This window comes from Mycobacterium parascrofulaceum ATCC BAA-614 (assembly GCF_000164135.1).
Classification (GTDB): domain Bacteria; phylum Actinomycetota; class Actinomycetes; order Mycobacteriales; family Mycobacteriaceae; genus Mycobacterium; species Mycobacterium parascrofulaceum.
Genome location: NZ_GG770554.1, coordinates 432,698 through 487,604, shown reverse-complemented (window position 1 = coordinate 487,604; position 54,907 = coordinate 432,698). Strand labels below are relative to the sequence as shown.

56 protein-coding genes, 1 tRNA gene and 1 pseudogene (1 of these 58 only partly in view) are annotated in these 54,907 nt (G+C 68.8%); 18 read left to right on the top strand and 40 right to left on the bottom strand.

Going from position 1 to position 54,907, the window contains the following annotated elements; translation table 11 throughout:
* The 8 genes from HMPREF0591_RS12380 to HMPREF0591_RS12345 form a co-directional block, all read right to left on the bottom strand.
* A protein-coding gene (locus HMPREF0591_RS12380; RefSeq protein WP_007168899.1) for an FAD-dependent oxidoreductase crosses the window boundary here: on the bottom strand, nt 1-478 show its 5' end (the start). 1,226 nt of this gene lie to the left of the window's left edge; only the first 478 of its 1,704 coding nucleotides appear in the window; it begins with the start codon at nt 476-478; its stop codon lies off the left edge, out of view.
* Nucleotides 475-1,401, bottom strand: coding sequence for an aldo/keto reductase (locus HMPREF0591_RS12375; protein ID WP_040622765.1), 927 nt, complete (start codon nt 1,399-1,401; stop codon nt 475-477). The genes HMPREF0591_RS12380 and HMPREF0591_RS12375 overlap by 4 nt, the downstream gene beginning before the upstream one ends.
* A 16-nt stretch (nt 1,402-1,417) precedes the next feature.
* Nucleotides 1,418-2,431: a glycosyltransferase family 4 protein gene (locus HMPREF0591_RS12370; protein ID WP_007168897.1), complete on the bottom strand. Its 1,014-nt coding sequence runs from the start codon at nt 2,429-2,431 to the stop codon at nt 1,418-1,420.
* The gene (locus HMPREF0591_RS12365; RefSeq protein WP_007168896.1) at nt 2,428-3,906 is read right to left on the bottom strand and encodes an O-antigen ligase family protein; all 1,479 of its coding nucleotides are present in this window, start codon (nt 3,904-3,906) and stop codon (nt 2,428-2,430) included. Before HMPREF0591_RS12365 ends, HMPREF0591_RS12370 begins: the two co-directional genes overlap by 4 nt.
* A complete protein-coding gene (locus HMPREF0591_RS12360; protein WP_007168895.1) occupies nt 3,903-5,360 on the bottom strand; it encodes a tyrosine-protein kinase domain-containing protein in 1,458 nt (485 codons plus the stop codon). Before HMPREF0591_RS12360 ends, HMPREF0591_RS12365 begins: the two co-directional genes overlap by 4 nt.
* Before the next feature lie 167 nt (nt 5,361-5,527).
* Entirely contained in the window at nt 5,528-7,204 is a 1,677-nt protein-coding gene (locus HMPREF0591_RS12355; protein WP_007168894.1) for a hypothetical protein, read from the bottom strand.
* A 10-nt stretch (nt 7,205-7,214) separates the two neighbouring features.
* Nucleotides 7,215-9,077, bottom strand: a complete 1,863-nt coding sequence (locus HMPREF0591_RS12350; RefSeq protein ID WP_040622759.1) for a putative bifunctional diguanylate cyclase/phosphodiesterase — start codon at nt 9,075-9,077, stop codon at nt 7,215-7,217.
* Between the two features lie 211 nt (nt 9,078-9,288).
* A complete protein-coding gene (locus HMPREF0591_RS12345; protein ID WP_007168892.1) occupies nt 9,289-10,956 on the bottom strand; it encodes a hypothetical protein in 1,668 nt (555 codons plus the stop codon).
* Nucleotides 10,957-11,220: 264 nt separating this feature from the next.
* Between HMPREF0591_RS12345 and HMPREF0591_RS12340 the strand changes: the two genes are divergently transcribed.
* The 3 genes from HMPREF0591_RS12340 to HMPREF0591_RS12330 are packed head-to-tail and all read left to right on the top strand — an operon-like array spanning nt 11,221 to nt 14,589.
* The gene (locus tag HMPREF0591_RS12340; protein ID WP_007168891.1) at nt 11,221-12,402 is read left to right on the top strand and encodes an NAD(P)/FAD-dependent oxidoreductase; all 1,182 of its coding nucleotides are present in this window, start codon (nt 11,221-11,223) and stop codon (nt 12,400-12,402) included.
* Nucleotides 12,399-13,310 (top strand): RNA polymerase sigma-70 factor, encoded by a 912-nt coding sequence (locus HMPREF0591_RS12335; protein WP_007168890.1) that lies wholly within the window; start codon nt 12,399-12,401, stop codon nt 13,308-13,310. Before HMPREF0591_RS12340 ends, HMPREF0591_RS12335 begins: the two co-directional genes overlap by 4 nt.
* Nucleotides 13,311-13,338: 28 nt before the next feature.
* Nucleotides 13,339-14,589 carry an aminodeoxychorismate synthase component I gene (locus tag HMPREF0591_RS12330; protein ID WP_007168889.1) on the top strand — a complete coding sequence of 417 codons (1,251 nt, stop codon included), beginning with the start codon at nt 13,339-13,341 and terminating at the stop codon, nt 14,587-14,589.
* Nucleotides 14,590-14,592: 3 nt separating this feature from the next.
* Here HMPREF0591_RS12330 and rsmI read toward each other — a convergent pair whose 3' ends face one another.
* Nucleotides 14,593-15,426, bottom strand: a complete 834-nt coding sequence (rsmI, locus tag HMPREF0591_RS12325; protein ID WP_007168888.1) for a 16S rRNA (cytidine(1402)-2'-O)-methyltransferase — start codon at nt 15,424-15,426, stop codon at nt 14,593-14,595.
* A 25-nt stretch (nt 15,427-15,451) separates the two neighbouring features.
* Between rsmI and HMPREF0591_RS12320 the strand changes: the two genes are divergently transcribed.
* Nucleotides 15,452-17,026: a dolichyl-phosphate-mannose--protein mannosyltransferase gene (locus tag HMPREF0591_RS12320; RefSeq protein WP_007168887.1), complete on the top strand. Its 1,575-nt coding sequence runs from the start codon at nt 15,452-15,454 to the stop codon at nt 17,024-17,026.
* A 103-nt stretch (nt 17,027-17,129) separates the two neighbouring features.
* Nucleotides 17,130-17,978, top strand: coding sequence for a hypothetical protein (locus HMPREF0591_RS12315; RefSeq protein WP_040622410.1), 849 nt, complete (start codon nt 17,130-17,132; stop codon nt 17,976-17,978).
* A gap of 53 nt (nt 17,979-18,031) precedes the next feature.
* Here HMPREF0591_RS12315 and arcA read toward each other — a convergent pair whose 3' ends face one another.
* Complete coding sequence (gene arcA / locus HMPREF0591_RS12310; protein ID WP_007168885.1) at nt 18,032-19,243, bottom strand: arginine deiminase; 1,212 nt, start codon at nt 19,241-19,243, stop codon at nt 18,032-18,034.
* 70 nt (nt 19,244-19,313) lie between these two features.
* Between arcA and HMPREF0591_RS12305 the strand changes: the two genes are divergently transcribed.
* Nucleotides 19,314-19,919, top strand: a complete 606-nt coding sequence (locus HMPREF0591_RS12305) for an alpha-ketoglutarate-dependent dioxygenase AlkB (protein WP_208857753.1) — start codon at nt 19,314-19,316, stop codon at nt 19,917-19,919.
* On the opposite strand, the gene HMPREF0591_RS12300 is transcribed toward HMPREF0591_RS12305, so the two are convergent.
* From HMPREF0591_RS12300 to HMPREF0591_RS12290, 3 genes are read right to left on the bottom strand one after another with little or no spacing between them, the layout of a single operon-like run.
* Nucleotides 19,916-20,569, bottom strand: a complete 654-nt coding sequence (locus tag HMPREF0591_RS12300; RefSeq protein ID WP_040622756.1) for a DUF5642 family protein — start codon at nt 20,567-20,569, stop codon at nt 19,916-19,918. The genes HMPREF0591_RS12305 and HMPREF0591_RS12300 overlap by 4 nt on opposite strands.
* Nucleotides 20,570-20,597: 28 nt before the next feature.
* Entirely contained in the window at nt 20,598-21,290 is a 693-nt protein-coding gene (locus HMPREF0591_RS12295; RefSeq protein WP_007168882.1) for a DUF5642 family protein, read from the bottom strand.
* Nucleotides 21,291-21,310: 20 nt separating this feature from the next.
* A complete protein-coding gene (locus tag HMPREF0591_RS12290) occupies nt 21,311-22,261 on the bottom strand; it encodes a GNAT family N-acetyltransferase (RefSeq protein ID WP_050790051.1) in 951 nt (316 codons plus the stop codon).
* 258 nt (nt 22,262-22,519) lie between these two features.
* Here HMPREF0591_RS12290 and HMPREF0591_RS12285 point away from each other — a divergent pair, with 258 nt between their 5' ends.
* Complete coding sequence (locus HMPREF0591_RS12285; protein WP_007168880.1) at nt 22,520-23,314, top strand: WecB/TagA/CpsF family glycosyltransferase; 795 nt, start codon at nt 22,520-22,522, stop codon at nt 23,312-23,314.
* Here the strand turns inward: HMPREF0591_RS12285 and HMPREF0591_RS12280 are convergent.
* Genes HMPREF0591_RS12280 through HMPREF0591_RS12270 form a run of 3 tightly spaced genes read right to left on the bottom strand, consistent with a single transcriptional unit; the run spans nt 23,280 to nt 25,470 of the window.
* On the bottom strand, nt 23,280-23,852 hold the full coding sequence (locus HMPREF0591_RS12280) for a D-glycero-alpha-D-manno-heptose-1,7-bisphosphate 7-phosphatase (RefSeq protein WP_007168879.1): 573 nt from the start codon (nt 23,850-23,852) through the stop codon (nt 23,280-23,282). The genes HMPREF0591_RS12285 and HMPREF0591_RS12280 overlap by 35 nt on opposite strands.
* The gene (locus tag HMPREF0591_RS12275) at nt 23,852-24,466 is read right to left on the bottom strand and encodes a D-sedoheptulose-7-phosphate isomerase (RefSeq protein ID WP_007168878.1); all 615 of its coding nucleotides are present in this window, start codon (nt 24,464-24,466) and stop codon (nt 23,852-23,854) included. The genes HMPREF0591_RS12280 and HMPREF0591_RS12275 overlap by 1 nt, the downstream gene beginning before the upstream one ends.
* Nucleotides 24,454-25,470 (bottom strand): GHMP family kinase ATP-binding protein, encoded by a 1,017-nt coding sequence (locus tag HMPREF0591_RS12270; protein ID WP_040622753.1) that lies wholly within the window; start codon nt 25,468-25,470, stop codon nt 24,454-24,456. Before HMPREF0591_RS12270 ends, HMPREF0591_RS12275 begins: the two co-directional genes overlap by 13 nt.
* Nucleotides 25,471-25,685: 215 nt before the next feature.
* Here HMPREF0591_RS12270 and HMPREF0591_RS12265 point away from each other — a divergent pair, with 215 nt between their 5' ends.
* Complete coding sequence (locus tag HMPREF0591_RS12265; RefSeq protein WP_007168876.1) at nt 25,686-26,435, top strand: class I SAM-dependent methyltransferase; 750 nt, start codon at nt 25,686-25,688, stop codon at nt 26,433-26,435.
* Here HMPREF0591_RS12265 and HMPREF0591_RS12260 read toward each other — a convergent pair.
* From HMPREF0591_RS12260 to HMPREF0591_RS12250, 3 genes are all read right to left on the bottom strand, one after another.
* On the bottom strand, nt 26,432-26,695 hold the full coding sequence (locus HMPREF0591_RS12260; protein ID WP_007168875.1) for a hypothetical protein: 264 nt from the start codon (nt 26,693-26,695) through the stop codon (nt 26,432-26,434). The two genes, HMPREF0591_RS12265 and HMPREF0591_RS12260, sit on opposite strands and share 4 nt — an antisense overlap.
* Nucleotides 26,696-26,780: 85 nt before the next feature.
* Entirely contained in the window at nt 26,781-27,950 is a 1,170-nt protein-coding gene (locus tag HMPREF0591_RS12255; RefSeq protein WP_007168874.1) for a zinc-binding metallopeptidase family protein, read from the bottom strand.
* Between the two features lie 42 nt (nt 27,951-27,992).
* A complete protein-coding gene (locus tag HMPREF0591_RS12250) occupies nt 27,993-29,213 on the bottom strand; it encodes a cytochrome P450 (RefSeq protein WP_007168873.1) in 1,221 nt (406 codons plus the stop codon).
* 187 nt (nt 29,214-29,400) lie between these two features.
* Between HMPREF0591_RS12250 and HMPREF0591_RS12245 the strand changes: the two genes are divergently transcribed.
* The 5 genes from HMPREF0591_RS12245 to HMPREF0591_RS12225 all read left to right on the top strand — a co-directional run bounded on the left by HMPREF0591_RS12245 (nt 29,401) and on the right by HMPREF0591_RS12225 (nt 34,048).
* Nucleotides 29,401-29,949 carry a TetR/AcrR family transcriptional regulator gene (locus tag HMPREF0591_RS12245; protein ID WP_007168872.1) on the top strand — a complete coding sequence of 183 codons (549 nt, stop codon included), beginning with the start codon at nt 29,401-29,403 and terminating at the stop codon, nt 29,947-29,949.
* A 67-nt stretch (nt 29,950-30,016) separates the two neighbouring features.
* Nucleotides 30,017-30,622, top strand: coding sequence for a TetR/AcrR family transcriptional regulator (locus tag HMPREF0591_RS12240; RefSeq protein WP_007168871.1), 606 nt, complete (start codon nt 30,017-30,019; stop codon nt 30,620-30,622).
* On the top strand, nt 30,619-31,443 hold the full coding sequence (locus tag HMPREF0591_RS12235; RefSeq protein WP_007168870.1) for a hypothetical protein: 825 nt from the start codon (nt 30,619-30,621) through the stop codon (nt 31,441-31,443). The genes HMPREF0591_RS12240 and HMPREF0591_RS12235 overlap by 4 nt, the downstream gene beginning before the upstream one ends.
* A 98-nt stretch (nt 31,444-31,541) precedes the next feature.
* Complete coding sequence (locus tag HMPREF0591_RS12230; RefSeq protein WP_007168869.1) at nt 31,542-33,482, top strand: putative alpha/beta hydrolase; 1,941 nt, start codon at nt 31,542-31,544, stop codon at nt 33,480-33,482.
* 92 nt (nt 33,483-33,574) lie between these two features.
* Nucleotides 33,575-34,048 (top strand): LppA family lipoprotein, encoded by a 474-nt coding sequence (locus HMPREF0591_RS12225; protein WP_007168868.1) that lies wholly within the window; start codon nt 33,575-33,577, stop codon nt 34,046-34,048.
* A 28-nt stretch (nt 34,049-34,076) separates the two neighbouring features.
* Here HMPREF0591_RS12225 and HMPREF0591_RS12220 read toward each other — a convergent pair whose 3' ends face one another.
* From HMPREF0591_RS12220 to HMPREF0591_RS12205, 4 genes are all read right to left on the bottom strand, one after another.
* Nucleotides 34,077-34,718, bottom strand: a complete 642-nt coding sequence (locus HMPREF0591_RS12220; RefSeq protein ID WP_040622403.1) for a TetR/AcrR family transcriptional regulator — start codon at nt 34,716-34,718, stop codon at nt 34,077-34,079.
* Complete coding sequence (locus HMPREF0591_RS12215) at nt 34,711-35,961, bottom strand: cytochrome P450 (RefSeq protein WP_007168866.1); 1,251 nt, start codon at nt 35,959-35,961, stop codon at nt 34,711-34,713. The genes HMPREF0591_RS12220 and HMPREF0591_RS12215 overlap by 8 nt, the downstream gene beginning before the upstream one ends.
* Nucleotides 35,962-36,273: 312 nt before the next feature.
* Entirely contained in the window at nt 36,274-37,677 is a 1,404-nt protein-coding gene (locus tag HMPREF0591_RS12210) for an acetamidase/formamidase family protein (protein WP_007168865.1), read from the bottom strand.
* A 509-nt stretch (nt 37,678-38,186) separates the two neighbouring features.
* Nucleotides 38,187-38,561, bottom strand: a complete 375-nt coding sequence (locus HMPREF0591_RS12205; protein ID WP_007168864.1) for a hypothetical protein — start codon at nt 38,559-38,561, stop codon at nt 38,187-38,189.
* A gap of 639 nt (nt 38,562-39,200) precedes the next feature.
* On the opposite strand from HMPREF0591_RS12205, the gene HMPREF0591_RS12200 reads away from it, so the two are divergent.
* Nucleotides 39,201-40,343, top strand: coding sequence for a S1 family peptidase (locus tag HMPREF0591_RS12200; protein ID WP_244268884.1), 1,143 nt, complete (start codon nt 39,201-39,203; stop codon nt 40,341-40,343).
* Between the two features lie 966 nt (nt 40,344-41,309).
* Here the strand turns inward: HMPREF0591_RS12200 and HMPREF0591_RS32330 are convergent.
* From HMPREF0591_RS32330 to HMPREF0591_RS32325, 11 genes and pseudogenes are all read right to left on the bottom strand, one after another.
* Nucleotides 41,310-42,065, bottom strand: coding sequence for a DUF4760 domain-containing protein (locus tag HMPREF0591_RS32330; RefSeq protein WP_208857752.1), 756 nt, complete (start codon nt 42,063-42,065; stop codon nt 41,310-41,312).
* A 29-nt stretch (nt 42,066-42,094) separates the two neighbouring features.
* Nucleotides 42,095-42,212 (bottom strand): annotated as a pseudogene (locus HMPREF0591_RS34665) (IS1 family transposase); the annotation flags it as partial.
* A 146-nt stretch (nt 42,213-42,358) separates the two neighbouring features.
* Nucleotides 42,359-42,838 carry a hypothetical protein gene (locus HMPREF0591_RS12190; protein ID WP_007168860.1) on the bottom strand — a complete coding sequence of 160 codons (480 nt, stop codon included), beginning with the start codon at nt 42,836-42,838 and terminating at the stop codon, nt 42,359-42,361.
* Nucleotides 42,839-42,857: 19 nt separating this feature from the next.
* Nucleotides 42,858-43,754 (bottom strand): major capsid protein, encoded by an 897-nt coding sequence (locus HMPREF0591_RS12185; protein ID WP_007168859.1) that lies wholly within the window; start codon nt 43,752-43,754, stop codon nt 42,858-42,860.
* A 23-nt stretch (nt 43,755-43,777) separates the two neighbouring features.
* Complete coding sequence (locus tag HMPREF0591_RS12180) at nt 43,778-44,104, bottom strand: capsid cement protein (protein WP_007168858.1); 327 nt, start codon at nt 44,102-44,104, stop codon at nt 43,778-43,780.
* Between the two features lie 60 nt (nt 44,105-44,164).
* Entirely contained in the window at nt 44,165-44,737 is a 573-nt protein-coding gene (locus HMPREF0591_RS12175; RefSeq protein ID WP_244268883.1) for a hypothetical protein, read from the bottom strand.
* Between the two features lie 17 nt (nt 44,738-44,754).
* Nucleotides 44,755-44,919: a helix-turn-helix domain-containing protein gene (locus HMPREF0591_RS34660; protein ID WP_425270188.1), complete on the bottom strand. Its 165-nt coding sequence runs from the start codon at nt 44,917-44,919 to the stop codon at nt 44,755-44,757.
* 438 nt (nt 44,920-45,357) lie between these two features.
* Nucleotides 45,358-46,167 carry a hypothetical protein gene (locus tag HMPREF0591_RS12165; protein ID WP_007168854.1) on the bottom strand — a complete coding sequence of 270 codons (810 nt, stop codon included), beginning with the start codon at nt 46,165-46,167 and terminating at the stop codon, nt 45,358-45,360.
* A complete protein-coding gene (locus HMPREF0591_RS12160) occupies nt 46,164-46,436 on the bottom strand; it encodes a hypothetical protein (RefSeq protein WP_007168853.1) in 273 nt (90 codons plus the stop codon). Before HMPREF0591_RS12160 ends, HMPREF0591_RS12165 begins: the two co-directional genes overlap by 4 nt.
* Nucleotides 46,433-46,621 carry a hypothetical protein gene (locus HMPREF0591_RS12155; RefSeq protein ID WP_208857751.1) on the bottom strand — a complete coding sequence of 63 codons (189 nt, stop codon included), beginning with the start codon at nt 46,619-46,621 and terminating at the stop codon, nt 46,433-46,435. Before HMPREF0591_RS12155 ends, HMPREF0591_RS12160 begins: the two co-directional genes overlap by 4 nt.
* 20 nt (nt 46,622-46,641) lie before the next feature.
* Nucleotides 46,642-46,809 carry a hypothetical protein gene (locus HMPREF0591_RS32325; protein ID WP_007168851.1) on the bottom strand — a complete coding sequence of 56 codons (168 nt, stop codon included), beginning with the start codon at nt 46,807-46,809 and terminating at the stop codon, nt 46,642-46,644.
* A 482-nt stretch (nt 46,810-47,291) separates the two neighbouring features.
* On the opposite strand from HMPREF0591_RS32325, the gene HMPREF0591_RS32320 reads away from it, so the two are divergent.
* The gene (locus tag HMPREF0591_RS32320) at nt 47,292-47,558 is read left to right on the top strand and encodes a hypothetical protein (RefSeq protein ID WP_139093788.1); all 267 of its coding nucleotides are present in this window, start codon (nt 47,292-47,294) and stop codon (nt 47,556-47,558) included.
* Between the two features lie 19 nt (nt 47,559-47,577).
* Here HMPREF0591_RS32320 and HMPREF0591_RS30935 read toward each other — a convergent pair whose 3' ends face one another.
* Nucleotides 47,578-47,775, bottom strand: a complete 198-nt coding sequence (locus HMPREF0591_RS30935; protein ID WP_007168849.1) for a helix-turn-helix transcriptional regulator — start codon at nt 47,773-47,775, stop codon at nt 47,578-47,580.
* A gap of 462 nt (nt 47,776-48,237) precedes the next feature.
* Between HMPREF0591_RS30935 and HMPREF0591_RS33890 the strand changes: the two genes are divergently transcribed.
* Nucleotides 48,238-49,476, top strand: coding sequence for a tyrosine-type recombinase/integrase (locus HMPREF0591_RS33890; protein WP_040622394.1), 1,239 nt, complete (start codon nt 48,238-48,240; stop codon nt 49,474-49,476).
* A gap of 33 nt (nt 49,477-49,509) precedes the next feature.
* Here HMPREF0591_RS33890 and HMPREF0591_RS12145 read toward each other — a convergent pair.
* The 5 genes from HMPREF0591_RS12145 to HMPREF0591_RS12125 form a co-directional block, all read right to left on the bottom strand.
* Nucleotides 49,510-49,582: transfer RNA gene (locus HMPREF0591_RS12145), tRNA-Ala, on the bottom strand.
* Between the two features lie 50 nt (nt 49,583-49,632).
* The gene (sepX, locus tag HMPREF0591_RS12140; protein ID WP_007168847.1) at nt 49,633-50,646 is read right to left on the bottom strand and encodes a divisome protein SepX/GlpR; all 1,014 of its coding nucleotides are present in this window, start codon (nt 50,644-50,646) and stop codon (nt 49,633-49,635) included.
* 191 nt (nt 50,647-50,837) lie between these two features.
* On the bottom strand, nt 50,838-51,491 hold the full coding sequence (locus HMPREF0591_RS12135) for a GNAT family N-acetyltransferase (RefSeq protein ID WP_040622739.1): 654 nt from the start codon (nt 51,489-51,491) through the stop codon (nt 50,838-50,840).
* A 21-nt stretch (nt 51,492-51,512) separates the two neighbouring features.
* On the bottom strand, nt 51,513-52,805 hold the full coding sequence (glp, locus tag HMPREF0591_RS12130; protein WP_040622391.1) for a molybdotransferase-like divisome protein Glp: 1,293 nt from the start codon (nt 52,803-52,805) through the stop codon (nt 51,513-51,515).
* Between the two features lie 101 nt (nt 52,806-52,906).
* Nucleotides 52,907-53,815 carry a UTP--glucose-1-phosphate uridylyltransferase gene (locus tag HMPREF0591_RS12125; protein WP_007168844.1) on the bottom strand — a complete coding sequence of 303 codons (909 nt, stop codon included), beginning with the start codon at nt 53,813-53,815 and terminating at the stop codon, nt 52,907-52,909.
* A 76-nt stretch (nt 53,816-53,891) separates the two neighbouring features.
* Between HMPREF0591_RS12125 and HMPREF0591_RS12120 the strand changes: the two genes are divergently transcribed.
* Together HMPREF0591_RS12120 and HMPREF0591_RS12115 are read left to right on the top strand one after the other, a co-directional pair.
* Nucleotides 53,892-54,509: a 5-formyltetrahydrofolate cyclo-ligase gene (locus HMPREF0591_RS12120; RefSeq protein ID WP_007168843.1), complete on the top strand. Its 618-nt coding sequence runs from the start codon at nt 53,892-53,894 to the stop codon at nt 54,507-54,509.
* Nucleotides 54,510-54,579: 70 nt separating this feature from the next.
* Nucleotides 54,580-54,907, top strand: a 328-nt coding sequence (locus tag HMPREF0591_RS12115) for an FmdB family zinc ribbon protein (protein ID WP_040622389.1), incomplete at its 3' end; no start/stop codon positions are given.

Here is a 54,907-nt window from a genome sequence, read left to right as displayed (position 1 = left end):
TGCGCACGCCACCGTCGGGGAGTCCGGCGACCAGCTGTCGGTGCGCGAGCTCCGGGATGTCGCCGGCGTTGAACGCCGACCGCCCGCACGCCGCCCATGCGCAGGCCCGTTGCAGGTACGGCTCGACGTCCGCGTACCCGATCGGCCAGGGTGCCTGCGCGGTGAGCGGCCGGTCCTCGAAGTCGATCGGATCGAAGGGGACGCAGCGGCCGCCCCAGAGCGCGGTGGTCCCGCCCACCTGCCGGCGGACCATCAGGTCGCCGCTCGCATGGAGATCGTCGTCCTGCTGGCAGCCGAGCGTCGACAGCTGTTGGGCCGCGGGGTCTTTGCGCTGCGATCCGCTTTCGATCAGCGCCACCCGGACACCGGACCGGGCGAGTTCGAGCGCCGTCGCGATGCCGATCGCGCCGGCCCCGACGACCACGACGTCGGTCCGGATCGTCGTGCTGGGGGCGAAGTCCCGCGGCCCGCGGATCACGTGGCGGCACCCCCGCGCAGCTCCGCCGCCAGGGCCAGGAACCGGGCCAGGGTCTCCGGGTCGGGTGGTGCCGAAACGGCGGCGGCGGCTTCGGCGACCCGTCGCGGGTCGGTGCTGCTGTAAAGGATTGCGCGGCAACCGGTTGCGGCGGTGGACGCCGAGAGGATCAGCCTGGGTAGGAACCCGGGCGCGAGCGGATCACTCTGCAGTGCCTCGCGCCAGCGATCCGCCAAGCCCGCGTCCGCCCGCAACGCCGCGGTGAGCGTGGCGCAGGGCCGTTGCAGCACGCCGAACGCGAGGTCCGCGGGGCGCGGGGCCGGGTTGAGCAGGTCGGCGCGCACCTGGCTCACGCCCTCGGGTGCGAACGCCGCGGCGAAATCCACGTCGAGCCCCTCGTCCTGCGATACGCCCCAGGCGCGAATCTTGCCCTGCCGGCGGGCGCTTTCGAAGAATTGGCGCAGTTCACCGCTCGCCACGGTGTCCCCCGGGCGCGGGCCGTGCACCAACAGGATGTCGACGTAGTCGACGCCCAGCGCCGCGAGGCTCTCGTCGAGGCTGCGGGCCGCACCTGCCGCGTCGTACACGCGCGCGGCCTCGGGTGCCGCCTGCCGGCGCTTGACGGTGCGCCGCAACGCCGGCGCCCTGCGCAGCAGGGCCCGCGCCGGAGCCTGAAACCGGCCGAGGCGCCGGGCCACGCCGCCGACGTCGATGCCGAATTTGGTTGCGACGGTGACGGTGTCGCGCGGGACGGTCCGCAGGAACGCGCCCAGCTCCGCCTCCGCCATGCCGAGGCCGTACATGCGTGCGGTGTCGAAGTGCGTGATGCCGTTGTCCACGGCCGCACCCAGCACGGCCATCCGTTCCCGGCGGGACGGCGACTGCATCAGGCCGCCGCATCCGAAGCCGACCGCGCTCACCCGCAGCCGCGGTCCCGCGAGCTCAATGCGCTCCAACACTGCAGCCCTCGTAGATCCGGCGCAGCTCGGCGTCGATGACACGTGGGCTCCGCGTCGCCGCGATGTGTTCCTGACCCCGCCGCCCGTCGCGCTCGGCAAGGTCGGCGTCGCGCAGGTAGCGCCCGATCGCCGCGGCCAGCGCGGGCGCGTCGCCGACGGGGACGAGCATGCCGGGGTCCGAAGCGATCTCGGCCGTGCCCCCGACGGGGGTCGCCACGAACGGTCGCCCGCCGGCGAGGGCCTCGGTCAGGATCATCGGCATTCCCTCGGCGAACGAAGGCAGCGTCACCACCCGGACCGAGCGCAGCAGGTCACGGACCGCGTCCGGATGGACCGGCGGCTCGACGGTCATGCGCTCCGTCGGCGGCGGGGTGTAGTCGTCAACGACACCGACTATGCGGCAACGGCCTTCGATGCCCTCGGCGAGGAGCAGCCGCCACGCCGCGACGAGCGTGTCGACACCCTTGCGGCGACCGATGGTGCCCGCGAACAGCACGACCGGCGGTGTCGAGCCGGCTCCCGGCGCGTCCCGATCGATGGCGACCGGGTTGGCCACCACCGACACCGGCACCGCCGGCGCAACCCACTTCACGGCGGCGCGGGCCTCCTCCGACAGGACGATGATGTGGTCCGCCCGCGTCAGGATGGCCCCCACGAATCGGGGGTGCGATCGGGAGAATTTGGGAAAGTCGGAGCCGTGGATCGTGACGACGACCCGGAAGCCGCGCGCCCTCGCGAATCGGATCAGCGGCCCTTCCCGCAACCAGGCGCCGCCGTTCGACATGTGGAAGTGCACGATGTTCGTGCGCGGGGCGCGGGCCAGCGCCGCCGCCGCGCGCGCCGTGAGCCATAGGTTCTTGGCGTGGTGCCGCCCGTTCCAGGTCGACAGGACGCGGACCTCGTCGGCGCCGATGCGGTTGTCGCGGATGACCCGGATGACCGTCTGCGTCCCGCCGAAGCTGTACATGTCGGGCCCGACGTGAATGACCGAGATCATCCGCCGGCCACGGCGGCCGGCGCCGGCGCACCGTCGGCGCCCGCGTGGCCCGCTTCGGAGTTCCTGCGCCGCAGGCCGGCGAAGCCCATGGCCGTTCCCAGCGCCAACCCCAACGCCAGTGCGTCCATGGGCATTTCGGGCAGCGGCCACACGGCGGAGATCGCCAGCAGACCGGCGCAGACCGCGGCGCTGATCTTCGCGGGCGCCGTGGCGCAGCGCAGCGCCCCGACGATCGGTGTCAGCGCGATCCACGCGAACGCCGCCATGCCCACCGCCCCCGCCTTGGCCAGCCACCATTGGTAGAACAGGTGAGAGTAGGTGGGGCCCAGCGTCCAGGCGAAGGCCTTCGGATCGTTGCCGGAGGGCAGCTGGTAGGCGTAGCCCAGGCCGTGGCCGAACACCGGTGCCTGCGCGATCGCGGCGTTGAGTCGGGCGACTTCCCGCAGCCTGTCCAGGGTCGATTCGTCGGTCTCGAGCGCGCTCACCGAGACCCCGCCGAACACCCGCTGGTTGAAGGCGGTGAACTGATCGCTGAGCCACGATCCCGCTTCCGAATGCTGCAGCAGGAACAGCGATGTCGGCAGGATCAGCGCGGCCACGCCCGCGCTGACCGCAGCGACCATGGCCGAACGGCGCAGCGCGCGCCAGCCGAAGTTGGCGAAGAAGGCGACCGTCGCGCCCACGGCCACGGCGATCAGGGTGTTGCGGGAGAAGGCCAGCAGCGAAATGACCAACGCGGGCGGCCCGAACGCGAGATACGTCGCGGGCCGGACCCGTCCGATGATCGACGCGGCGACCAGTGCGGTCAGCGCGGCGGTGGCCGGCGTCTGGGTGGACAGCACGATCCGCAGGGCCTGACCGGCGCCCGTCGCCCCTTCCAGGCTCTCGGCCCGGCCGGCCAGCCGGATGGCATGCAACGAGCTGAAAATCGCCATGCCCGCCGAAAACCAGAGCGTCACGACCATCACGCGCATGCAGAACTTCAGGTAGCCGCCGTACACGATCAGCAACGCGAGCACGAACCCGACGACCATCTCGATCAAGGTCGTCGCCTCGTGCAGGATCATCGTCGCGTCGTGCCCCATCTGGAACCCGACGACGGTGAAGTACAGGACGGTGAGCGCGAACATCGCCGGCAGCCAGAAGTCCTTCGACCGCGGTCTCACGACCGGGATCAGGTAACAGATCGCCAGCACCGCGACCACCTGGTACGCGTAGATCGCCACCGGCCCAATCACTTTGCCGACGTGCAGACCTGCGGGGAGCGCGGCGAACGCCAGGAACAGCGTCACTCCCGCCAGCCCCTCGCGCTTCACCCAGTAGACAACCAGGCAGAAGGTCGCGGCGATCAGCAACGCCCCCTCGGTGGTCCGCCGCACCGCCAGCACGCCAAAGACGAAGCAGCCGAACAGGAATACCGCGAGCAGGACACCGTCGACCGCCAGGCGGGGGCGACCGGGCAGGTAGGGAATCACGCCGGCCCGCTGACCTTTGCCCGGTAGGTCTTGGCGGCGGCCCTGATGTGCAGCGACGGCCGGGCGTCGGTCAGCACGGTGCCGACGACGTCAGCGCCGGCCGAGCGCAGCGCGGTCAGCGCGTCGTTGAGCTCGTCGACGGTGGTCCGGCGGGCCCGCACCACCAGCACGGTGGCCGACACCGCGCCGGCCAGCAGGCCGCTGTCGGCCGTTGCCAGCACCGGCGGCCCGTCCACCACGATCCGGTCGAAACGCGACGACAGGTCCAGCATCACCCTGTCGATCACCTCGGGCAGAAACGCGCTGCAGGGCGGGGTTTCGCGCCGCGCGGACCGCGACGCGAGGACGAACAGCTTGGCGATGGGGGTGGGCTTCACGGCCTCCGCGGCGATGTCGGGGTTGGCCAGCGCGTTGGCCAGTCCCTCTCCCGACTCGACCCGCAGCAGGCCGGCGATCACGTGCCGGCGCGTATCGCCTTCGACCAGGAGGACGTCCTCACCGATTTCGGCCAGCGCCAGCGACAGGTTCAGCGCCGTGGTCGTGGTGCCCTCCCCGCCGAAGGGCGCCGTCACCAGCACCCGGCGCGCCTCGGGGCCCACCGCCCTGAGCAGCCGGGCGCGCAAGCCCCGCACGGCGTCGTCGAGCGCGGAGTCGACGCCGAACCTCGGGGTGTTGCCGCGCCTGCCGGGTAGCTCGGCCAGCGTGGGCAGGCCCGAAAGCTGTTCCAGCTTCTCCCGGGAGCGCACCGTGCGGTCGTTGGCCTCGCGGGCCACCGCCACCGCGATGGCCAGCAGGATCCCGGCGATGAAGCCCATCGCCATGTTCCGCACGGGCACCGGAGTCACGGCGTGATCGGGCACCCGGGGCGCCTCCACCACCCTCGCCCTGGCCACCGGCATGGGCTTGGCCGTCGGCTGGCCGGGCGTCTCCGAGGGTTGGGGCCCGGGCGGATTCGGCTCGCCGGTGTCGGGCCGTACCCCGGGCGTCACCGGCACGGGCCGGCCGTTCGGGGCCGTCGTCGCGCCGAGGGTCGGCACCAGCGCGGCGAACTGATCGGCCATCGCGCCCGCCAGCGCCGCGGCGCGGTTCGGGTCGGTGTCCTTGACCGAGATCGTGAAAAGCTGGGATTTGGCGGTGTATTTCACCTGCGTCTGGGTCACCAGCGCGTCGGCGCTCATCGGGACCTGCAGCTGATTGACCGCGCGCTCCGCCACCGTCCGGCCGCCGGCGATCTGCGCGTAGGACGACAACCGTTCCTGCGCGGTCAGCGTGCCGTTGTACAACTCGGTGAGGTCGGTGGCACCGGGGAAGGAGATGAGGATGGTCGCCGACGACTGGTAATGCTTGGTCTGCAATGCCGTGACCGCCGCGGCACCGATCGTGCACGCCAGCAACGCCCCCAGGGCCAGTTTCCAATGCGTGAGCAGAGTCCGGACAAAGGTGCGGAAATCCATCCACTAACCTCTCTGGGCCGGCGCCATGCGAATGGCGCCGAATTGATTTGCTTTGCACCCGCCGCGCAAAGCTCGGTGCAGCACATTATGCAGCATCTCCATGCAGCACAGGCGCGATCGCAATGAGTTGTCAGACGCCCGATCGAAGCGTTTGCTGGCGCGCGCGATCATTGGCCGGGTGCGGTGGTCAGCGCGTCGCGCGGGATGTCGAGCGTGGCCAGCGGGTACCCCCCGGAATCGTCGCGGCCGGAGCGGGCCAGCCGCATGGGGGGATAGTCCACCACGTGCGAGGCGGCCGGCTTGTGCTGCTGCCACTCGACGCGAGCGCGCAGCGTGTAGTGCCCCGGCGCCAGTCCCGTCAGGTCGACGGTCACCGATTCGGTGAACGACGCCGGGGCCGGCTGGTTACCGGAGCTGTCGGGGGACGGCACCAGTTTGTCGAGGGCCACGGCCGTCGGCAAGGTCCGGACCACCGCGCCCGAGAAATCCACCAGTTGGTAGCTGGGCACCCACTTCTCGATCGCGCCCGCGGCGCCGTAGTTGCTCCAGACCACCGATAGCGTCGCCACGCGATCCCGTAACGATTGCGACCCCGGCCGCGCTTCCACCGAGTAGCGGTAGCCGGCCGCGACGTTGGCCTGCGCCCACAGCAGGTACAGGGCCGGCTCCATCGGGGTGGTCGAATCCACGGCCGGGAAATTGAAACTCGACGTCATCGACACGTGATACTTCACGACGTCGCGCAGGCCCTTCTCGTAGTAGGACCGCGGGCTGGTCCCCTCGGGCAGCTGGCACCATTCGGTGATCACCAACGCCGAGGCCAGCCGCTCTTTCAGCTGGCCGACCAGCGGGTCTTTGGTGTGCACGTAGTACGAGCCGTCCGATTCCGCCCAGACGGGCAGCGGCGCGTAGACGCCGAGACAGTCCGAACGGATGCCCACCGGCGCGGACAGCTTCTTGGTGACGTCGTCGGCGAGCATCTCGCGCACGATTTCCGGGTTCAGCGCGGTGGTGACCAGCCGGGTGTGCGGAAAGGCGCTCACGTTCGCCGCGACAAGCTGCCCGATGGCCGCCTTGGTGATGCTCTGATCGCGAAACTGACTGTAGTAACCCAGCTTTGCGATGCTCTGCTCGGGTGCGGGGCCCGGCGCGCCCAGCGTGTCCCGGAGATAGGCGATGTGGTTCTCGCTGAAGTCCCCGTAGCCGGAGAACTCGAAAACGCTGAGCCGTTCGTCGCCGTCGTAGCGGCGGCCCAGCGCGGCGAGGAGCTGTCCGAACGCGTTCAGGTAGGCGGGGTCGTTCCAGTTCGGCACCACGTGCGCCACCCCGGGCGTCCACCAGTATCGTTGCGGCCCCGTGTAGCTGGTGGACGCGAAGCGCATCCAGTCGGGAATCGCGATGTTCGTGTTGTTCGCATAGGTGGTATCGCAGCAGGAGTTGTAGGCGAACACGCGAAGCGTGAGCCGCATGTTGCGGCCGGCCAGCCCGGCCAGCGCGTCATCGATGACGCTGAAGTCGAATTTGCGGTCGTCGGGGGCGTCGGGGGGCAGGGTCTTCGGGTCGGTGGGCTGCAGTTGCCGCCACGACACGCGCAAGCTGGCGTCGTAGGAGCCCGGCCACGCCGGGTACCGCCGCTGGGCCGGATTGCCTTGCGGGAAGAGTGGCATCATCAGGTCTTCGTATTGGCCGCGCAGCGGATTCGCCATCTCCTGCACGTTCGGCGGTATGGCGGGGCCGGCCATGAGGGACAACGGATCGGGGTCGTCGTGGCCCCCGCATCCGCTCACCACCAACGCCGCGCACGCGACGATCACCGCCACGCCTTTGCCGAATGTCCGGGCCATCGGTGCGATGCTAGACGGAGCCCGTCGGCAGCGCCTTGCGGTCGGCCAAAAACGGCATCGGCAGCCAGCGCGTGGACAGCAGGGCTTCCATGGCATCCGCGGGGACGGGGCGCGACAACAGGAAGCCCTGCGCCCTGCGACACCCGTGTTGGATCAAAATCATTGCGGCGTCGGGCGTTTCGACGCCTTCGGCAACGACTTCCAGACCGAAGGCCTCGGCCAGCCCGATGATCGCGCGCACGATCGCCAAATCACCGGCGTCGTTGCCCAGGTCGCGGACGAACCCGGTGTCGATCTTGAGCATGTCGACCGGCAGGGATTTCAGATGCGACAACACCGCATACCCGGTGCCGAAGTCGTCGATGGCCAGCTGAACGCCGACTTCCTTGAGCTCCGCCAAGGTCTTTCGGGTGGTGTCGATGTCGTGCACCACCGCGCGCTCGGTGATCTCCAGGCACACCGAGCCGGCGTCGATGCCGAACTCCTCGATGGTGCCGGCGACGTCCCGCACGAACCCTCGGGTGATGAGCTGGATGGGCGACACGTTGATCCGCATGACGGCTCCGCGCCCGACGCCGTGGGCCTGCCAGCGGCTGAAATCGGCGCACGCGCTGCGCATCACCCACCGGCCCAACTCCATCGCCAGGTTGGTCGATTCGGCGATGCCGATGAACGAGTCCGGCAGCAGCAGGCCCCAGACCGGGTGTCGCCAGCGCACCAACGCCTCGGCGCCCACGATGGCGCCGGTCGACAGGTCGACCTCGGGCAGGTAGTGCAACATCAGGGCGTCGCTGTCGATGTCGCCTTGCAGGTGCAGTTCGATGTCGTTGCGGAAGGCGCGTTTGAGGGACATGTCGTCGGTGGACACCGCGATCTGGTTGCCGCCCGCCCGTTTAGCCGTCAGCGCCGCCTCGTCGGCGTGACGGAGCAGGTCGGTGCAGTTGTCCCGGCCCGGGACACCCACCGCCAGCCCGATGCTGACGGTGCGGCTGATCACGTGGCCGCCGATGGCCAGCCGCTCGCACAGCATCGCGGAGAGGCGGCGGGCGAGCGACTCCGCCGCGTCCGGCGCCATCGACTGGTCGGGAACGACGACGAACTCGTCACCGCCCAGTCGGGCGATCGTGCTGTTGGGGGCGCAGATCCGGATGCGTTGTGCGAAGACCCGGATGAACCAGTCGCCGGCGGTGTGGCCGAGGTAGTCGTTGATGGGCTTGAGCCGGTCGAGGTCGAGGTACATCACGGCGACGGGACCGGGGCGGCCCGCCGCGAGCCGTTCGGTCAGGTGCGCGACCAGGGCGCGGCGGTTGTAAAGGCCGGTCAGATCGTCGTGCTCGGCCAGGTAGCGCAGCTTCTCCTCGGCCGCGATGCGGGCCTGCACCTGCGCGAACAGCGCGGCGACCGCCTCGAGCGTGTTGATCTCGTCTTGCTCCCACTTGCGGGCGCCGAACTTGACGAAGCCGAGCAGCCCGGTGGTGGTCTCGCCCGACACCAGCGGTGCGGCGGCCACCGAAGGGGAGGCGGCCACCTTGGTCGCGCCCGCCCGGCGCCGGAAAAAGCGTTTGGACTGCGCGGGCCGGATCACCACGGGTTTCCGGCCGTGCCCGCACTGCGCGAGGACCGACTCGGCGATGTCCAGTTGGGCGAACGCGTTCGGATCCGGGTCGGCGGCGTCCGTCCGCGCCGGCCACTCGGCGACCAACGCGGAAGCGCGGGTGTGCGGGTCGAGGTACCGCAAGAAGCTGGCGTCCACGTCGAACTGCTCGACGAGTTGCGCCAGCACCTTCTCGCTGACCAGGCCGGCCGAGGCCGCCGTCGCCTCCATCAGCTGCGTCGCAACGGAGGTGACGACCAGGTCCAGGCTGCGCGGCACGGTCTCCTCCGACATGGGCGTCCGTCCCACCCCGACGGTCAGCGCGGGGACGGTTGGCCGCTCGGGCGACGGTCTGGATGGCGAATCGCGGGTTCATTCGGACCCGGGCAGGTCACGGTGGCTATGGCCAGCAAAACGTATCACGCACGACCCGTCCGATCAGGGCGAACGAACAACATCCGGCGCCCGCCGGGACCGCCCCATCGGGGCGTCACTGACCGGTGGCCGACGCCGCGTCGCTCGCGATGTCGAGGGTGGCTATCGGATAGAGTCCGGAGCCGTCGCGCCCGTCGCGGGCCAGCGCCATCGGCGCGTAGTTCACCACGTGGGAGGCGCCCGGCTTGTGCTGCTGCCAGTCCACCGACGCGCGCAGCGTGTAGTGCCCGGGCGCCAGGCCCGTCACGTCCACGTGCACCGACTCGGTGGACGACTCCGGCACCGCCTCCTCGCGCGACGGGCTGGAGTCGTCGTGCACCAGCGTCTTGAGATTGACCGTCGCCGGGATGGTCCGGACCACCGCGCCCGAGAAGTCGACGAGCTTGTAGCCCGGCGCCCAGTGCTCGGTGGCCGCCGCGGAACCGTAGTTGGTCCAGACGACGGAGATGGAAGCCACCTTGCCCTGGATGGACTGGGATCCCGGCTTGGCCTCCACCGAATACCGGTAGCCGGCGGAGGTGTTCGCCTTGGCCCAGACGAGGTACAGCTTGGGGTCCATCGCCGACGTCGAGTCCCGGTCGGGGAAGTTGGCGCTCGACGTCATCGAGACGTGATACCTCACGACGTCGTGCAGGGCCTTCTCGTAGTACGACCGCGGGTCCGTCCCGTGCGGCATCCGGCACCACTGACTGATCACCAGCGCCGAGGTGAACCGCTGCTTGATCGTATTGACGACGGCGTCGTTGAACCGCACGTAGTGCGAGTCGCCGGACTCGGCCCATTCCGGCATGGGCGACTGCACGCCAAGGCAATCCGCCCGGATGCCGACCGGCGCGGGCAGCTTCTTCGTCACGTCGTCGGCGAACAATTCGCGGACGATTTCCGGGTTGTCGGCGGTGACCACCAATTGCGTGTGGCCGAACGCGGCGACGTTGGCGGCGACCAGCTGCCCGATCGACCCTTTGGTGATGCTCTGATCGCGGAACTGGCTGTAGTACCCCAATTTCGAGACGCTGTCGTCCGGCGTGGGCCCCGGCGCGCCGAGCGCGTCGCGCACGTAGGCGAGGCTGGTCTTGCCGGAATCGCCGTAGCCGGAGAACTCGAACACACTGAGGCGCTCGTCGCCGTCGTAGCGGCGGCCCAGCGCGGCGAGCAGCTGCCCGAAGGCGTTCAGGTACGCGGGGTCGTTCCAGTTCGGCACCACCTGCGCGACGCCGGGAGCCGAAGCGTTCGGCGCCGCGGGATAGCTGGTGGCCGCGGGCCGGGCCCAGTCCGGAATCGCGATGTTGGTGTTGTCCGGGTAGGAATCGCCGCAACAGGACTTGTACGCGTACACGCCGAGCACCAGCCGCATGTTCCGGCTCCCGACCTTCGTCAACGCGTCGTCGATCGCGCTGAAGTCGAACTTGCGGTCGTCGGGGGCGTCGGGGGGCAGCGTGCGCGGGTCGACGGGCTGCAACTGCCGCCACGAGACCCGCAGGCTGGCGTCATAGGACGCGGGCCAGGCGGCGTACCGCTGTTGTGCGGGATTGCCTTGCGGGAAAAGGGGGTTCAAGCCCTCCTCGTATTGGCCGCGCAGCGGGTTCCCGATCTCCTGAGCGGTGGGCGGGATGGCCGGACTGACCATCGCGGACAGCGGCCCGGGGTCGCTCTTGCCGCCGCACCCACTCAGCACGAGCGCCGCGCACAAGACAGCGGCCAGCGCGCTCTTCCTCGTCTTCACGGTTGCTTCTCCCAACACACACCGATGAACACTGAAGTGGCCCCATACTGCCTGGGTTGTCCGGTGCGTGGATGCGACGCGGGGCAGATCACGAATTTGCGTAGCGCAGCCTAGCACGCACGGCGCGGCGGTCCCCCGGCTCGACGACGTGCGCGCACCGGCCGGCGCCCGCCGTGAGACGCGTCACAATGTGGGCGGGCCTGTCACGCCCGACGAGCCTGCGGTGTCTCGAGGGCATCAGGCCCGTGAGAACAGGAGACAGCAATGACCGAGGTGGCCGCCCAGAAAACTCATGTCGTCGTGGTCGGAGGCGGATACGCCGGAACCCTGGCCGCCAACCACCTACGGCAGCGTCCGGACATCGACATCACCCTGGTGAACCCGCGCCCCGTGTTCGTCGAGCGAATCCGGCTGCACCAGCTGATCGCCGACACCGGCGCCGCGACCGCCGACTACGCGACGTTGCTCGGCGACGGGATCCGGTTGGTCGTCGACGCCGTCGACCGCATCGAGGCCACCGCCCGGCGCGTCCTGCTGTCCTCGGGCGCCGAGCTCGACTACGACTACCTGATCTACGCGGTCGGGAGCACCGGCGCCACACCGCCGGCCGTGCCCGGATTCGCCGACTTCGCGTACGCGGTGGCCGACCTGGAAAGCGCGCAGCGGTTGCGCTATGCGCTCGCCGACCTGCCGCTGGCCGCGCCCGTCACGGTCGTCGGCGGCGGGTTGACCGGCATCGAAACCGCCGCGGAGCTGGCCGAACGGGGCCGTGAGGTGACGCTGGTGTGCGGCGCGGGGCTGGGCCCGTCGCTGAGCAGGCGGGGCCGGCGCTCGGTCGCCCGGCGACTGCGCGGCTCCGGCGTCAACGTGCTGGAGTCCGCGACGGTGACCGAGGTGCGCTGGGACGCGGTGGTGCTGGGCGACGGCGCCGTGCTGCCGAGTGCGGCGACCATCTGGACGGCCGGATTCGCCGTGCCGGATCTCGCCGCGCGGAGCGGCCTGAGCACGGACGCGCTGGGCCGGCTGCTCACCGACGAGACGCTGACCAGCGTCGACAATCCCTACATCGTCGCGGCGGGTGACGCGGCCGCGCCGTCGGGTCAGCCGCTGCGGATGAGCTGCCAGGCCGCCGGACCGTTGGGGGCGCAGGCCGCCAACACCGTGCTCAGCCGCATCGCCGGGGCCGCCCCGGCCGTGCTGAACCAGGCCTTCGTCGGCCAATGCATCAGCCTGGGCCGCACCTACGGCACGGTGCAGTTGGCGCGCACCGACGACACCCCGGTGAACCTGGCGCTGGGCGGCCGGACCGCCGCGTCCATCAAGGAGGCCATCTGCAAGGGCACGCTGTGGGCGATCCGGCGCGAGGCCGCCAAGCCCGGCTCCTACCGCTGGCTCAAGGGCGGCAGGAGGCCCGCGCAGGCGCCGGCCGCGGTCGCGCTGCGATGACGCGCGCGCCCGCCGGCAGCGAGCACGCCGAACGGTTCACGGTGCTGCGGCCACTGCTGTTCACCATCGCCTACGAGATGCTCGGCTCGGCCACCGAGGCCGACGACGTGCTGCAGGACAGCTACCTGCGGTGGGCGGCGGTGGACCTGTCGACGGTGCGCGACACCAAGTCATACCTGGCCCAGCTGGTGACCCGGCAGGCGCTCAACGCGCTGCGCGCCGGCGCGCGCCGGCGCGAGGAGTACGTGGGGCCGTGGCTGCCCGAGCCGCTGCTCCTCGACGAGCACGACGCCTCGACGGACGTGGTTCTGGCCGAATCGATCTCGATGGCGATGCTGGTCCTGCTGGAGACGCTGAGCCCCGACGAGCGGGCGGTGTTCGTGTTGCGCGAAGTCTTCGGCTTCGACTACGGCGAAATCGCCGAGGCGGTCGGAAAACCGGCGCCGACCGTGCGGCAGGTGGCCCACCGGGCGCGCGAACACGTGCGGGCGCGGCGCAAGAGGTTCGGCGCGATAGATCCGGAGCGCAACGCGCGGCTCACCGCCCAGTTCCTCGAGACGGCCGCCGGCGGAGACGTGGCGACGCTGATGACGATGCTCGCGCCCGACGCGACCTGGACGGCCGACAGCGGCGGCAAGGTGTCCGCGGCCCGCCGGCCGGTGGTGGGCGCCGAGCGGGTGGCCCGGGCCATCGTCGGCCTGATCCGCAAGGCGTCGGAGCTCGCCGAGTTCCGCGTCGACGTGGTGACCTGCAACGGCGCCCCGGCCGTGCTGCTCTATCTCGCCGATCAGCTCGAGGGGGTGATCACGCTCGAGATCGCCGACGACAAGATCGCCAACTTCTACGTGACGCGCAACCCGGACAAGCTGGTGGCCTTGGCGACCTCGCGCGACGTCAGCCGGGGCTAGCCGACCGCCCTTCTGTCAAGCTAGGGCGGTGCGTATCGACCGGCTCGGCGACCTCGGCGCCGCACCCGCGGTGCTGCGTGCCGTGGGCGACGCCACGGCACGCCTCGGGCTGCCGCCGCCGGCCGCGCTGACCGGCGACTGGTTCGGCGCGCTGGCGGTGATCGCCCCGAGCGTGGCGGCGCAGCCGGTCGATCCCGGCGCCGCCTTCGCGGTGCCGCTGGGCGCGCAACCGGCCGACTCGCCGGCGGTGGGCGGCGGCTGGATCGGTTACCTGTCCTATCCCGATCCCGGCGCCGACGGCCGGCCCAACCGGATCCCGGAAGCCGCGGGCGGGTGGACGGACTGCGTCCTGCGGCGCGACCGGGACGGCCGGTGGTGGTACGAAAGCCTGTCCGGCGCGCCGATGCCGGACTGGCTGGCCGCCGCGCTGGCCACGGCGCCGCCGGCGCGCGACTGCCGCATCGACTGGGGCACCGCCGACCGGGCGGCTCACCGGGCGGGGGTGCTGAACTGCCTCGAGGCCATCCGCGCGGGGGAGGTCTACCAGGCGTGCGTCTGCACGCACTTCACCGGGGCGGTCACCGGTGCCCCGCTGGATTTCTTCGCCGACGGCATCGCCCGCACCTCCCCGGCGCGCGCGGCCTACCTCGCCGGGCCGTGGGGCGCGGTGGCGTCGCTGTCCCCCGAACTGTTCCTGCGGCGGCGCGGCGCGCTGGTGACGTCCAGCCCGATCAAGGGCACCCTGCCCCTGGACGCGTGGCCGTCGGCGTTGCGGGCATCGGCGAAAGAGGTGGCCGAGAACATCATGATCGTCGACCTGGTGCGCAACGACCTCGGCCGGGTGGCGATCGTCGGCACCGTCACCGTGCCCGAGCTACTGGTGGTGCGGCGCGCCCCGGGCGTGTGGCACCTGGTGTCCACCGTGTCGGCGCGGGTTCGCACCGAACTGCCGACGTCGGCGTTGCTGGACGCCGCCTTCCCGCCCGCGTCCGTCACCGGGACACCCAAACACCGCGCCCGCCAACTGCTTTCGCAGTGGGAGCCGCATCGTCGCGGAATATATTGCGGGACAATCGGTCTGGCTTCCCCGGTGGCGGGATGCGAACTGAACGTCGCGATCCGCACGGTCGAGTTCGACGCCGCGGGCGGCGCCGTGCTGGGTGTCGGCGGAGGGATCACGGCCGATTCCGATCCCGACGCCGAATGGGCCGAATGCCTGCACAAGGCGTCTCCCATCGTCGGACAGCCACGCATCGCGGCCGCGTTCTCGGCGCGCTGAGGGTCAGCGGCGCGACCGCAGCACCGCGTCGTAGAGCTGACGCGACCGCACCCCCGGATTCGCGCCGGCCACCTCGCCGCAGGCGTCCTTGACGCGCGCACCCTCGGCGACCAGCTCCTCGACCCGCGCCACCAGCGACGGCAGGTCCGCGCGCGGCGTCGCGCCGGCCAGCACGACGGTGATCTCGCCGAGCACCCCGTCGTCCGCCCACGCCGCCAGCTCGTCCAGCGACCCGCGCACCACCTCCTCGTGGACCTTGGTCAGTTCCCGGCAGACGGCCGCGCGGCGGGCGCCGCCGAGCTGGTCGACGGCGTCGTGCAGGCAGGCGGCCAACCGGCGCGGCGACTCGAAGAACACGCAGGTGCGCCGCTCGTCGGCCAGCGAATCCAGCCAGGCCCGCCGCGCCGCCTTCTTGCGCGGGGCGAAACCCTCGAAGCAGAACTTTTCCGCCGGCAGGCCGGACACCGCCAGCGCGGTCATCACCGCCGACGGGCCGGGAAGGCAGGTCAGCGGGAGGCCGGCCGCCACGCAGGCCGCGACCAGCCGGTAGCCGGGGTCGCTGATCAGGGGCATCCCGGCGTCGCTGACCACCAGCACCGTCGCGCCGGCCTCCAGCGCGGTGATCAGCGGGTCGACCCGGGCCGCCTCCACCCGGTCGAACAGGCTGATCACCCGGCCGGTGATCGCCACGTCCAGCGCTTTCGACAGAGTCCGCACCCGCCGGGTGTCCTCGGCCGCCACCACGTCGGCGTGGGCGAGGGCGTCGATCAGGCGGGGCGAGGCGTCTGACGGCTGGCCCAGGGGGGTCGCGCCCAGCAACAGGCGGCCAGTGGTCATGACGCACAGCCTACGATCGACACCGATGTCCGCCCCGCCCCGCGAAGCCCCGGTCGCCGGCCAGGAGCGCGTCGTGCCCGTCGTCAGCCCGGGACCGATGGTTCCGGTGGCCGACTTCGGGCCGACCGACCAGATTCGCGGCTGGGTCGTGACGGGCGTGATCGCCGTGCTGGCGACCATCACCCGGTTCCTGAACCTGGGCTCGCCGACCGACGCCGGCACGCCGGTGTTCGACGAGAAGCATTACGCGCCCCAGGCCTGGCAGGCGCTGCACAACCATGGGGTGGAAGACAACCCCGGGTTCGGCCTGGTGGTCCATCCGCCGGTCGGCAAACAGCTGATCGCGGTCGGTGAGGCGATCTTCGGCTACAACGGGGTCGGCTGGCGGTTCACCGGCGCGCTGCTGGGCGTCGTGCTCGTGGTGCTGGTGATGCGGACCGTCCGGCGGATCAGCCGCTCCACGCTGGTCGGCGCCATCGCCGGCGTGCTGGTGATCTGCGACGGCGTCAGCTTCGTCACCGCGCGGACCGCGCTGCTCGACGGCATCCTCACCTTCTTCGTGGTCGCGGCGTTCGGCGCGCTCATCGTCGACCGGGATCAGGTGCGCCGGCGCATGCACGTCGCGCTGCTCGAGGGGCGCGCCGCCGAGACGGTGTGGGGCCCGCGGCTGGGGGTGCGCTGGTGGCGCTTCCTGGCCGGCATCCTGCTCGGATTGGCTTGCGGGACAAAGTGGTCCGGGCTGTATTTCGTCGTCTTCTTCGGCGCGATGTCGCTGGCCTTCGACGTCGCGGCCCGGCGCCAGTATCAGGTGCCACGGCCCTGGGCCGGGGTGTTGCGGCGTGACATGATCCCCACCGCCTACGCGCTGGTACTCATGCCGTGCGCGGTGTACCTGGCCAGTTACGCGCCGTGGTTCGCGTCCGAGACGGCGATCGATCGACACGAGGTCGGCCAGTCGATCGGCCCGCGTTCGGTGGTCCCGCTGCCCGACGCCGTTCGCTCGCTGTGGCACTACACCGTGAAGGCTTTCGACTTCCACAAGAGCCTGACGAACGCCGCCGGCAACCACCACCCGTGGGAGTCCAAGCCGTGGAGCTGGCCGATGTCGTTGCGGCCGGTGCTCTACGCGATCGACCAGCAGAACGTCCCCGGGTGCGGCGCGCAGTCGTGCGTCAAGGCCGAGATGCTGGTGGGCACGCCGGCCATGTGGTGGCTGGCGGTGCCGGTGCTGCTCTACGCCTGCTGGCGCGCGTTCGTCCGCCGCGACTGGCGTTACGCGGTGGTGCTGACCGGTTACTGCGCGGGGTGGCTGCCCTGGTTCGCCGACATCGACCGGCAGATGTATTTCTTCTACGCGGCCACGATGGCGCCGTTCTTGGTGATGGGGCTGGCGCTCATCTGTGGGGACATCCTGTACCCGCCGAACCGCGCCCCCGCCTCCGGCGCCGGCCCCGAACGCCGCACGCTGGGGCTGATCGCGGTGTGCTGCTACGTGGCGTTGGTGCTGACCAACTTCGCCTGGCTGTTCCCGGTGCTGACCGGTCTGCCGATCTCGCAGCAGACCTGGGACATGGAGATCTGGTTGCCCAGCTGGCGCTAGCCTCTTGGCGCCGAGATTGCCGTGAGGGTTGCGGTTCGCGCGCTGTCCACAACCCTGGCGGCAAAGTGGACGCGCCATCGGTGGTCGCGTTCATGATGAGCGCGTGGCGGGGGCCTTCGTCGGGAGCGAAGCGGTAGCGGACGGTTCACTGACGCGCGGTCAATTGCGATGGCGCTACCGGCGAATCCATCGCGACGTGTATCTACCGAAGAACGCGCCCCGGTCGCTTCATGACAACATCCGGGCGGCCTGGCTGTGGTCGGGCAGGCGGGCGATCATCGCCGGCCGGGCGGCCGCCGCGCTGCACGGGGCGAAATGGGTCGACGACAAAACGCCCATCGAGATCATCGGACCCTTCAACCATCCACCACCCGGGATCATCGTCCGCCGCGAGCGCGTCGGCGCGGAGGATGTCGTCGAACTCGCCGGGCTACCGGTCACCAATCCGGTGCGCACGGCGTTCGATCTGGGGCGCCATTTGCCGCGCCGCCTCGCGGTCACCTACCTCGATGCGCTGTCGGCCGCGACCGGCCTGCGCCCGGCTGACGTGGCAACGATCTTCGCCCGCAACAAGGGTGTCCGGAACGTCCGGCGATGCCGAACCGCCCTGTCCCTGATGGACGGAGGTGCGCAGTCGCCGAAGGAAAGCTGGCTGCGCCTCGTGTTGATCGACGCCGGTTTGCCGCGGCCCACCACACAGATCAGAGTGACCGACGGGCGCCTCGTCGCCTACCTGGACATGGGATGGGAAGAGCCGATGGTGGCGCTGGAGTACGACGGCGAACAGCATCGCACCGATCGCAGGCAGTACGTGAAAGACATTCGCCGGGCCGAGACCGTGGGAAGCCTCGGCTGGATCGTGATCAGGGTCATCAACGAGGACCGCCCCCGCGTCATCGTGCAACGGGCCCGCGAGGCGCTGGCCCTCCGCTCGTCGCCGAGATTGCCGTGAGGGTTGTGGTTCGGCCCGCAGCGACGACCATGGCGGCAATCTCGGCGCACCGGCTACAGCGGGTCGCGGGCGACGGGACACGACATGCAGCGGGGGCCGCCGCGGCCGGTGCCCAGTTCGGATCCCGCGATGGTCAGCACCTCGATGCCCGCGTCCTGCAGGCGGGCGTTGGTCTGCGCGTTGCGCTCGTAGGCGACGACGACGCCGGGCGCCAGCGCCAGCGTGTTGTTGCCGTCGTCCCACTGCTCGCGTTCGGCGATGACGGGGTCCAGCCCGGTGTCGATGACACGCAGCCGGTCGATCTCCATCGCCTTGGCGGCGGCCTCCAAAAACGGCGCCTCGTCGCTGATGGCCACGCCGTCGGGTGTGCGCTCGATCGTGAACGCCGAGAGCGTGTCGACGACATTGGCGTACATCACCACCGTGTCGGTGTCGACCATCGTGCACACCGTGTCCAGGTGCATCTGCGCGCGCCGCTGGGCGATCGGCACCGCCAGCACCTTGTGCGCGAGGTCGTCGTCAAAGAGGCTGCGGGCCAAGGCTTCCGCGCCCGCCGGGGTGGTGCGCTCCCCCACCCCGACCGCGACCACCCCGGGGGCGAGCAGCAGCACGTCGCCGCCCTCGACGGGGGCGGTGCGCGACTCGTAGGCGCGCCGCACCCCGGTGAACCGCGGATGGTGGGCGTAGACGAGATCGGTCAGCGACGCCTCGCGCGCCCGGGCGCGCAACGCGAGCGTGGGGATGACCACCCGCGGGCCGATCCATATCGACGAGTCGCGGGTGAACACCAGGTTGGGCAGCGGCTCGATGACGAAGTCGCCGCCGTGGTGCATGCGCAGCACCAGCGACACGTCGGTCCGGATGTCGGCGGGCAGCTCGTTGAACGTCATGCCGGCCATCAGCACCTGGGCCAGCCTGCCCGCGTCGAGCCCGCGCAGGTAGGCCGAAAGCGCTTGCGCCAGCGGCACTCCGAGCCGGCGCGCGTCGACGGCGGCGGCGACGCCCTGCATCCGCGCGGCCCCGCTGTGGGTCAGCGCCTCGGCCAGCAGGTCCGCCAGCAGCAGCACCTCTACGCCGCGGGACCGCAGCAGCTCGGCGAACCGGTCGTGTTCGTCCTGCGCGCGGGCCACCCAGGGCAACCCGTCGAACAGCAGTTGGTCCATGTTGCGTGGGTTGAGCCGCCGCAACTCGCCGCCGGGCCGGTGCAGGATCACCACCCGCAACGTCCCCACCTCGGAATTGGTCGCCAGCTCAACCGCACCCACAGGGGAAACGGTAGCCGTTCGCCCGGCCGGTCAGCTCTTCATCGAACGGATGTGCGATAGACTGGCCGCCGTGGAGATGGCGGTACAAGGCTCCCTGTTCCAGCACACCGAGCGCAGGCAACTCGGCGACGGCGCCTTTATCGAAATCCGGGCGGGCTGGCTGACGGCCGCCGACGACCTGCTCGAGGCCCTCCTGTCCGACGTGCCCTGGCGTGAGGAACGCCGCCAGATGTATGACCGGGTGGTCGACGTGCCCCGGCTGGTGAGCTTTCACGATCTCACCATCGACGAGCCGCCCCATCCGCTGCTGGGGCGGCTGCGGCGGCGGCTCAACGACATCTACGCGGGCGAACTCGGCGAGCCGTTCACCACGGTCGGATTGTGTTGCTACCGCGACGGCTCCGACAGCGTCGCCTGGCACGGCGACACCATCGGCCGCGGCAGCTCCGAGGACACCATGGTGGCGATCGTCAGCCTGGGCGCCACCCGCACGTTCGCGATGCGGCGCCGCGCACGCCTTTCTAGGGGGCCGTCTTTGCGGCTGCCGCAGGCCCACGGCGACCTGCTGGTGATGGGCGGATCGTGCCAGCGCACCTGGGAGCACGCCGTCCCCAAGACGTCGGCGCCGGTGGGCCCGCGCATCAGCATCCAGTTCCGTCCCCGCGGCGTGCGCTAGCTGCGGACCGCCTTGACCGCGCTGACGAGCAAGTCGCGGGCCCGTTGCGTGTCGACCGGCGCGACCGGCTGCCCGGGAATCACCAGCGGATTGGCGGTGACGATCACCTGGTAATCGCCGAATTGGGCGGAATAGTCGTAGAGTTCGCCGGTGCGCGGGCCCCCCGCGACCAGCGCCTGCAGGACGCGGTGCACCCCCAGCGTGTGGGTTCCGTCGATCTGCGGCGCGTCGACCACCTCGATGCCGCCGCGCAACTGCGGTCCGGAGAACGCCACCTTGGCGCAGTCCTTGCCGGGGTCGTTGAGCGGCAGGGCTTTTGAGGTCTCCACGGCGATGACGACGAATCGGTTGCCCTTGCCCTCGGCGGAGACGGCGGCCATGTTGCCCTGCAGGTCCGGCGGCATCTCGGGACCCATCGCCGATTTCGCGCAGTGGGCGGGGTCGAACGTCAGCCCCTCGGGGAGCTTGCGGCCGGATAGCACCTTCGGGTCGATCCCCCGTTCACCGATGTCGGTGACCTTGAAGTCGGGGCCGAAGCTCGACTTCACGTCGGAGACCTTCTTGATGTCGACCTTCGCGGAGTCGCCCGCCCCCGACGAGCAGCCGGCGAGCACGCCCACCGCCGCGACCGTGACCGCCACCTTGAACACCGTGGCCAATCTACCCAAGACCGATGCGTCAGCCGCGCAACGTGGACACCGTTTTGACGAGCAGATCGGCGGCGAACTGCGGCGGCAGCGCGGGCACCACCGAACCCGGATCGTTGGTCAGCGTCGTGAACGCGTAGTAATCGCCCAGGTAGGCGATGAACGTGTATGTGCGGGAATCGATCTCGGTGCCCGACTCGACGGACGACGTGATGTCGGCCACCATCCCGACGGTTTGGGCGCCATCGATGTGCGGGGAATTAGTGAGGTGCACGCGCGCGGTGGCGCGCCCGGCGGTCATCGTCCACTTGCCGCACGCGGCGACGACGTCGCCGGGCAGGTCCACCGGCCCGGGCAACGCCACCACCACCGCGTCGACGATGCCGCCGCTGCCCGACCCGGTCACGCCCTGCGCCGACCGGCCGCGGCCGTTGCCGGGGTCGGCGAGCATCGCGCATTGCGGCGGCCTGGCCTTGCTGCCCGACGCGCCGGGCGCGAGGCCCCAGATCACCCTCGGCGACGCCGCATCGGGAATGCCGGTGCTCGCCTCGTAACCCGGCGGCAGCTCGCGGACCACCCGCTTGACGTTGGCGGGGTTGATCGCCGTGGGCGCCGGCACCCTCGTTGTCGCCGGTGCGGGCGCGGGTGCGGGCGCATGCGCGCAGCCCGCCACCAGCATGGCCAGCGCGGTTGCTGTCACGGGGCCAATCCGCAACGGCGGCATGCCCGTTCGCGGCACAGGGCTCAGCCGACCACCTCGATCATCTGGCGGGCGACGTGCTCGATCTGGGCGGCGACGTCGCGCCGGAAGCCGTGCTCGCGCCGATGCGGGACGTCGATGACGGTGGTGATGACGCCGACGTCTTCGCGCTGCCAGATCGCCCCGTGGTGGTCCATGATCGTGCGCATCGGCAGGTTGTCGGAAAGCATTCGCGCCGAGAACCTTTCGACTCCGGCGACCCGGGCGGCGATGGACAGCGCGTTGATCAGGAAGGTGCCGATGCCGCGACCCTGGTAGGCGTCGGCGACGGTGAACGCGATCTCGGCGACGCTGCGGTCGGCCTCGTCGCGGACGAAGCGCGCGTCCGCCACCGGGTCCCTGCCGTCGATCACCACCCAGACGAAGTGGTCGACGTAGTCGACCTCGGAGAGGTAGTGCATCAACGCCGGGGTGGGAAGGCGCGGTGTCATGAAACGCCGGTACAGCGTCTCGCTGGAGAATTGGATGTGTCCGTGCACGGTGCGCTCGGTGTCCCCGGGCAGCACCGGCCGCAGCAGCAGGTGCGTTCCGTCGCGAACCCGGATCGGGATGGGGGTGATGAACGCGGCGAGACGCTGGCGCACCGTGCGCAGCAGCCGCTCCATCACCCCGGGGATGTGCACCATGTGGGCGAAGGCGTCGTTGTCGCCGATCCAGCCGGTCAGCGGTCCGGCGGTGGTGACGGTCGCGGTCCGCGGGATGTGACGCAGCAGGGCGATCTCCCCGATGATCATGCCCGGGAACGCGTGCTCGACGATGACCACGCCGTCGTCGCCGACGTGGGTGATCTCGACGATGCCCGACGAGATCAGCAGAAACGACACCGCCTGCTCACCCTGCCGCATCAGCACCTGGCCGGCCGCGGCGCGCAGCGGTTGCAGCGACGCGGCCAGCGGCGCGAGGTCGGAGGTGGGACATCCCTCGAAGATGTCCATCGTCGCCAGCTCGTCGGCCCGCGCGCCGGTCAAGGCCACCGCGATAGCCCGCCGATCACGCCATCGCGGTGCCGGTCCGTGCGCCGCGGTGACCGCTGTGCCATGACCTGCCCGCCTGCGTTGCCGTCGTCTACCGCGCGGGGCCCGACGTTCCCGGTCGCGGTCGGATGTTGCCCAGGTTATGGGCTGGGTTCGCGCGGCGGCAAGGAGGGCGCGTCGTCCCCATCGCCCGGCCGCGCCGCGGGGCATGATGATCCGATGAGCGCAGGCCCGCGGAAGGTCCAGGTGGGCGGACTGTGGTTCGACGCCGTGACCGAACGTCAGGTCGTCGAGGCCGTGCGCGCGGCGTGGTCGGCCGGCCGGGGCGGCTCGATCGTGCCGGTGAACGTCGACGTGGCCCGGGCGGCCGCCCGCGAACCCGAACTGGCCGACCTGATCGCCCGGGCATCCCTCGTCGTCGCCGACGGGATGCCGCTGGTCTGGGCGGCGCGGGCCGGGGGCGACCGGCTGCCGGAGCGCGTCGCCGGCTCGTCGTTGATCTTTCCGCTGTGCGCCGCGGCGGCCGCCGACTCCAAGTCGGTGTTCCTCCTCGGCGGCGCCGAGGGCGTCCCGGAGCGGGCGGCCGACGCGCTGGTGGCGCGCTCGGGCGCCCTGCGGATCGCCGGCACCTTGTCGCCGCCGTTCGGCTTCGACCGGACCGAGGAGGGGGCACGGCGGGCGGTGGCCGCCGTCGCGGCCGCCGCGCCCGACCTGGTGTTCGTGGGGTTGGGCTTCCCCAGGCAGGAACGCCTGATCGAATTGGTGCGCCGGGAACTGCCCGCCGCGTGGTGCCTCGCCTGCGGCGGGGGCATCGCGATGACGGCCGGCGTCGTCCGGCGGGCGTCGCCCGTGCTGCAACGGCTGGGACTGGAGTGGTTGCACCGGCTGGCGCTCGAGCCGCGGCGCCTTGCCCGCCGGTACCTGCGCGACGACCTGCCGTTCGCGCTGGCCTTGGTGATCCGCTCGGTGTTGCAGCGGTTCAGGCGGACCCGGAGTCCTTCGCGTCCAGGATGAGCCGCACGGCGGCGGCGAGGTCGTCGGCCACCGCGTCGGCCCCGGCGGCCTCCCCGTCACCGGCGCGCAGCAGGATGGTCGCCGCGCCGGCCGCCCGGCCCGCCCGTACGTCGGCATCGCTGTCGCCGATCATCACCGACTCGGACAGAGCGAAACCGTGTTCGCGCGCCGCCCGCACCAGCATGCCCGCCCCGGGTTTGCGACAGTCGCAACTCGCCGCCGCGTGCGGACAGTGGTACGCGGCGTCGAGGCGGGCGCCTTGGTCCGCCAGGAGTTCGGCGAGGCGGTCCTGGATGGCGACGAACCGCGCCGCGTCCGCGGCCCGCTCGGACAGCCAACGCTGGTTGGTCACCAGCACGGTGCGCAGCCCGGCCGCGTTCAGGGCGGCGATCGCCCGCCCCGCGCCCGGCAGCAGGACCACTTCGTCGGGCGACCTGACGTACTCGCCCTCGGCGGCCTTGACGTTGATGGTCCCGTCGCGGTCCAGGAAGACGGTGCGGACGTTCCGCAACTCGGGCATCGGCGGGGACGGCCTCATCAGGGCCGGGGGAACAGGGCCGCTTCGACCATCTCGCAGACCGAGTGCCCCAGATGCAGGCACGCCTCCTGGACCCGGCCGGTGTTGTCGCTGGGCACCCGGATGCAGAACTCGGCGACGTCGGCCACCTTCCCGCCGCGCTCGCCGGTGAGCGCCACGGTCTTCATCCCGGCATCGGCGGCCGCCTCGAGCGCGCGGACGACGTTCGGTGAGTTGCCCGACGTGGTGAGGCCGACCACGACATCGCCCGCACGACCGGCGGCGAGCACCTGGCGGGCGAACACCTCGTCGTAGGAGTAGTCGTTGCCAATCGCCGTCATCGCCGCCGTGGCGTCCGGCAGGCTGATGGCGGCCAGGCCCGGGCGGTCGAAGGCGAAGCGGCCCATCAGCTCCGCGGCCAGATGCCCCGCGTCTTGCGCCGATCCGCCGTTGCCGAAGAAGATCACCTTGCCGCCGGAGCGCAGCGACTCGATCATCAGTCGCGCGACCTCGACCGTCTGCTCGGCGATCTCGCCCGACAGCATCTGTTGCTTGACCGCGATCGTGTCCGCCAATCGCTCCCGGACCAGCTCGACGCTCGGCGCGACGACGTCCGAGCGGCTCATGCCTGCCATGTGGTCAATCCCTTGCTCTCGAAGGCGAATTCGGTGATGGTCGCCCCGGCCGACTCCAGGCTTTCGATGAGTCGGTGCTTCTTCGCGAAGTCGCAGAACAGCAGGATGTAGCCGCCGCCGCCCGCGCCCGTGATCTTGCCGCCGAGCGCACCGTTTTTCAGGGCGAGGTCGTAGAGCTCGTCGATGCGCTCGTTGGTGATGTACGGCGACATGCGCTTCTTCTGCGTCCAGGCCTCGCCCAGCAGGGCACCGAAATCGTTGAGCTTGTTGGTCAGCAGGGCGGCCTTCATCGCAACCGCCAGCTCCTTTTGCGCGCGGAGTCCCGCCAGGGTGTCGTCGGCGCCCGTGGCGGCGCGCCGGGTCTGGTCCTCGATGACCCGGGCGGAGTCCCGGGTGATGCCCGTAAAGCACAGCAGCAGGCTCAATTCCAATTCGAAGGCGGTCTCGTCGCGGATGCGCAGCGGGTTGACGATCACGCGGTCGGTGAACTCGATGAAGTTGAATCCCCCGAACGTCGCGGCGTACAGGTCCTGCATGCCGCCGGTGATGCCCAGGTCCTCGCGCTCGATGGCGCACGCCAGCTGCGCGGTCTCGTACTCCCCCATGGGCACGCCGTAGTGCTCGGCGAGCAGGCCGGTGAGCGCCACCATCATCGTCGACGACGAGCCCAGCCCCGAGCCCGGCGGCGCGCTCGAACGCAGCACCAGGTCGTAGCCGTCCGTGCCCTCCCTGCCGAACCGGCGCACGGCGGCCTTGATCAGGTCCAGGCTGCCGTCGTAGAGGATTTCGCTGTCCAGCGTCATCTCGTGGGTGGTCTTGAAGTCCACCGACTCGATCGTGACCCTGCGATCGGTGCGCGGGGTGAGCGATCCCTGCGCGTAGCGGTCGATGGTCGCCGACAGGACGCAGCCGCCTTCGGTGGCCGGGAACGGAGGCACGTCGGTGCCGCCCCCCGCGAACGAGATCCGCAGCGGCGCGCGTGCGCGGATTCGGGGCCGGGGCAGGGAATTCACTGTCGAGGTAATCCGCTCAACCGGCCGACGCGCGTCCCGCGATCGTCAGCGAAAGATGCGCCATGTGTCGACCCCATCCGTTGCCTGCGGGAGGCCCGTTGCATCGCCTCGCGCGAAGAGCCCTAGCGTAGCAGCCGGATCGGCAGAAAAAACCCGATTCACCTGCGGATTGTGCAAAGCGACCGAGCCTCGAGGAATGCGGTGAAATGAGCCAGGATGCAGTCGAATTGACCCGGGGTCTGCTCACCGAGGCCGCCGCGCCGCGGCACGGCTTCCTGGACGTGCTGGGCGAATCGACGGCGTCTCCGGCCCCCACGGTCGCCCAGCGCGCCATGAACAGCCCGCTGGTCGCGACGGTCTACGAGCGGCTGTGGCGCCCCGCGGCGTTCTACGTCGCCAGCGGTGTCACGACCGGGGCCGAGCAGCGCCGGGCGGCTTCGGCGCTGCGGCTGTCCACCGCGGGCCGGTTGCTCGACGTCGCTTGTGGCCCGGGCAATTTCACCGCATCGCTGGCGGGGCAATTGCCGGACGGCGGCCTCGCCGTCGGTTTCGACATCTCCGAGCCGATGCTGACCCGCGCCGTGCTCGACAACGTCACCCCGCGCACCGGTTACGTCCGCGGCGACGCCCGCGCGCTGCCGTTCGCCGACGCGACATTCGACGCGGTGTGCTGCTTCGGCGCGCTGTACCTGATGCCCGAGCCGTTCCGCGTGGCACGCGAAATGCTGCGGGTGCTCAAGCCCGGCGGCCGCATCGCGATCCTGACCAGCTACGTCCCGGACCTGCCCCCGCTCCGCCACGCGATGACCGCCGGTGCCCGCGTCATCGGGCTCACCATGTTCGACCGGCGCGCCTTCGTCGACCTGTTCTCGTCGGCCGGCCTGGTCGACCTCGAGCAGCAGACGCAACGCGCGCTGCAGTTCGTCGCCGGGGCAAAGCCGGGCCGAGGAGCCTAGGAGGCGGCCTTGCAGACGCCGAGGACCCGGACGACCGGCGTGCCCGCCTCACACTCCAAAACCCATCGATCGCCGTCTTCGGACGGCCCCGAGCCGGGCCCGGCCGTGAGCGTGAACATCACCGGCTGACCGCTGCGCTGCGTCATCTGCGTGCACTCGACCCGAAACAGGCGGAAGTCACCGCCGTCGTCAATGGCGAGCGAAAACCCCGGCCGCACCGACTCGACCGGCACCCTCTGCAGGTAGTAGTCAACGTTCATCCGTCGACCGTATGGCCCGATCCGCGGCACGCCGGACGCCGCCACGCGCCTCTTAGCCAATGTTCAGGGGAATTTTGGCGGGTTATTAATCTTCGCCGCGCGCGTGTGCGCCCGGCTGCAGGACGAACTCGACGACGACGGACGCCATGTCGTCGATGGCGCTGCGGGGGATGACCTCGTAGCCGTGGGTGCTCAGCGTGGGCACGCACAGCAGGCCCGCGCGCGGCGTCAGCCCCGCAGCCTTCGAGTGGGACGCGTCGGATTCGAAGGCGCCCAGCACGGCCGCCTGGGGCGACAGGCCGAGCTTGGTGGCGATGCCCATCAACCGGTCGGCGACGTCCTTGTCGTAGACGCAGAGGGCGTCGCTGTAGCCGACGATCGGGCCGCCGGCGACGCTGGTGCTGTACTCGCGTTCGGTGGGGCCGACCTCGAGCGCGAGGGTGAGCGTCCCCGGCAGCGACCCGCTGGCGTAGGTGCCCCCCACCCCGCCGATCTCCTCGTTGGTGGTGAACACGAAATACACGTCGTCGACGGGTCGTTGGCCACGCTCGCGCAGCATGCGAGCCGCGCGCAGCAGGGCGGTCGCCGCGGCGCGGTCGTCGAGAAAGTTGGAGCCCAGGTAGCCGCCGAACTCGACCAGCGTCCGCTTGCCGCGTTCCACGCACACGCGCGTGCCGGGCCGTACGCCCGCGACTTCCAACTCGTCGGTGCTCAAACCGGTGAAGACGTAGACGTGGTGCCAGTCCAGCGCGCGGTCACCCTTGTCCGGCTTGGTCTCCCAGATTCGGTGGCTCTCCAGGGTGGTGTGCTCGGAGCCGAGCGTGAGGACCGCGGTCAGCGTCTCGTGCTCGCCGAGCACCGCGACCGGGCCCAGCCCGAAGTTGCCGGGATACATCGTGCCCAACTGCGTCACGTGCAGCGCGCCGTCCGGCTCCACCCGTTTGACCAGCATGGACAGCTCGTCCATGTGCGCCATGACCCGCGTCGCGACGCCGGGTTCGGCCGCCGAGGACACCCGGTGCCGGTGGCTGCGGTTGTTGTCACCGGCCGGGGGGTTCGCGCCGACGTACCCGATCAGGTTGCCCGCGTCGTCGGTCCACATGTCGTCGACGACGGGCTGCAGCTCGCGGGCGCATACCGCCCGGACCTGGTCTTCCTGGCCGCACGGACCGTACGCCCACAGGAGTTCTTGCAGCAGGTCGGTGGCGTTGTCCTCGCGCGTCGCCATCAGGTCCTTTCGGGGTGGGTGGATCATCCGAAGGGATCAGTACCCGCGCGGGGTGGTAGGCAATCGCGCCTACGCGTACGCGAGCTGCAGGCGCTCGAGGCGGCGGAACAGGAGACTGGGGAGCCAGTTCCCGACGTCGGCGGCCGTGATGTCCGATGTCCGCGCGAGCAGTTGGCGCAGCACGATGTTCGCCTCCAACCGGGCGAGTGCGGCCCCGACGCAGAAGTGGATCCCCTTGCCAAAGCTGATGTGGCCCTTCCCCGCGGGCCGGTCGAGTCGGAATTCATCGGGGTGGTCGAAGTGCGTCGGATCCCTATTGGCCGCTCCCCACAACAGCAGTAGCCGGGAACCCGCCGGCAATTCGGCGCCGCAGAGTTCGGTGTCGTCGACGACGTGCCGGTAGTGACCCCGGAACGGCGGTTCGTAGCGCAGCACCTCCTCCAGGAACGCGCCGAGCAGCTCCGGCCGCTCGCGGACCTGCCGCTGGACATCCGGTCGCGTCGCCAAAACCCAAGCGGCAGAACCGATCAGGGAGGCCGTCGACTCACCGCCCGCGCTGAACAGGGTGATCATCATCGCGAGCGCCGCCAGGTCGTCGAGTTCGCCGGAGGCGCAGGCCGCAGCGAGATCACCGAGCAGATTGTCGTGCGGGTCGCTCGCCGCGTTCTGGAACTGTTCGGTGATGTATCCGCTGAGCTCCATCACGGCTATGCCGGCGGCGTCCATTTGATCTTGGGTGACCAGGCCTTCGACGACCTGGGTGGCGGCGTAGCCCCAGCGGATGATCTTGTCGATGTCGGCGTCGGGGACACCGATGATCCGCCCGACGATCATCATGGGTAGCCGGTTGGCCATTGCGCTCATCCATTCGATGCGTCCGTCTTGCGCATGGGCATCCCAGAGGCGGGCGGCGGTGTCGGCGATGAAGGGCTCGAAGGCGCGGATGCGTTTGGCCGCGAGCTGTGGGAGCAGGGTCTTTCGATGCGCCGAGTGGACCGGTTCGTCCGCGGTCGCCAGCGCTTGAGTGGGCCCACCGAGTTCTCCGACGGGGAAGGCGGTGACGGCGCCGCCGGGCTGATACATCATCGTCGCGGTCAGGTTGGACGAGAAGTCCGCGCAGCGTGCGACCGCCTCGTTGACGGCTGTCCAGCTGCTCACCGCGTAGAAGCGCGAATCGCCGATGCGATGCACAGGTCCGGTCCGATGCATCCGCGCGTAGAGCAACTGCGGATTCTGGATGAACTGCTCGTCGAACAGCGCGAGCCCGAGACCGCCGGCATTCGAATCCATGACTCAACGCTGGGTGCGCGGACATCCGCCGTCAATGGACGGGCCGAAAGATGCGATCCGCGGCGCCAAGGTGCCGCCACGGATGTCTCACCGAGCTTGAGGTAGCTGGGTAAATGCTGGAACATTTGGCTAAGGCTGTCTCAGAACTGAGAACACACCGACCCGACGACTCAAGGGGTGAACACCCATGGCAGGTCACGATTGGGTCATCGGCGGCGACCGCCGGGCCGCCGCGGCCGATCGCATCTACGCCGCCGCGACCGACCTCGTGGTCCGCGACGGGCTGGATGCGTTCGACATCGACGCCCTGGCGGCGCGGGTCCACTGCTCGAGGGCGACCATCTATCGCTACGCGGGCGGCAAGGCCCAGATCCGGGACGCGGTGCTGATCCGCCTGTCGGCCGGGATCATCGAGCGGGTCCGGCGTGCCGTGGCCGGGCTGAGTGGTCCGGACCGCGTCATCACCGCGGTGACCGTCGCACTCGAACAGATCAGGTCGGACCCGCTGCGGCGGCTGATGCTCAGCCCGGGCAGTTCCCCGGACCTGGGCGAGCTGCATGCGTCGCCGGTGCTCAGTCACCTTGCCGCCGAGCTCACGGGCATCACCGACGACCCGGACGCGGCGCAATGGATCGTCCGCGTGGTGTTGTCCCTGGCTTATTGGCCGCTCGCGAGCAGTCGCGTCGAACGAAACGTGCTGGAGCGATTCCTGGCCCCCGGCTTCACCCAGCGATAAACCGGCCGAGCCAACTCACTGACGACCGTCATTGACGGCCGTCAGTGATGAGGGGTACCGTGCGCCCATGTCCTCGCACGCCCCGACCGCGGCCGAAACCTCGGCCGGCGGCGTGCGGGAGGCCCGGCGACTGGAAACCCGGGCGCGCCTGTTCGATGCCGCGTTGACCGAAATCGGGCAGCGCGGGTTGGCCGCGGCGGATGTGAGTGCCATCGCCGCCGCGGCGGGCGTGGTGCGCGGGACGTTCTATTTCCACTTCCCCACCAAGGAACACGTTCTCGCCGAGTTGGAGCGCAACGAGGAGACCCGGATCATCAGCGAACTGGGTGACGCCAAGGGCGACCTGGCGTCGGTGCTCTCACGACTCGTCGCTCAGGTGCTCGACGCCGAACATCGCTTGGGCGCAGCGGTTTTCCGCGACATGCTCGGGCTGCACTTCTCGTCGTCCCGTCCGGTCGAAGACGAGTTGGCCCAACACCCGCTCGCGGGGTTTCTGGTGGGCGTGATCGGCCGTGCGCAATCCGCGGGGCAGGTGTCGCCGGGTGCGGACGCCACGGAACTGGCGATGTTCTTTCTCACCGGACTCTTTGCCCTCCTGGCCACCGGAACACACGACCCCGCGCTGTTAAAGCGTTACGTGACAACGATTGTCAAGGGAATGGAGAAACGATGAACGCCAACGGCATCGAGGGATACCGGAAATTCTTGGCCCAGCGCGATGGCGAAGCCGACCTGCTGAACCGGCGATTGGCGAATCGCGAGCAGTTCTTCGACGAACTGGAAGCGAACCCCGTCCGGTCCGCCCACCCCGCCGACCGAGACGTCTTCCTGCGTAACCTGCGCCGCCGGCGTCCGGAGGCCGGGCTGGATCCGAAGATGCTGTTCCTGCTGGCGACGGCCAAACTCAACCAGGCCGAGAGGTTCGGCGTCGGACTCGGCGAAACCTACGGCCGCAACAGCGATCAGAACCTGCCGCCCGAAAACGTCTACCTCGAACTCGAAGAGCACTATCACACCCGGCTGTTGGCCTATGCCCTCGACATCTTCGACCTGACGTTCCAAGTCGTCCCGCCACCGTTCGTGATGCGCCAATTCGTCAAGACCGGCGTCTTCCTACCCGAGCGACTGAGCTTTGCGTTCGTCGGAGCCGCCGAGATGGCGGGCTGCATCATGTTCGACGAACTGCGCCGCCTCGGCATCAAGCTGTTCGCCGACGAACCGGAGGTCTCCGAGCGAATCGAACTGCTCTACAGCGAGATCCTGACCGACGAGATCGGGCACGTCGGCTACTGCGCATCGCGGTGCACCGCGGCCGAGCGGGCGATCATGCGCCGCATCTATCCCCTGATCGGACGGATGTTCGCCCGCCAGACCGCCGAGATCAGCCTCCTGATCGACCCGAAGGCGCTGCACGCCCGACTCGACCGACCCTTCGACGTGGACGAACTCACCGCCGACCTGGACAACGAAACGTATCTCGTCGCCCACCCATGAGACGCGACCCGTTCAGCCGCTTGAAGACGGGATCCCGCCGCGCAGAGTAACGTCATGAGCCGGTCCGGGGAACTGATGGCGAACCTTCTGGCGGTGCGATGCAACTGGTCTGGCTCAACGTTGCCGATCTGATCGCCCAGGCCGGGGGCGATCCGTGGGCGATCGACCGAAGCCTGCAGGCCGGGAACCCGTTCCAGATTTCTCAGCTGGCGGAGGCCTTTCACACCGCGGGCCGATGCACCGCCGAGGCGGACCACGCGTTCGAGCAGGCCCGCAAGCGTTTCGACGCGGCATGGAACCACCAGAATGGCGACCACCCGATCAACGACTCCGCCGAAGTGCAGCGGACGGTCAAATCGCTTGGGGCCCAATCCCTGCAGCTGCCGAAGATCGGCGCCGACCTGGAGAACATCGCCGCCGCCCTGGCCGAGGCACAAAAGGCGGGCGCCGCGGCGATCGCCGCGTTGGAGCGGCAGTTGCAGCTGCTCGACAAGCTCATCGGCGCGGCGATGAAGGATCTGGAAGATCCCAATCTCGACCCGACCAGCCGGTCGCAGCTGCAGTCGTTGGTCAAGGACGCCCGGGCCGACGCGGCCGACGAAACGCGGGACGCTCTGCACCGGCTGCAGTCGATCCGCGACGGCTACTCCAACACACTGCAGAAGTCACTGGGCGCCCTGCGCAGCGACGGATACGACACGTCGGGCATCCAGGCGATCGAGGGCCCGCTGTCGCCGGCGCCGGACCTGCCGGATGACCCCAAGGAATTCGCGCAAGTCTGGAACTCGCTGACGCCCGCGCAGAAAGACCGCGAGTACCAACGGAATCCGATGATCGGCAACCACAATGGGATGCCCGCGGTGGACCGGGATCACTACAACCGGCTCAATCTCGCCGACGAGCTGGGCCGCGCCCAGGCTGCCGCCGCGCAGGCCGACGCTTTGCGCGCCCAGCACCCCGATTGGGCGGCGGGCAAGAACATTCCCCACCCCAACGAGCCGGGAGCCATCTTCGACGACCGCCTCGCGTACGAGGCGTGGCAACGCCAATACGATTCCGCCCGGGACGGGGCCAAATACCTGCCCGACCTGCAAGCCGTCGACAAGACCGTCAAGGCGAGCCCGGACCGCAAACTGATGCTGCTCGACACCAAGACCGGCAAGCAGGCCCGCGCGGCGATCGCGGTGGGAGATCCCGACACCGCCACTCACGTGTCGGTGACCACGCCCGGCCTGAACACCACCGTCCACGGCGCCATCGGTGGCATGGTCTCCGAGGCGACCAACGCCAGGACGGAAGCCCTGCGCCAATTGGGCCTGACTCCCGGCCACGAGCACGACACCGTCTCGGCGATCGCGTGGATCGGTTACGACCCGCCGCAGGTGCCGGGGTTCGACGACATCGGCAAGTCGCTCACCGGCGGGTGGGACGTCAGCCACGACGCCGTCGCCAGGGCCGGGGCCCACGACCTGGCCGGCTTCTACGACGGCATCCAGGCCGCCCACCACGGCGGTCCCGCCGACCTCACGGCGATCGGGCACTCGTACGGGTCGCTGACCACCGGCCTGGCCCTGCAGGAGCCCGGCGACCACGGGGTGTCCCGGGCGCTGTTCTACGGCTCCCCCGGCATCGAGGCCTCCACACCGCAACAACTCCACCTGCAGCCCGGCCACGTGTTCACCATGGAAACGCCCGACGACCCGATCCAGTGGACGTACGACGGCCCCGCCATCGCCCACGACGTGGCCCCGTTCCTCCCGCCGCCCTTCCGGGACCTCGCGGAAAGCGTTCTCGGCGCGGCGGACGCCTCCGGCGCCGGCCACTTCGGACCGAACCCGGCCACCAACCCCAACTTCACCCACCTGGCCACCGGCCCCGCCAGCGTGCCCGACGGTCACGGTGGCACCCTCAATCTCGAAGGCGCACACGGCCACAGCGATTACCCCCGCTTTCCCGACGGCGGAGGGATGCGGACCACCAACTACAACATCGCCGCCGTGCTCGCCGGACTCGGAGACAAGGCGGTTCCCACGAAGTGAGCAATCATCAGACCAGCCGGCGGAATTCGCGCCACCACGGACTGCTGTGCGCCGCCGTGGCCGCCATCGCACTAGCCGCAGGAGGATGCCACGTGTCCCAGCCCTACGCGCCCACCCCACCCAACGACGCCGCCAAGGCCCTGCAGGTGCTCAAGTCTTTACCCTCGTTCGAGGACACCCAGACCCAGGTGCAGGCCGCGATGAACGAAATCACCGCCGCGGCAAGCAAACTGATCACCTCGATCACCTGGGAGACCCCGCACGAGGGCTCCGGCGACAACTGCGAACGGCCGTACGAACAAACCGACGGCAAACGCTACTTCCTGCCCGACGCCGTCGCCGCCAACGTGGCGGTCTCCGAGCAGCAGTGGGCGGCGATCCAGGAGGCCGCCAAACAGGCGGCCGCCAAGATCGGCGCCACCGAGATGCAGGTGATGCAGAACAACCCCGGGAACCACGACGTGGGCTTCTACGGCCCCACCGGGATCTTCATCAAGGTCGGCTACCGCGGGAATCTGGTGGTCTCCGGCTACACCGGGTGCCGGCTGCCACGCGACACGAAATAGGCTGCGCGAAAGCGATAACGCCCCACCCTTATCGGATTGTCGCGTCTCGTTCGTGGATGGACAGCGACGTCATTCGTGGATGGAGGATTGCCGGGCCCAGCCATTGAGCCACGAAGCGGCGCAGTGCGAGTCCTGCGCGTGGCGTCTGCCCAGGGTCGGTCAGGAGGGATTGCACCGTGCGCAGGGTCATTTCGGCGAGCTGCCTGAGCGCGGTGTCGTCGAAGCCGTGCAGTTTCCAGTCGACATCGAGGCGCTGGAAGGCCGACAGACAGAAGGTGATCGCCGTGTCGGAGGTGAGCGAGGTGGCAGCCTCGCCCCCGGGTGGCTGGGTCAGCAGGCTCTCCAATTGTGGATCGCCGCTGAGGCTCTCGACGGCGAACGAGACGATTTCGACGACGGCCGTGACCGGGTCGTTGAGGCCGCCGACGTGGTCGAGGACTTGGTCGATGAACCCGTTGACCGAACGCATTGCGCTGGCGATCAGGAGTGCGTCGGCGTTGGGAAAGTAGCGGTACACCGTCTGACGGGTGACACCGAGCCTGCGGGCGACGTCGGCCAGGCGGATTGCCGGTCCGTGCTCGGCGATCACTTCGTCCACCGCATCCAGAATGCGGGCGATTGCCTCTTCGTCCGAGGCGGGCATGGCACCCGCCCAGCCGCGACTACGCATCCGCCTTCACGAGCACTTCGTTGTCGAACTCGATCTCGAGTGTGGTGGGGCCGGTCATTCCCAGCACGGATTTCCACGGCGCAGGGCCGATGCGATTGGGTGCGGACAACCGTCGGGTGAGGATCGCGAGTGCTTCCGCCAACTCCCGGCGTGCGAGGTTGGCCCCGAGGCAGTAGTGCGCGCCGCCGCCGAAGGTCAGAATGGCGGGCAAGTCCTGACGCGAGATGTCGAAGCGGTCCGCGTCGTCATAAATCGCGGGATCGCGATTGGCCGCAAAGGTGTTCACGACGACGAAGGTCCCCGCCGGGAACGTGTACCCCCCGAATTCGGCATCCTCGGTGGCGGCTCGCGGCGCGACGCAGACCGCCGGTGAGTGACGCATGCTCTCCTCGACCGCCTGCATCGCAAGCTCCGGTTGCTCGCCCAGCTTCGCCCATTGATCCGGGTGCTCGCAGAGCACCTGCACCGACGCGGCCAGCTGGTGGCGCGTCGTATCGGTGCCCGCCATCAAGAAGCCGGCGACCAGCATGCGGAGTTCGTCGAGATTCAGGCGGTCGCCGTCGCTTTCGGCGCGGATGAGCTCCGACAGCAGATCATCGGTCAGAGTGTCTCGGCGTGCGGCGACCATGTCGTCGACGTAGGCGTCCAGTTCGCTCCACGATCGCATGATCGCGGCTTCATCGAAGGTGGCGTCGGGGTGAAAGTTGAAGGCCTTGAAGATCTCGTCGGTCCACTGTGAGAACTTCTGCCAGTCTTCCCGAGGGGCACCGATCAGCGCGCACATGATGGGGGGATAAGGCCGCGCGATGTCGGCCACGACGTCGCACTGACCGGCTTCCACCACTTGATCGATCAGCCCGTTCACCACCTCATGGATCGTGTCTTGAAGGCCTGACGTCGCGCGGGGAGTGAACGCCCTCGACACGAGCTTGCGCAAGCGAGTATGCGGCGGGCCGTCCAGACCGAGAAGACTGCTCATCATCTTGTCGTACAGCGGACCCGAGGTGATGCCCTGCGCCGCAAGCGTGATGCCGGGTGGCATCCTGAATCTGCTGTCGCGCAGCACCTCTCGCGCCAGATCGTAACTCAGTATTTCCGGACCAAGGGGCCCGATGGCGATGGGCGCGCGCGATTGTGCTGCCCGGACGTCCTCGAGGACGTCATGGGGGGTGGCGGTCAGGTCGTAGCTGAGCGTGGGGAGGCCAGCTTCGAAGACGCTGGGAGCTGCGCTGTTCACATTCATCGTGTCTCGACTTCCGCTGAGGCCTGCGCCGACGTCTTATGGACATCTTTGTCACGAGCGTATGACCTTCGCCGCCCACTCGTCAATTGTGCGCCGTATTTGCCCAGGATGGTCGTGGTCGAACTGCGATGGTCATACGGTTTGTCGGCATATGTCTGCCCCCGGCGGCAACGGCGAAGGAGCCGCGTCGGAAGCCGACCCCAGAGGTCATCCGGCACACCGCAGCGAGCCGCGCCGTCAGCGCGCGCCCCTAGGTTGTGCAGTCAATGCGGTCAGGAATCGTTCGGGAGCGGGGGATGGTTCAGACGGGTCTCACCCCGGCACCTTGATGCTCTTGGGAACCATGCACGCCACGGTCTTGTCGCCGCCGGTCCACCGGCCGATCCGGCAGTCGAGGACCATGGTGGCGAGGTGGTAGGCGTCGTTGCGGGTGATGCCGAGGTTGCTCGACATCTTGTCCAGCGCCGCCCCCGCGGCCGTCCGCATGGCGTCGATCAACTTGGACGCGGTCCCGGTGGAGACCCATTCGGTTGCGGTGTCGCCGATAGGGAGGTCCGGCGCGGGCGGCGCGTCGGGCTTCTTCGGGACCACGCAGTAGGTGCCGAGGACCTCGTCGACCACTTCGGAGATGCGGCAGTCCCAGGTCTTGTACATCGTGCTCGTCGCGTCGGCCTGGGAGAGGTGTTGCTTGTCCATGATCAGCTTGACCGTCTCGGACTTGTTGATGTCGAGCGCCTTGTCGAGGTCCTCGTCGTAGCCGACCGCGACCCAGCTCGCCGGGGCTTCAACCGTCGGCCAGGCCTGCGGCTGGCCCTTGATGACGTTCACGGTGATGTTGAGCTCCGGGTACCACGTCTCGAGTGCGTCGAGGTCGATCTCACCGTTGCCCTGCTTGGCGTGCGAGTCGCCGGTCCAGATCAGACCGCCCTTGACCTGCACGGGAAGGTACGTGGTGGTGCCGGTCTGCATCGCCGGAAGGTCCATGTTGCCGCCGTAGGGCCCGGGCTGCTCGGTGCTGCACTTGCCGTCGGTGCAGGAGGAGCCGGTGGTGTCGGAGCGCCCGACGGCAAGGATGCCGGGGAACGGCTCGAGCGGGACCAGGACGTTAGGCGAAAAGCGCATCCGCATCCTGTCGGTGTCCAGGTAATAACTCGTGACCTGCTCGGGGAATTCGCCGGGGAAAAGCCCCTTGTCCTTGGCGGTGTTGTTCGTCGCGTAGTTGGCCAGCCGGATCCGATTGATGTGGATCGCCAGGACGTCGCCGGGCTCGGCGCCATTGACGTAGATCGGTCCGGTGACCGTGTGCGGTCCGCGGTTCTTCACCGCGCCGTTGATCTTCTCGATCTGACCCTCGTTGATGCCGGGAGCGACCTGCCCGCCACCTGCGGGCATCGTCTGGATCGCGACCGTGTCACCGGAGTCGATGTGCAGGACGGGCGGGATTTTGTTGTCGTAGACGCCCCATTGGGTCGTTTGCGGGGTCGCCGGGAGCATCCAGAATCGGTGCCCGTCCTTGGAGAGTTGCTTGGCCTCCATGTCCGCCTGGTTCGGCGGGCCTTCGAGGTAGGTGACGGTGTAGTCGGGGTAGGGGCTGTCCGGATTCGCCTTGCCGCCGCGCTCCGCCCCGGTGCCGTTGGGACCGGAACCGCACGCGGCGACGAGTGCCGAAATGGTCAACACCGCGGTCAGTGGGATCTTGCGGACTTTGCTCGTCATTGGTTCTCGCTCCTCAGGGCGTCTCGGGTCCACCGGCGATCGAGCAACCTGGGCCCACAACCTGGCGATGGTCCTCGCGTGGTGCGGCGCGGTCAGCGCGATCGCCGCGAGAACCGTTGACCCGCAGCCCAGGAATCGCGCAACGCTACTTTGTCAGAACCCTCGGGACCCCGGGTCGGATTGCGCAGAAGCCAGGCCGCGAGGCCTCGATCGGCCGTTAGGCCGCGACTTGCTCGACGACGAAACCCGCTGAGCGATATGAGCAGCCAATACTGTTGTGGAGCTAAGGGGATTCGAACCCCTGACCTACTCGATGCGAACTAAACGACTTGGGCGTTTACGGCGTTGGCCGGCGTTGACGTCGTTGCAAGCTGCCTGGTCACGGCGTTGCTCGCGTTGATCCGCACCGATCCGTTTTGTGTCTGCTGCGGCACAACTGCGGCACCCTGCGGTACAACGACGGGGCCAACAAACACCTGCGCCGTTACGTAAGTACCGGCAACAAGGTGCTAAACGGGCCGACGCAAGCACCCCGGATCTTCATCGCGGTCGTCCGAATTAGAGAGCAGCGGGTGGAGGTGTCGATACAGCTCCTGATTCGAGAACGGCAAGTGAGTAGCCCCATCTCCATCCACGAATCCTGTGTGACTGGCCGACGATTCGTACACCAGCCGCCGGCCCTTTTTGGCGCTGGCCTCGCGGAATTGCTTCTGTTGTTGTAGGCGCTCAAGCTCGGGGCGCATCTTTTCCTGCTGCGCCGGGGAGACTAGCGCGGCGCCCCGCTTCACCCTTAGCCCTAACTTTTCCGCCACCTCTTGGGCTTGGCGCGTCTTCAATCCGTGCAGCCCCGCAACCCGCGCAAGGGGCAACCAGCCTTGTGGCATCCACCACACCTTTCTCTTGAACTGCGGAAACACGCAGTTCAGAGACGGGGCGGATGTCTGTATCTAGCCGCAATCTGCTACAAAAGTGTGCGGACGCGCACCAAAATTGATGCGCGCACGCAACACCGCGGCTAGGCTCTGCTTTGTATCGCCAAATACACGCAAGGCCCTGATACGGAGACCGCTCCGGCTCGGGGCCTTCGCGTTTCCGGACCGGTTGGTTCGGTCAGCTAAATCCTAAGACGATTTGCCGATGAATATGCGCGTACACCAACCATGTTCGCCGTGCTGCGATGGGCAGCTAACCCAATGCTTGGCATTTGACGGAAGAAATTGATGTCGTTTCGATGCGAAATCGACTCTGCGCCAATGACTTCCGGCGTGTGATGAGTGCGGTAAGTCCTTAGCGGAGTCGTGATGCAGCTAACCGAAAAATTTGTGGTCTCCAGAGCGTGAGCGGGATCACATGTCTGTTACTGATTACCGGTCGGTTCGCGACTAGCGAACAAATGTTCGATGGATAGTCGCCGGAAGCCGGGTACGGCGGGTTAGCGTACCCAGGGCTCCAGCGGGGGCCGGCAGCTCACTCGGTGTGTCTGCCCACGGTCTTGTCGGTGCCCGCAGATAGCCTCGATGCTCATGGCGGGCCCCAAAGACTCACCGACCGAGGGTGATGCGGCAGGCTGGGCGACGGTCACCACCGCGCCCGCGGACACGGACTGGCGCATCGCGGTCGCGACGCTCGCCCACAGGTTCTTCAACCTCCTGCAGGACAAGGAATCTGCGGACCTAAGTGGCGCCCCGTACCAAGAGGGCACCATCATGCCGAGAACGGTGGGGCACTTCTACGCCTACCTCCAAAACCTTGGGATCGAGAATCGCAATGCGCGCCAAGTCGGTCTCATCCTGGGTGCGATGGAACGCGCCGGCCTCCTACTGCCAAACGGATGGGATAGCAGTCAGCCGCTCTTCGGACAGGTCTACGTCTCTAACCGAGGTGCAACGTCGCAGGCCAGCGGAAACCTGTGGATGTCCGAAGTGCTCGGCAGCGAAATCATCATCCCGTCCTACCTAATGGTCACCGTCCAGATCACCGGATACGCCGCGGACCCGGAGGCGGACCAACAGTCGGGCACCGGTCTAATACTGGACCGGTCGCACGTCCTGACCAACAGACACGTAGTAGAGGGCATGAAGCGCGACCTCCAAGTCCATGCCAACGGCCCCACGAAGGCCGATTTCGGTACCCGGAAATGCCGCATCTACGGCCACGGCGAGGTGGACGTGGCGATCATCGAGGTGGAGCTGGCGGACGACGATCCCGGCTACCAAACCCTCACCGGCATGACATTTAGAGACCCCACCTGGGCAGACGAAACGTACGTGTTTGGGTATCCGCATGTGCCCATGACGGCCGAATCGGTGATCACCGTGCAGCGCGGAGAGGTGGTAAATCCGTCGACGCCAACCATGCCAAACCGCCAGCCAGTCTTCCTCTACTCGGCCACCGCCCGCCCGGGGAACAGCGGCGGTCCAATCGTCGCGGGAGATGGGCGTGTCATCGGCCTGGTGGTTGAGGACACGTTGCTTACAGGTAGCGCGGGGGCCCCGGACGACGGCGGACTGAACCGGACAGACGATCTGGATCGACGGGTCACGGACCTGGAAGAGCGCACGCGCACCTCGGCGTTTTACCGCGGCATCCCCTCCAGTGAGGTCGTGCGCGCAGTAAAAGGCTTGGGCTTGCCAAGTGACCTCATCCGCGTCGAGACCTGGAAATAGCGGGCCCCCTCCACCGGCGACCACCCGGTGCACCCCCGCCCCGGCGCCCGTCCTGCCCGCTGTGGAGCGCCAATCCGCCTGTACTGCACCGAGATTCGTGCGCGCGCTGGTCGGCCGGCAGAAAATTCGGCGCTCCAAAATAAAAAGCTGACTACCCCTGGTGGAGTCAGGGCCGGGGTGCCCAATATTTTCAGGGTGAGGGTCAGGCGCCGCCTCGCCAGACCGTTTCCGGGTGCCACGCCGGTAGTGGGTCAGTTTGGACGTGTCGGGTTGGCTCCCTAGACGCGGGGATCGTGGCAACGTAAGTGCGATTTTGCACTGAGTCACGCGGCTCAGTTGCACTGCACGGTGGTCCGGGGGCATCAGCGCTCGCATGAGCAGCTGAACTCCCAGGGTTCGGGCCATGATCCGGCAAGGTCGCCGTAGCAGCAGAGGTGGGCTCGCCATCGTTGGCGGTGAGTGCGATTTCGTGCCAGTCCTCCCGTAGGCGGCAGGACCAGAGGTAGAGCTTGCGGGAGAGCCAGCGTCGAGATGTACATGGCGCGGCCTTCCGGGGCCTCCGCGGAACGCGAAGTGGAGCAGATTATCTCCGCTAGAAGGTCCAACCACCGCGTAGCGCGGGGGCGGGGTTCGGCGTGGCTAGCGAAGGCTTGGGATGGTTTGGGCCCGGCAGGCTAAGCCAAGTGCTGGTGAGTCCTGTAAATTCGTGATTGCTGAGAGCCTGAGAAGGGTAACCTAGCAGAGAACGGCCAGGTCAGACGGCGTTTGCCCAGTTGGGAGCGTCACAATCGGGGTTGTTTGCGAGCTGGAACACAACGAGCGTGTTTGTTGTTGAAAATTGCGAACAAATGAAGGAGAGTAATGACATGACCACATGGGAAGAGAAGGACGAGTTCTAGAGTCCCGCTAGTACCTCGTCGAGAGGCCGCAGCCAAGGTTGGCTGCGGCCTCTCCTCATGTAATCAGCTACCTGCGCTTATACGCGTCGAGCCGTGCTTGGTCGGATGACGCTCTGCTGCCTCGCAGTAACTGCGACAGCAGAGATGGCTCGATCATTTGGTAGAGGACGGAGAGCTCAGTAAAAGCTCGGGTCTGGCGCTTCTCGACATCCTCCGCCTCTCTGGTAGCGATTATGTAAGGCAGGAACCGCTGGTACGTCCGTTCGATGATCGTCGCACCCCTGATGCGAAAGACTGCGTCGTCATAGACGCCAAGTACGGCTCCCGCTCCTAGTCGCTCGAGACCGTTCAAAATGTCCGTGATGTCATTCTCGATCTCAATGCACTTTTCGTCGGTCAACTCATTGCCGTCTTTGTCCAGGAGTGTGCCCTCACCCAGCAGCGCCTTGCCCTGCTTCATGGTGAGGTTCTTCTCGCCAAGAACTCTAGTAACGCGGCGACGCGCTTCGCGGGTAGTGGTCGACCACTCTGTCCAAGCTTCGAGACTGTCCTTTTTCCTCAGCCGAGCGCTAGAGTTGAAAGCGCTGTAAGCGGTGACGAATAGGGCTCCGACTGCAATTGTTGCAGCGGCAGCTGGAAAGACTGATTCCTTACTCAACTCGGCGTAGTACATTGCAGCGCCACCTGCGGCGAGAAGAATAATAACGCCCAAGGTCACCTTCGCTCCCGGTGACCACAGCCTCCAAGACTTCAACCTCAACCCAGTACTCTTCTCTATGCCGACGTCTTGCGGACGCCCTACATTACTCGCCAATACCGACATTTAGATGGACCATCCTGAGGCCGCGATGTTTAGTCGAGTAGGGCTGCGATGTCGCGATGGGTCCAGAGCCGGTTTTCGACGCCTGCGGCCATTGCCGGCGTGGTTTTGCGGCCGCCGTTGGGCTTGGGTGAGGGTCTGGTGCGGGCGTAGTGGACATCAATGCCGGTGCACACGGCGGGATACTGCGGCGCCCACCTTCGAACAACTAAGAGTGCACGGGCGGATGGTGCCAATCCGAACGATCTTTGACCAGTGCACCTACATCGCCGCGCACCATCGTTGCACCACGACTTCTAGTAAAACCAAATCGCTTGTTCGGCAAGGTTGCCGGCGCCGGTGTCAGCGCTGTGCCCCATCTCTGACAAGGGCACTGCTGTCTCGTCGGGGATAGCGGCGAGCACGTCGGCCATGCCTGGGTCGGCCTGGATAAGCGTCACCCAGTGCTTGCGGCGCGCCGCGGTGATCTTGCCCTTATTGACGGCGTCATCGACGGTGGCCTCGACTTTCGCCTGGGCGGCTGCGGCGACGATCCGGCGGCCCTCCTCGGCGTCTTGCTTCAAGGCTGCAAGGCTGTCGGCGTCCAGCAGTTCCAGGCCGTGCTTCTTCGCGGCCGCGGCAACCTGCGATGCTGAGGCGTCGTTTGGCACCTGCATCGGATCGCGTGTGACGTCTTTGACGGTGTCGATGACCAGGGTCAGGTCGTCGGTGTCCTCGGGCAGGCCGAGGCGGGCGAGCAGGACACCAACCTGCGTGTCGTCAAATGTGAGAGCCATCGTTTGTCAGCACCTTTCGCTATGAGAGGCCGGTGATCTTCTTGGCGGCGAACGGTCGGTCCACCGCGAAGGCGGGCACGCAGAACGCCTGGACCCACCAGGAGCGGGTGGCGGGGTCTCGCCACGTTTCCACGGTCAGCGGCACCTCGAAGCCGATGGTGCCGACGTTGCCGGCCTGGCAGACGTACGCGGTGCCGGCGGGCAGGCGGGGGTTCACGAACATGCCTTCGGTGTAGCCGGCGCTGGCGAGCATGTCGTCGAGCCGGTCGGCGTAGGCGGTGCGCAGCTGCTTGGCCTGTTCGGGGTGCACTACTAGCAGGTCGTGGGTGACCCCCAGTTCCTCAAGGTCGGCGAGTTCCTGCACCTCGGCGAAGTGCGCGGTGGGCCGGTCGGCCGAGGCGGTGATGGCATCGAGGGGGCCGACGAACACGAGGTTGTGCCAGGTGGTGGCAACGGCGACGCTGGCGATGTCCGCGGACTGTAAGGCGTCGACAGTGCGGGTGTCGAGCTTGCGGGTGATGGTGTTGGCGAGTTGCGTCGTCTGCTGGTCGAGATAGTTGATGTTGTTGCGCGCCAACGCTTCCTCGGGAACCTGAAACTTCCCGCCCCAGTCCTCCACTGCTGCCAGCTTGGGGTCCGGATCCACGCCTTCCACTACCGCGTACTCGGCGCCCGGGATTCGCTGCTCAAGGCTGCCGGCGAGGAAGAAGTCTGCCACGGTAACCGAGTTGAAGAGGATGCCGCCGCCTTGCACCTTGGCGCCGTACTGGCGGAAGAACTTGGGCAGCAGGATTTGTGGGTCGGCGAGCTTGGCGATTTGGTTGCGGATGATCGTCGGCGTGTTGAGTGCGGCGTCAACGGTCAGCGTCCGCCCGGTGAGCGTCGGGATGAGCGGGCTGGTAACGGGATTAGTCATGCTTGCTCAGTTCCTCTCAGGCGTTAGGCGGGGAAGGCGACCTGCGCGATGCCGCCGTTCAGGGCGGATGCGATGGCTTGGCCGACGACGACGCCGGTTGTTGCGGTGACTGCGGTGCCGCCGGCACCGACCTGGACGGGGTCGCCGGCCGTGATGGCGCCACCAGCCAGCACCTTGATCACACCTCCGCGAGCAACGCGCACCAGTTGCCCGGCCGCGGCGTCCCACGCGGCCACGCCCAGCGCGCGGCTACCGGCCGCGGCCGGCGCCACGCTGACGTTTCCGGTGCTGGCATTACGGTCGCCGCTGACGGCCACGAATTGCCGGGCGGTGATGGGCGCGGTCGCCATGGCCGGAACATCGGCTCCTGGGCTGAAGACAAAGGGTGAAGCGAGGACTGAGGACACGGGTCAGGCTCCTAACGTGATGCGCTGGATTCGGGTACGCCGGGCGCGGGCCACGGCTACAGCGCGGGCCCGCCGGGGATCAGGTGCGCCGATGCGCGGCGGGACGCATGCGACCACGACGCGGCGACCAGACCCGGCTGCTACGCCATACAGCGTGCACACGTCCGCGATGTCCGCGAGGCCATCAACACCGGGCCGCACGGCGCCCAGCAGGGCGCAGCCGGTGACGACGAAGCGGTACGTGCGCCCATCGTCGGCGGCGAAATCAACCAAGCCCTCAACGCTCCGCTGCGGCCACGCCTTAGGCATGACGGCCGCCAGGGCTCGAGGCACATCAACGAAATCGCCGATCAGCAGGTCACCCGACTGCGCAAGCCGTAGATTGCGGACCCTCCCAAGTGCTGGGGCGCCACCGGCCAGCGGCCCCTCGTGGCCCAGCTTGATGACGGGGTCAGCGAGGATTCCGGCCTTGGATGCTGCGACAGCATCGGCCAGATCCTCGCGGCTAACAACCCATGTGCCGGTGCTGATTTCGTGCACACCGACACGCACAAGCTCGACGCCGGGAATCGTCACTACGTCAACGGGCATGGCTACCCCAGGCGCGCAGCCCTGCGCTCGGCGTACTCCACGACGGGCTGGGCGGGGAAAAGGAAGCGGGACCCAGCGCGGTGCGCGGGCAAGACGCCCCGGGCGCGTAGGTAGCGGACGTTCGCCGTGCTGCAGCCGATAATGCGGGCTGCGTGCGCGGTGTCCACGAGGTCATGGACGCGAAGATGCCCCGGATCGGGTTGCGGCCGCTTGCCCTTTGCGGCTTCGTTTGCGTCTTCGCTAGGACCGGCTGCGCGGCGCAAACGCCGGATGAGGTCATCGACTCGTGCGGATGGCCGGCCAACACGGGCGGCGTGCTCCAACACCTCGGCCAAGTATCGGGCCTCCTCGACATCGAGCAGCACGCCCGAAAACCGTTGAATCACAGGTCACAACCAAGGCCGGGACGTGACGTGTTGGGTGGGTGCTTACCCAGCCGGCACCCGATGGCATGGTCCTCAGGGACGTGCGACTCGGTGTTACATGTGCAGCCTCGCGGGATGAAGTCGCCGGGCTGGGCGCCGTCCAGGCTCGGGGCTCGTTCTTCGCCGCGATCGCGATCCCGTTCGGCGCCGAGCGGTTCCGGGCGCCCGCCGCCTGATCGGCTAGGCACCAGTCGTCCCGTTGTCGTCGGGCAGGTACGGGACGCCGTCTAACAGCGCGAGTTCGGCCCGCAGTTCGGCAATCACGGCCCCTGCGGGCGGGTTGCCGCCGAGCCGCTCCACGATGAATGCCATCCGGTCAAAGACGTGCGCGATGGGCAGCCACGGGCGGCAGCGGTTTTCGCGGCGCGCCAACTCGTGCGCCAGCCCGCACATACCCGCGTCCGCGGTGAGTTGGCCGAGCATCATCATGCAGGCTGCGCGGCGCAGCCGGCCCTCGTAATCCGGGGCACCCGCACGGGCCCAAGTGTGGCCGGCCAGCCAACCATCCAGGCGCTCGGCCAGATCGCGGCCGCCATCGGGCAACGCGGCCGTGGCAGCGCTGCTGATGTGCCACACCGCCCGCTCAATGCCGCCGCGTATGCGCCGCACCGCCGCCGTGGGCTCCTCGCCGCGTTGCAGCGCCGTGTCGGCTTCGGCGCTGCCCCGCCAGGCGGCCACCGCGGCGCTGACAGCCGCGCTCACCGCCGAACCTATGCCGGCTGGGGTCATGGCTACAGCGGCGGCCACGGCGCCAGGCAGGCCCACCGGGTCGGCCTCGCACTCGTAGGCATCAAACGCCATGGCTACACCCGCATCTGAGCCCTGCATGGCGTGGGACAGCGCCCGGGCGGCCGCGCACACGCGCCGCAGCTCGGCCCGTGCGTCGTCGGGGTCACGCACGGTGCTGGGCACGTGTGGCTGGCTGTGGTGTGCCCTGATCGCATTCACCCGTGTAATCGCCGCATCCGCCTCGGCGTCGTCGGCACTCATGCCAGGTGCCGCCTTTCGGGGAAGCCGGGGCAGGCCGGATACGTGGTTTCCCAACCAAGTTCATGGCGCTGAAGCTGCCCGAACCGAACCCAGTCGATACCGGACAAGCGGGCGCCGGCTGGTGCCGTGCGGGCCAGCCGGTCAACGGCGGGATCGTCCGCTTCGGCAGCGGACATCGACGCACGCAGCACCACCGCGGGCACGTCGATGGCGCTGTGGTTGGCGGCGGCGATCAGCGGGGCGAGCCACTCGTCAGTCTCGGGTCTCATCGGTTCTCCTTCGGTGCGGTGGTGTTGTCGTTGCGGTAGACGCGGGCGGCGCGTAGTTCGGCCACGGCGTCCGCGAGTTGGGTTGCAAGAGTGACGGCTTCGGCTTCAGTGGCGGTGAAGCGCAGCGGGCCGGCATGTATCTGCACCCGCGGCGGATCGCGCTTCGCCAGCACCGTCACCCGCATGTCCCCATCGGCGTTCAACCTCACAGCAGCGCCCGGTTCGGTTCATCGGCCCAGCTGTCGTGGTTGTCGGGCCGGAACCAGCGGCTCAGCGCGGCGCCGCAGGCCCGGTGCTCGCGCGGATCGATGTGCGGCCAGCCGCAGATGTCGCAAAGCCAGAACAGGGGAGGCTGGTCTGGGTGCTGCTTCACGATGCCTCCCGGAAGGACGGATGCTTGGGACACGTACGCAAGTCGTCGAGTCGTCCGTATTGGTCGCAGTCCCGGCAGCTGTCGATAGCGCGCCGGATGCGTGCCCGGTCCTCGTCCTGGCGGGCTTGTTCGGCGTCCCGCTCGGCTTTGTCGGCTTCCCGCGCCTTCTCGCATCCACGGCACCCTGGCGGGTCGGGGTCGTTGACATGGCGGCGGCACCGCGGCCCGTGGGGTCCTAGTCTCCATGACGGGGGTTTGCCATTAGCTGATGCTGCGTCTGCCTGGGCGGGAGCGGGTCGCGCGCCAGCGCGCCCGCCTTCTCCCCCTCCTTCTCCTAGTTCTCCAGATAGATGTGTAAAAGGCGAATCCGCCCCAAGGGTGGGGCGATTCCGCCCTACGGGTGGTGTGGATTCGCCCTTTCGCAGGTCAGGCTGGGGCGATTCCGCCCTTTCGCAGGTCAGGGCGTCGCTACGGGGTGGCACATGGTAGGCGAGCGTTCGCCCCTTGTCTGGCTCGAAATTGTTTGCTGCGATGGCCTTGCCGAGGCGCTTCACGGTCCGCTTCACGACGTCGCGCGATATGCACAGCTCCGTGGCGAGCTCGGCCAAGGACACCTGCCACCAGCGGACACCATCCACCACAAAGCGGCCCGGGCCATCGGTTTCGCATCGGTAGCGGATGTGCGCCAACACGATTGCGCCATCGGCTCCATGCTGGCCGACCTCCTCGGGAACGACCCTGATGAATGACTTGCCGCTCATGGCGCCACTACCCTTGGCTGCTGATCGGATGCCCGCCGCGGCGCGTAGCCTGCTCCTGCTGTTGAATCCACTCCAGCACGGCGGCGCGGCGATAGACCACCCGCCGGCCAAGGACGAACGATGGCGGACCCTCGTTGCAATGGCGCCAATAACGCAAAGTCGATTGCGTCACGGAGGTCAAGGCGCTGACTTCGCGCGTGGACATAAACGGCCTCTCGCCATCGGTCACGGGTGCGCCGGTGCTGCTGGGTGTAGTCATGAGTCCTTCTCTGTTTGACGGTGTGTGGTCGACCGCAGCGGTATGCGGTTCGGAGCAATACTGCATGGCAGCGCCGACCGGCGTACGACTGAAAGTGTGCGACTCAGGAGTTTTGGTGGTCATAGGTCAACCACTAGGGGGCTGGTCAGTGGTCCGCTATCACGGCATGCACATGCCGCGACGTGCGACGATGCTCAACCCTGCGAGCAAGGTGGGTGTGCACACGGGGGCCGTAGCCCTTTCGTGGACGTCGCCGGTGTCCGCAACTAACTCGTGCAAGCTGACTGGCGTGAAGGACGGTTGAAGCAAGCCATCAACAACTGCTTTGTGCCAGAACTTATTTGAGTGGTTGACAGACGTTGGCATTATGAGAGCAACGTGCACAACCGATCCGACAGGGCCACCGCAATGAGCATTAAGCGCAACCGCCGCGCCGGCGTCGCAGATCGCTGGCACAAGACCGTTTACGACGTGGACGGTACGCCGCGGACGGTGCCCAGCGCCGCCTACGGCAAGGGAAAGCGTTGGCGGGCAAGGTACGTCGATGACACGGGCCGCGAGTACACCAAGCTGTTTGGTCGCAAGACAGACGCCGAGGCGTGGCTTGCCAATGACATCGTGCCGGCGCTGGCCACAGGCACGCATGTAGCGCCGTCAGCCGGGCGGGTGACGGTTGCACAGGTCTACCGATCGTGGGTGGCGACGCAGGGGCACGTTAGTCCCAAAACTGCGGCGTCTCGACGCAGCGCGTGGCGCAGCCGCGTGGAGCCGCAATGGGGTGACGCGGCGGTGGTTGATGTGCGTACCGGCGCGGTGCGGGCGTGGGTAGCAGCCATGGTTACCGATGGCGTCGGCGTACCGACGATTGAGAACGCTTACGGGTTGCTGCGCCAGGTGCTCGGCGCCGCGGTGGAAGACCGCCGCATACCCCGCAACCCGTGCGAGGGCATCAAGTTGCCCAAACGCAAGCACGCCGACCGCGGGTATCTGACCCACGCCCAAGTCGGCGCGCTGGCCGCCGCAGTGGACCGCAACCCCGAGGTCATCAGGTTCCTGGCCTACACGGGGTTGCGTTGGGGTGAGATGGCGGCACTCCGGGTGTGCGACTTCGACATGCTGCGGCGCCGGGTCAACGTCAGCCGGTCCGTCACCGAATCCGGAGGACTGGTTTGGTCGGCACCCAAGACGTGGGAGCGGCGCTCGGTGCCGTTCCCGGCCGCGCTGGCACCTGAGTTGGCGGCGCTCATGGTGGGCAAGGGCCGCGAGGACTCGGTCTTCACCGACCAGCGGGGCGGCGTGCTAAGGAACTCCAACTACCGGGCCCGGGTGTTTGAGCCAGCGGTACGCGCGGTGCAAGCGGCCGCCGCGGCGCAGCGGGCCCGGGAGGTGGCGACCGCCGGCCAGGCCGCCACACCGGAATTTCCGACGATTACGCCGCACGACTTGCGGCACACTGCGGCAAGTCTGGCGGTCAGTGCCGGCGCCAACGTGAAGGCGGTGCAGCGCATGTTGGGGCACGCGAAGGCCAGCATGACGCTCGATGTGTACGCCGACCTGTTCGACGAAGACCTAGACGCTGTGGCTGCAAATTTGGGTGCGGCGATCGAATCTGCTGCGGCACGCCAGCGGCATGCGCCTGTCTCGTAATCCCTTGGGGCAGTAAAACCCCTGGTAAATGGGTGGAGCTAAGGGGATTCGAACCCCTGACCTACTCGATGCGAACGAGTCGCGCTACCAACTGCGCCATAGCCCCTGACCGCTAGCAGGCTACCAGCCGCGGCGCGAACCGCCGAACTACCGGCGCTACTCGCCGACGGCCCGCGGCAGGTCCCGGGGCCACCCGAAGGTCCGCATCGGCATCGCGTAGTCCAGGTGCTCGAAGATCGGGTCCTCGTCGTCGATCTCCAGGACCACCGCGCCCGGGCGCCGTAGCCGCGACGGGACCACGTCGTAGTCGCGGTCGTAGGCGTTCTCCACGCCCATGCGCGCCCGCGCCATCCGCTGCATGCGGCGGCGGCGCACCTTCTCCTCGATGCGGGTCTGGCGCCGCAGGTAACCCAGGTAGAGCAGCGTCACGGCGGTGGCGGTGCCGCACACCCACCAGGCGCTCGGTGAAACCTTGAACGCGGCCGTGGCCGAGCCGACCAGGACGACCGCCATCGCCATCAACATCCGCTTGCGAAATTGGTACTTGCGGGCGCTGACCGCGGCCGCGGTCTTCGCGTCGAAGCGCCGCCGCCGCGAGGCGTTCCGCGGGATCGGCGCCGGCATCTCCTCGTCGTCGTCAGCATCGGCTTCGGGCTCCAGGCCCGACGAGTCCTCGACGTACTCGAAGCCCTCGTCGTCCTCGTCGGAGCCGGCCTGGGCGACGACGTCGGTGTCGGAATCCTCGTCTTCCTCGTCTTCTTCCTCGACGACCTCGGCGACGCCGGCGGGCAGGGCCTGCGAATCCTCGACGACGTCGACGTCGAGGTAGTCGGGCTCGGTGCGCTCGGGGGTCGCGAGCTTCATGACGACGGGGCGGGCCGCCCGCAGCTCCTCGGTGTCGTGCTCCTCGTCCTCCCCCTCGGGGAGGTCCAGCTCGCTTTCGGCCGACTCTTCCGGCGGCGTCCAGTTGGGGTCGCTGCGGTGCCCGGCGGCCGGACCGCTGCGCTTGATCAGGCGGGAGTTCGCACCGCCGTTGAGGACCCGGGTCGCCAGGGCCACGTCGCTGGTGCGGCGCACGGCGTCCCGCTTGCTCACGAGCATCGGCACCAAGACGAACAGCCAGAGCACGACGAGCGAGATCCACAACAGTGACTGCGGAATGCTTGGCATGACGACCTGCTCTCTTCGGTTCCGATTCCGCGAAGCCCCTCGGAGGCCAGCGCGGCCGGGTCTAGGTGACCAGGACAATTACACACCTGTAATTTGCCTCTCACAAGCACCACGAGTCACTCGTGTCGCGGTAGCCACACCGCGGGCCCGCCGCCGGGCCAACGTCGAGGGCCTCCGGGGTCGGCGCGCGGTCAGGCCCAGCTGGCGTGCCCGCCGCGGACCAGGGTCGATGCCACCGATCCGGACACCTCTTCGACCGTGATCGCCATCAACAGGTGATCCCGCCACGCCTTGTCGACCTCGAGGTAGCGCTGCAACAGCCCCTCCTGGCGGAACCCCACTTTCGCCAACACGGCCCGGCTCGCCGCGTTCTCGGGCCGCACGGTGGCCTCCACCCGATGCAGCATCACCGGGCCGAAGCAGTGGTCCAGGCCCAGCGCCAACGCCGCGGTGGCCACCCCGCCGCCGGTCGCCGCCCGCGGCACCCAGTAGCCGATCCACGCCGACCGCAGCGCCCCGTGGGTGACGTTGCCGATGGTCAGCTGGCCGCAGAAGTGCCCGTCGAGCTCGATGACGTACGGCAACATGCGGCCCGCTCGGGCCTCCGCGCGCAGGCCCGAGCACAGCGCCGGCCATGCGGCGACGGTGTGCCGGCTGGTCCAATCGCCCTCCGCGCTGGGCTCCCAGGGCTCGAGGTGGGCGCGGTCGGCCAGCCGGGCACGGCTCCACTGGGCGCCGTCGCGCATCCGCACCGGCCGCAGGCGGACGACCCCCGCCGGGACGCGCAACGGGCCGACGTCGAGCGGCCAACCCGGATGGCGGGCGCTGGTGCGCAACAGGTTCACGAGCGTGCGGAGTCGTTGCACTTAACCGCGCTGGGCCAGGAAGGCGACGTCGACGATTTCGCCGGTGCGTATCTGTTCGGCGCCGCTGGGCACCACCACGAGGCAGTTCGCCTCGGCGAGGGTCGCCAGGAGGTGCGAGGACGCGCCCGGCGCCCCGCCCAGCGCCTGCACCAGGTATTCGCCGGTCTCCTGGTCGCGCATCAACTGCCCGCGCAGGTAGCCCTTGCGCCCGGCGACCGACGTGATCGGCGACAGCGTGCGGGCCTGCACGATCCGGCGCATCGGCTGACGCTTGCCCAGCGAGAGGCGGATCAGCGGCCGCACCATCACCTCGAAGACCACCAGGGCGCTGACCGGGTTCGCCGGCAGCAGGAACGTCGGCACGCCGTCGCGGCCGAGCTGCCCGAACCCCTGGACGGACCCGGGATGCATCCCGACTCGGACGACTTCCATCTCGCCGAGCTCGGACAGGACCGACCGCACCGCCTCGGCCGCCGCTCCCCCGACACCGCCGGCGATCACCACCACCTCGGCCCGGTTGATCTGGCCCTCGACGGTTTCGCGGAATTCCCTGGGGTCGTTGCTGACGATGCCGATGCGGTTGACCTCCGCGCCGGCGTCCCGGGCCGCGGCCGCCAGCGCGTAGGAGTTCACGTCGTACACCTGGCCGCTGCCGGGGGTGCGCGAGATGTCGACCAGTTCGCCGCCGACCGTCATCACGGTCACCCGGGGCCGCGGATGCACCAGCACCCGTTCGCGGCCGACCGCCGCGAGCAGGCCGACCTGGGCCGCGCCGATGACCGTGCCGGCGCGCACCGCGACGTCACCGGGCTGCACGTCGTCGCCGGTGCGGCGCACATAGGCGCCCGAGGGCGCACCCCGCAGGATCCGCACCCGCGTGCTCCCGCCGTCGGTCCAGCGCAACGGGATGACGGCGTCGGCCAGCGTGGGCAGCGGGGCTCCGGTGTGCACCCTGGCGGCCTGCCGGGGTTGCAGGCGGCTGGGGGTGCGCGCACCGGCCTCGACCGTTCCCATCACGGGCAGGACCAGCCCCTCGCGGCGGTCTTCGTCGAGCTCGGCGTCGCCGGGCGGCTCACCCAGGGCGTCCACGCCCACTTCCCCGACGCCCAGCACGTCGACGCTGCGCACCGCGTAGCCGTCGATGGCGGCCTGATCGAAACCGGGCATGGGGCGCTCGGTGACCACTTCCTCGGCGCACATCAGTCCCTGCGCCTCGGCAATGGCGACCTTGATGGGCCGCGGCGCCACCGCGGCGGCCGTTATCCGGGCCTGCTGCTCCTCCACAGAACGCACAGCGCGCCTCTCTGCCCTCTTTGGCCCTCGACGGGCCCTGCCCTCTAGGCTCGCCCTCTCGGCCCTGACGGGCTCCGCCTGAGGCGGGGCGCACCGGCCGGCTACTTCTCGGCCAGGCCTAACCGCGCCACCAACCACCGGCGCAACTCGGGGCCGTAGTCGTCACGATCCAATGCAAAGTCAACCGCAGCCTTGAGGTAGCCGCCGGGATTTCCCAAGTCGTGTCGAGATCCGCGATGCACGACGACATGCACGGGGTGGCCCTCGGCGATGAGCAACGCGATCGCGTCGGTGAGCTGTACCTCGCCGCCGACCCCGCGGTCGACGCGGCGAAGCGCGTCGAAGATGGCGCGGTCGAGTACGTAGCGGCCCGCCGCGGCGAACATCGACGGGGCGTCCTCGGGCTTGGGCTTCTCGACCATGCCCTTGACCTTGAGCACGTCCGGGTGGTCGCCGGGCACCGGCTCGACGTCGAAAACGCCGTAGGCGCTGATCTCTTCGGGCGTTACCTCGATGGCGCACAACACCGTGCCGCCGTGCTCCGCGCGCACCTTCGACATGGTCTCCAGCACGCCGGTGGGCAGCACCAGGTCGTCGGGCAGCAGCACCATCACGGCGTCGTCGTCGGGCGTCAGCGTGGGCTCCACGCAGCCGATGGCGTGTCCCAGGCCGAGCGGCTCGGCCTGCACGACGGACTCGACCTTGATCAGCTGCGGCGCCCGCCGCACCTTGTCGAGCATCGCCTTCTTGCCGCGGGCCTCCAGCGTGCCCTCCAGGACCAGGTCCTCGACGAAGTGCGCGACGACGCCGTCCTTGCCCTCGGAGGTGATGATCACCAGGCGGTCGGCGCCCGCCTCGGCCGCCTCGGCGGCGACCAGCTCGATGCCGGGGGTGTCGACGACCGGCAGCAGCTCCTTGGGCACCGTTTTCGTCGCGGGCAGGAAGCGGGTACCAAGACCGGCGGCGGGCACGATCGCCGTGTGTGGGACCACCACTTTAGGGCTTGACATTGTTCACACGATAACCCGAACGCGGTTTGCCGAGGCGATGTGGCGCGGGCAAAGACGCGGCTGCCATGGTTGTCCCATGGCGACCACCAGCAAGGCCGCGTTGCGCGAGCAGCTGCAGGCGGCCCGGCGCCGCGTTGCCGACGAGGTTCGAGCCGGCGAGGCGCGGATGTTGCGGGCGCACCTGGAAGCCGCGGAAAGCATCGTGAGCGGCGACGACACGGTGTGCGCCTATGTGCCGGTGGGCGCCGAACCCGGGTCGATCGAGATGGTCGACGCGTTGCTGCGCCGTGCCCGACGGGTGCTGCTCCCGGTTGCGCGCACCGGCGCCGACAACGCGGCCCAGCCACTGCGCTGGGGCGAATACCGGCCCGGCACATTGACATCCGCACGGTGGGGGCTGCTGGAGCCGCCGCAGCCGTGGCTGCCGGCGTCCGCGATCGCCGAGGCGGGCCTGATCCTGGTGCCCTCGCTGGCCGTCGACCGCCGCGGGGTGCGGCTGGGCCGGGGCCGCGGCTTCTACGATCGCTCGCTGGGCCACCGCGACCCCGGCGCGCGGCTGGTCGCGGTGGTGCGGGACGCGGAATTGGTCGACCAGTTGCCCGCCGAGGCGCACGACATCCCGATGACCCATGCGCTCACCCCGCGGGGCGGACTGATCCCCCTGAATCCGCCGCGAGATATCGGGAATGAGTGACGTCACGTGGCGGTTCTAGCACTTGAGACGCTAGAGTGCTAACAGGCTTTGTGACCATCCGGAGGTGTTTGTGCCGACTTACAGCTACCAGTGCACCGAGTGCGGCGATCGCTTCGACATCGTGCAGGCCTTCACCGACGACGCGCTGACCACGTGCGAGCGCTGCTCCGGGCGGCTGCGCAAGCGCTTCAATTCGGTCGGCGTGGTGTTCAAGGGCAGCGGTTTCTACCGCACCGACAGCCGCGAGTCCGGCAAGAAGTCCACGAGTTCGACCAACGGCTCCTCGTCGAGTGACTCGGGCTCGAACGGCGCGTCAAGCGAAAAGTCCGGATCGAGCGACAAGTCCGCGTCGGCCGAGAAGTCGAGCAGCACCTCCACGGCGTCCGCCGCGGCCGCCT

Bases quoted from the DNA above. Each gene is read 5' to 3' on its own strand.
- HMPREF0591_RS12370 (WP_007168897.1), bottom strand. From the start codon at position 2,431: ATGATCTCGGTCATTCACGTCGGGCCCGACATGTACAGCTTCGGCGGG.
- HMPREF0591_RS12360 (WP_007168895.1), bottom strand. From the start codon at position 5,360: ATGGATTTCCGCACCTTTGTCCGGACTCTGCTCACGCATTGGAAACTG.
- HMPREF0591_RS12355 (WP_007168894.1), bottom strand. From the start codon at position 7,204: ATGGCCCGGACATTCGGCAAAGGCGTGGCGGTGATCGTCGCGTGCGCG.
- HMPREF0591_RS12340 (WP_007168891.1), top strand. From the start codon at position 11,221: ATGACCGAGGTGGCCGCCCAGAAAACTCATGTCGTCGTGGTCGGAGGC.
- HMPREF0591_RS12335 (WP_007168890.1), top strand. From the start codon at position 12,399: ATGACGCGCGCGCCCGCCGGCAGCGAGCACGCCGAACGGTTCACGGTG.
- rsmI (WP_007168888.1), bottom strand. From the start codon at position 15,426: ATGACCACTGGCCGCCTGTTGCTGGGCGCGACCCCCCTGGGCCAGCCG.
- HMPREF0591_RS12320 (WP_007168887.1), top strand. From the start codon at position 15,452: ATGTCCGCCCCGCCCCGCGAAGCCCCGGTCGCCGGCCAGGAGCGCGTC.
- HMPREF0591_RS12295 (WP_007168882.1), bottom strand. From the start codon at position 21,290: ATGCCGCCGTTGCGGATTGGCCCCGTGACAGCAACCGCGCTGGCCATG.
- HMPREF0591_RS12290 (WP_050790051.1), bottom strand. From the start codon at position 22,261: ATGGACATCTTCGAGGGATGTCCCACCTCCGACCTCGCGCCGCTGGCC.
- HMPREF0591_RS12285 (WP_007168880.1), top strand. From the start codon at position 22,520: ATGAGCGCAGGCCCGCGGAAGGTCCAGGTGGGCGGACTGTGGTTCGAC.
- HMPREF0591_RS12280 (WP_007168879.1), bottom strand. From the start codon at position 23,852: ATGAGGCCGTCCCCGCCGATGCCCGAGTTGCGGAACGTCCGCACCGTC.
- HMPREF0591_RS12275 (WP_007168878.1), bottom strand. From the start codon at position 24,466: ATGGCAGGCATGAGCCGCTCGGACGTCGTCGCGCCGAGCGTCGAGCTG.
- HMPREF0591_RS12265 (WP_007168876.1), top strand. From the start codon at position 25,686: ATGAGCCAGGATGCAGTCGAATTGACCCGGGGTCTGCTCACCGAGGCC.
- HMPREF0591_RS12260 (WP_007168875.1), bottom strand. From the start codon at position 26,695: ATGAACGTTGACTACTACCTGCAGAGGGTGCCGGTCGAGTCGGTGCGG.
- HMPREF0591_RS12255 (WP_007168874.1), bottom strand. From the start codon at position 27,950: ATGATCCACCCACCCCGAAAGGACCTGATGGCGACGCGCGAGGACAAC.
- HMPREF0591_RS12250 (WP_007168873.1), bottom strand. From the start codon at position 29,213: ATGGATTCGAATGCCGGCGGTCTCGGGCTCGCGCTGTTCGACGAGCAG.
- HMPREF0591_RS12245 (WP_007168872.1), top strand. From the start codon at position 29,401: ATGGCAGGTCACGATTGGGTCATCGGCGGCGACCGCCGGGCCGCCGCG.
- HMPREF0591_RS12240 (WP_007168871.1), top strand. From the start codon at position 30,017: ATGTCCTCGCACGCCCCGACCGCGGCCGAAACCTCGGCCGGCGGCGTG.
- HMPREF0591_RS12235 (WP_007168870.1), top strand. From the start codon at position 30,619: ATGAACGCCAACGGCATCGAGGGATACCGGAAATTCTTGGCCCAGCGC.
- HMPREF0591_RS12230 (WP_007168869.1), top strand. From the start codon at position 31,542: ATGCAACTGGTCTGGCTCAACGTTGCCGATCTGATCGCCCAGGCCGGG.
- HMPREF0591_RS12220 (WP_040622403.1), bottom strand. From the start codon at position 34,718: ATGCGTAGTCGCGGCTGGGCGGGTGCCATGCCCGCCTCGGACGAAGAG.
- HMPREF0591_RS12215 (WP_007168866.1), bottom strand. From the start codon at position 35,961: ATGAATGTGAACAGCGCAGCTCCCAGCGTCTTCGAAGCTGGCCTCCCC.
- HMPREF0591_RS12210 (WP_007168865.1), bottom strand. From the start codon at position 37,677: ATGACGAGCAAAGTCCGCAAGATCCCACTGACCGCGGTGTTGACCATT.
- HMPREF0591_RS12205 (WP_007168864.1), bottom strand. From the start codon at position 38,561: ATGCCACAAGGCTGGTTGCCCCTTGCGCGGGTTGCGGGGCTGCACGGA.
- HMPREF0591_RS12200 (WP_244268884.1), top strand. From the start codon at position 39,201: ATGGCGGGCCCCAAAGACTCACCGACCGAGGGTGATGCGGCAGGCTGG.
- HMPREF0591_RS32330 (WP_208857752.1), bottom strand. From the start codon at position 42,065: ATGTCGGTATTGGCGAGTAATGTAGGGCGTCCGCAAGACGTCGGCATA.
- HMPREF0591_RS12190 (WP_007168860.1), bottom strand. From the start codon at position 42,838: ATGGCTCTCACATTTGACGACACGCAGGTTGGTGTCCTGCTCGCCCGC.
- HMPREF0591_RS12185 (WP_007168859.1), bottom strand. From the start codon at position 43,754: ATGACTAATCCCGTTACCAGCCCGCTCATCCCGACGCTCACCGGGCGG.
- HMPREF0591_RS12180 (WP_007168858.1), bottom strand. From the start codon at position 44,104: ATGGCGACCGCGCCCATCACCGCCCGGCAATTCGTGGCCGTCAGCGGC.
- HMPREF0591_RS12165 (WP_007168854.1), bottom strand. From the start codon at position 46,167: ATGAGTGCCGACGACGCCGAGGCGGATGCGGCGATTACACGGGTGAAT.
- HMPREF0591_RS12160 (WP_007168853.1), bottom strand. From the start codon at position 46,436: ATGAGACCCGAGACTGACGAGTGGCTCGCCCCGCTGATCGCCGCCGCC.
- HMPREF0591_RS12155 (WP_208857751.1), bottom strand. From the start codon at position 46,621: ATGCGGGTGACGGTGCTGGCGAAGCGCGATCCGCCGCGGGTGCAGATA.
- HMPREF0591_RS32320 (WP_139093788.1), top strand. From the start codon at position 47,292: ATGGTAGGCGAGCGTTCGCCCCTTGTCTGGCTCGAAATTGTTTGCTGC.
- HMPREF0591_RS30935 (WP_007168849.1), bottom strand. From the start codon at position 47,775: ATGTCCACGCGCGAAGTCAGCGCCTTGACCTCCGTGACGCAATCGACT.
- HMPREF0591_RS33890 (WP_040622394.1), top strand. From the start codon at position 48,238: ATGAGCATTAAGCGCAACCGCCGCGCCGGCGTCGCAGATCGCTGGCAC.
- sepX (WP_007168847.1), bottom strand. From the start codon at position 50,646: ATGCCAAGCATTCCGCAGTCACTGTTGTGGATCTCGCTCGTCGTGCTC.
- HMPREF0591_RS12125 (WP_007168844.1), bottom strand. From the start codon at position 53,815: ATGTCAAGCCCTAAAGTGGTGGTCCCACACACGGCGATCGTGCCCGCC.
- HMPREF0591_RS12120 (WP_007168843.1), top strand. From the start codon at position 53,892: ATGGCGACCACCAGCAAGGCCGCGTTGCGCGAGCAGCTGCAGGCGGCC.